The 56584-nt window shown below is 64.5% G+C and carries 55 protein-coding genes and 1 pseudogene (2 of these 56 running past the window's edge); 33 read left to right on the top strand and 23 right to left on the bottom strand.

The window, feature by feature from the left end; translation table 11 throughout:
* The 6 genes from NHH88_02695 to NHH88_02720 all read right to left on the bottom strand — a co-directional run.
* A protein-coding gene (locus NHH88_02695; GenBank protein USX14721.1) for a hypothetical protein crosses the window boundary here: on the bottom strand, nt 1-431 show its 5' portion. Its footprint begins 130 nt before the window's first position; the window shows 431 of its 561 coding nt (coding positions 1-431); the start codon lies at nt 429-431; its stop codon lies beyond the left edge, outside the window.
* A 99-nt stretch (nt 432-530) separates the two neighbouring features.
* Entirely contained in the window at nt 531-1010 is a 480-nt protein-coding gene (locus NHH88_02700; protein USX14722.1) for a nucleoside deaminase, read from the bottom strand.
* A gap of 13 nt (nt 1011-1023) precedes the next feature.
* Nucleotides 1024-2040: an aromatic ring-hydroxylating dioxygenase subunit alpha gene (locus tag NHH88_02705; protein USX14723.1), complete on the bottom strand. Its 1017-nt coding sequence runs from the start codon at nt 2038-2040 to the stop codon at nt 1024-1026.
* A 48-nt stretch (nt 2041-2088) separates the two neighbouring features.
* Complete coding sequence (locus NHH88_02710) at nt 2089-3171, bottom strand: BMP family ABC transporter substrate-binding protein (protein ID USX14724.1); 1083 nt, start codon at nt 3169-3171, stop codon at nt 2089-2091.
* A 41-nt stretch (nt 3172-3212) separates the two neighbouring features.
* On the bottom strand, nt 3213-4070 hold the full coding sequence (locus NHH88_02715; protein ID USX17516.1) for an outer envelope protein: 858 nt from the start codon (nt 4068-4070) through the stop codon (nt 3213-3215).
* Between the two features lie 176 nt (nt 4071-4246).
* Nucleotides 4247-5020 carry a GntR family transcriptional regulator gene (locus tag NHH88_02720; GenBank protein ID USX14725.1) on the bottom strand — a complete coding sequence of 258 codons (774 nt, stop codon included), beginning with the start codon at nt 5018-5020 and terminating at the stop codon, nt 4247-4249.
* Nucleotides 5021-5318: 298 nt separating this feature from the next.
* Here NHH88_02720 and NHH88_02725 point away from each other — a divergent pair, with 298 nt between their 5' ends.
* The 5 genes from NHH88_02725 (at nt 5319) to NHH88_02745 (ending at nt 11078) form a co-directional block, all read left to right on the top strand.
* Nucleotides 5319-6872 (top strand): ABC transporter ATP-binding protein, encoded by a 1554-nt coding sequence (locus NHH88_02725; GenBank protein ID USX14726.1) that lies wholly within the window; start codon nt 5319-5321, stop codon nt 6870-6872.
* Nucleotides 6859-7947: an ABC transporter permease gene (locus tag NHH88_02730; GenBank protein USX14727.1), complete on the top strand. Its 1089-nt coding sequence runs from the start codon at nt 6859-6861 to the stop codon at nt 7945-7947. Before NHH88_02725 ends, NHH88_02730 begins: the two co-directional genes overlap by 14 nt.
* Nucleotides 7944-8870, top strand: coding sequence for an ABC transporter permease (locus NHH88_02735; protein USX14728.1), 927 nt, complete (start codon nt 7944-7946; stop codon nt 8868-8870). The genes NHH88_02730 and NHH88_02735 overlap by 4 nt, the downstream gene beginning before the upstream one ends.
* 214 nt (nt 8871-9084) lie before the next feature.
* Entirely contained in the window at nt 9085-10740 is a 1656-nt protein-coding gene (locus NHH88_02740) for a methyl-accepting chemotaxis protein (GenBank protein USX14729.1), read from the top strand.
* A gap of 47 nt (nt 10741-10787) precedes the next feature.
* Complete coding sequence (locus NHH88_02745) at nt 10788-11078, top strand: 2Fe-2S iron-sulfur cluster binding domain-containing protein (GenBank protein ID USX14730.1); 291 nt, start codon at nt 10788-10790, stop codon at nt 11076-11078.
* Between the two features lie 136 nt (nt 11079-11214).
* On the opposite strand, the gene NHH88_02750 is transcribed toward NHH88_02745, so the two are convergent.
* Complete coding sequence (locus tag NHH88_02750) at nt 11215-11520, bottom strand: hypothetical protein (GenBank protein ID USX14731.1); 306 nt, start codon at nt 11518-11520, stop codon at nt 11215-11217.
* A 99-nt stretch (nt 11521-11619) separates the two neighbouring features.
* Between NHH88_02750 and NHH88_02755 the strand changes: the two genes are divergently transcribed.
* Both NHH88_02755 and NHH88_02760 read left to right on the top strand, forming a co-directional pair.
* A complete protein-coding gene (locus NHH88_02755) occupies nt 11620-11889 on the top strand; it encodes a MoaD/ThiS family protein (protein USX14732.1) in 270 nt (89 codons plus the stop codon).
* Nucleotide 11890: 1 nt separating this feature from the next.
* A complete protein-coding gene (locus NHH88_02760) occupies nt 11891-12979 on the top strand; it encodes an exo-alpha-sialidase (protein USX14733.1) in 1089 nt (362 codons plus the stop codon).
* On the opposite strand, the gene NHH88_02765 is transcribed toward NHH88_02760, so the two are convergent.
* Nucleotides 12976-13602, bottom strand: a complete 627-nt coding sequence (locus NHH88_02765) for a TetR/AcrR family transcriptional regulator (protein USX14734.1) — start codon at nt 13600-13602, stop codon at nt 12976-12978. The genes NHH88_02760 and NHH88_02765 overlap by 4 nt on opposite strands.
* Before the next feature lie 86 nt (nt 13603-13688).
* Here NHH88_02765 and NHH88_02770 point away from each other — a divergent pair, with 86 nt between their 5' ends.
* Nucleotides 13689-14783 carry an MBL fold metallo-hydrolase gene (locus tag NHH88_02770; GenBank protein ID USX14735.1) on the top strand — a complete coding sequence of 365 codons (1095 nt, stop codon included), beginning with the start codon at nt 13689-13691 and terminating at the stop codon, nt 14781-14783.
* Between the two features lie 9 nt (nt 14784-14792).
* On the opposite strand, the gene NHH88_02775 is transcribed toward NHH88_02770, so the two are convergent.
* On the bottom strand, nt 14793-15146 hold the full coding sequence (locus NHH88_02775) for a hypothetical protein (GenBank protein ID USX14736.1): 354 nt from the start codon (nt 15144-15146) through the stop codon (nt 14793-14795).
* Nucleotides 15147-15334: 188 nt separating this feature from the next.
* On the opposite strand from NHH88_02775, the gene NHH88_02780 reads away from it, so the two are divergent.
* The gene (locus NHH88_02780) at nt 15335-16348 is read left to right on the top strand and encodes a substrate-binding domain-containing protein (protein USX14737.1); all 1014 of its coding nucleotides are present in this window, start codon (nt 15335-15337) and stop codon (nt 16346-16348) included.
* 6 nt (nt 16349-16354) lie between these two features.
* Here the strand turns inward: NHH88_02780 and NHH88_02785 are convergent, their stop codons facing one another.
* Nucleotides 16355-16756 (bottom strand): Rid family hydrolase, encoded by a 402-nt coding sequence (locus NHH88_02785; GenBank protein USX14738.1) that lies wholly within the window; start codon nt 16754-16756, stop codon nt 16355-16357.
* Between the two features lie 70 nt (nt 16757-16826).
* On the opposite strand from NHH88_02785, the gene soxR reads away from it, so the two are divergent.
* The gene (gene soxR, locus NHH88_02790) at nt 16827-17267 is read left to right on the top strand and encodes a redox-sensitive transcriptional activator SoxR (GenBank protein USX14739.1); all 441 of its coding nucleotides are present in this window, start codon (nt 16827-16829) and stop codon (nt 17265-17267) included.
* A 28-nt stretch (nt 17268-17295) separates the two neighbouring features.
* Here soxR and NHH88_02795 read toward each other — a convergent pair whose 3' ends face one another.
* The 4 genes from NHH88_02795 to NHH88_02810 all read right to left on the bottom strand — a co-directional run bounded on the left by NHH88_02795 (nt 17296) and on the right by NHH88_02810 (nt 26331).
* A complete protein-coding gene (locus NHH88_02795) occupies nt 17296-17784 on the bottom strand; it encodes a hypothetical protein (protein USX14740.1) in 489 nt (162 codons plus the stop codon).
* A 483-nt stretch (nt 17785-18267) separates the two neighbouring features.
* Entirely contained in the window at nt 18268-21567 is a 3300-nt protein-coding gene (locus NHH88_02800) for a methylmalonyl-CoA mutase family protein (protein USX14741.1), read from the bottom strand.
* Between the two features lie 78 nt (nt 21568-21645).
* Nucleotides 21646-25209: an indolepyruvate ferredoxin oxidoreductase family protein gene (locus NHH88_02805; GenBank protein ID USX14742.1), complete on the bottom strand. Its 3564-nt coding sequence runs from the start codon at nt 25207-25209 to the stop codon at nt 21646-21648.
* A 189-nt stretch (nt 25210-25398) separates the two neighbouring features.
* A complete protein-coding gene (locus NHH88_02810; GenBank protein USX14743.1) occupies nt 25399-26331 on the bottom strand; it encodes a LysR substrate-binding domain-containing protein in 933 nt (310 codons plus the stop codon).
* A gap of 176 nt (nt 26332-26507) precedes the next feature.
* Here NHH88_02810 and NHH88_02815 point away from each other — a divergent pair, with 176 nt between their 5' ends.
* Nucleotides 26508-27689: an HD-GYP domain-containing protein gene (locus NHH88_02815; GenBank protein ID USX14744.1), complete on the top strand. Its 1182-nt coding sequence runs from the start codon at nt 26508-26510 to the stop codon at nt 27687-27689.
* Here the strand turns inward: NHH88_02815 and NHH88_02820 are convergent.
* A complete protein-coding gene (locus NHH88_02820; GenBank protein ID USX14745.1) occupies nt 27686-28729 on the bottom strand; it encodes a GGDEF domain-containing protein in 1044 nt (347 codons plus the stop codon). The genes NHH88_02815 and NHH88_02820 overlap by 4 nt on opposite strands.
* 469 nt (nt 28730-29198) lie before the next feature.
* On the opposite strand from NHH88_02820, the gene NHH88_02825 reads away from it, so the two are divergent.
* The 11 genes from NHH88_02825 to NHH88_02875 all read left to right on the top strand — a co-directional run bounded on the left by NHH88_02825 (nt 29199) and on the right by NHH88_02875 (nt 39472).
* Nucleotides 29199-29384 (top strand): Flp family type IVb pilin, encoded by a 186-nt coding sequence (locus tag NHH88_02825; GenBank protein ID USX14746.1) that lies wholly within the window; start codon nt 29199-29201, stop codon nt 29382-29384.
* Nucleotides 29385-29444: 60 nt separating this feature from the next.
* Nucleotides 29445-29975, top strand: a complete 531-nt coding sequence (locus NHH88_02830) for a prepilin peptidase (protein ID USX14747.1) — start codon at nt 29445-29447, stop codon at nt 29973-29975.
* A gap of 100 nt (nt 29976-30075) precedes the next feature.
* Nucleotides 30076-31476: an ATP-binding protein gene (locus tag NHH88_02835; protein USX14748.1), complete on the top strand. Its 1401-nt coding sequence runs from the start codon at nt 30076-30078 to the stop codon at nt 31474-31476.
* Nucleotides 31473-32315, top strand: a complete 843-nt coding sequence (gene cpaB, locus NHH88_02840; protein USX14749.1) for a Flp pilus assembly protein CpaB — start codon at nt 31473-31475, stop codon at nt 32313-32315. The genes NHH88_02835 and cpaB overlap by 4 nt, the downstream gene beginning before the upstream one ends.
* Before the next feature lie 7 nt (nt 32316-32322).
* Complete coding sequence (locus NHH88_02845) at nt 32323-33903, top strand: type II and III secretion system protein family protein (GenBank protein USX14750.1); 1581 nt, start codon at nt 32323-32325, stop codon at nt 33901-33903.
* Between the two features lie 19 nt (nt 33904-33922).
* Nucleotides 33923-34201, top strand: a complete 279-nt coding sequence (locus NHH88_02850) for a hypothetical protein (GenBank protein ID USX14751.1) — start codon at nt 33923-33925, stop codon at nt 34199-34201.
* A 9-nt stretch (nt 34202-34210) separates the two neighbouring features.
* Nucleotides 34211-35383 carry an AAA family ATPase gene (locus tag NHH88_02855; protein USX14752.1) on the top strand — a complete coding sequence of 391 codons (1173 nt, stop codon included), beginning with the start codon at nt 34211-34213 and terminating at the stop codon, nt 35381-35383.
* Between the two features lie 15 nt (nt 35384-35398).
* Nucleotides 35399-36745 carry a CpaF family protein gene (locus NHH88_02860; GenBank protein ID USX14753.1) on the top strand — a complete coding sequence of 449 codons (1347 nt, stop codon included), beginning with the start codon at nt 35399-35401 and terminating at the stop codon, nt 36743-36745.
* Nucleotides 36746-36750: 5 nt separating this feature from the next.
* Nucleotides 36751-37728: a type II secretion system F family protein gene (locus NHH88_02865; protein USX14754.1), complete on the top strand. Its 978-nt coding sequence runs from the start codon at nt 36751-36753 to the stop codon at nt 37726-37728.
* Between the two features lie 12 nt (nt 37729-37740).
* The gene (locus tag NHH88_02870) at nt 37741-38676 is read left to right on the top strand and encodes a type II secretion system F family protein (protein ID USX14755.1); all 936 of its coding nucleotides are present in this window, start codon (nt 37741-37743) and stop codon (nt 38674-38676) included.
* A 13-nt stretch (nt 38677-38689) separates the two neighbouring features.
* Entirely contained in the window at nt 38690-39472 is a 783-nt protein-coding gene (locus NHH88_02875; GenBank protein ID USX14756.1) for a LytR C-terminal domain-containing protein, read from the top strand.
* A 100-nt stretch (nt 39473-39572) separates the two neighbouring features.
* Here the strand turns inward: NHH88_02875 and NHH88_02880 are convergent, their stop codons facing one another.
* The 3 genes from NHH88_02880 to NHH88_02890 form a co-directional block, all read right to left on the bottom strand.
* A complete protein-coding gene (locus NHH88_02880; protein ID USX14757.1) occupies nt 39573-40340 on the bottom strand; it encodes a DUF2807 domain-containing protein in 768 nt (255 codons plus the stop codon).
* A 25-nt stretch (nt 40341-40365) separates the two neighbouring features.
* Nucleotides 40366-40581 carry a hypothetical protein gene (locus tag NHH88_02885; GenBank protein ID USX14758.1) on the bottom strand — a complete coding sequence of 72 codons (216 nt, stop codon included), beginning with the start codon at nt 40579-40581 and terminating at the stop codon, nt 40366-40368.
* A gap of 154 nt (nt 40582-40735) precedes the next feature.
* Nucleotides 40736-41641, bottom strand: a complete 906-nt coding sequence (locus NHH88_02890; GenBank protein ID USX14759.1) for a LysR family transcriptional regulator — start codon at nt 41639-41641, stop codon at nt 40736-40738.
* Nucleotides 41642-41932: 291 nt separating this feature from the next.
* Here NHH88_02890 and NHH88_02895 point away from each other — a divergent pair.
* The 5 genes and pseudogenes from NHH88_02895 (at nt 41933) to NHH88_02915 (ending at nt 49172) form a co-directional block, all read left to right on the top strand.
* Nucleotides 41933-42819, top strand: a pseudogene (locus NHH88_02895) (alpha/beta hydrolase).
* Between the two features lie 193 nt (nt 42820-43012).
* Nucleotides 43013-44014 (top strand): alpha/beta hydrolase, encoded by a 1002-nt coding sequence (locus NHH88_02900; GenBank protein USX14760.1) that lies wholly within the window; start codon nt 43013-43015, stop codon nt 44012-44014.
* Nucleotides 44015-44102: 88 nt separating this feature from the next.
* Nucleotides 44103-44888: a hypothetical protein gene (locus NHH88_02905; GenBank protein USX14761.1), complete on the top strand. Its 786-nt coding sequence runs from the start codon at nt 44103-44105 to the stop codon at nt 44886-44888.
* 216 nt (nt 44889-45104) lie between these two features.
* Entirely contained in the window at nt 45105-48071 is a 2967-nt protein-coding gene (locus NHH88_02910) for a histidine kinase (protein ID USX14762.1), read from the top strand.
* Between the two features lie 126 nt (nt 48072-48197).
* The gene (locus NHH88_02915) at nt 48198-49172 is read left to right on the top strand and encodes an alpha/beta hydrolase (GenBank protein USX14763.1); all 975 of its coding nucleotides are present in this window, start codon (nt 48198-48200) and stop codon (nt 49170-49172) included.
* Between the two features lie 29 nt (nt 49173-49201).
* On the opposite strand, the gene NHH88_02920 is transcribed toward NHH88_02915, so the two are convergent.
* The gene (locus NHH88_02920) at nt 49202-49846 is read right to left on the bottom strand and encodes a response regulator transcription factor (protein USX14764.1); all 645 of its coding nucleotides are present in this window, start codon (nt 49844-49846) and stop codon (nt 49202-49204) included.
* A gap of 145 nt (nt 49847-49991) precedes the next feature.
* Between NHH88_02920 and NHH88_02925 the strand changes: the two genes are divergently transcribed.
* Both NHH88_02925 and NHH88_02930 read left to right on the top strand, forming a co-directional pair.
* Entirely contained in the window at nt 49992-50441 is a 450-nt protein-coding gene (locus NHH88_02925) for a cupin domain-containing protein (GenBank protein USX14765.1), read from the top strand.
* A 100-nt stretch (nt 50442-50541) separates the two neighbouring features.
* Nucleotides 50542-52857: an ATP-binding protein gene (locus NHH88_02930; GenBank protein ID USX14766.1), complete on the top strand. Its 2316-nt coding sequence runs from the start codon at nt 50542-50544 to the stop codon at nt 52855-52857.
* A 17-nt stretch (nt 52858-52874) separates the two neighbouring features.
* Here NHH88_02930 and NHH88_02935 read toward each other — a convergent pair whose 3' ends face one another.
* The 3 genes from NHH88_02935 to NHH88_02945 are packed head-to-tail and all read right to left on the bottom strand — an operon-like array spanning nt 52875 to nt 53617.
* Nucleotides 52875-53054: a hypothetical protein gene (locus NHH88_02935; GenBank protein ID USX14767.1), complete on the bottom strand. Its 180-nt coding sequence runs from the start codon at nt 53052-53054 to the stop codon at nt 52875-52877.
* On the bottom strand, nt 53032-53265 hold the full coding sequence (locus tag NHH88_02940) for a hypothetical protein (GenBank protein ID USX14768.1): 234 nt from the start codon (nt 53263-53265) through the stop codon (nt 53032-53034). Before NHH88_02940 ends, NHH88_02935 begins: the two co-directional genes overlap by 23 nt.
* Nucleotides 53266-53287: 22 nt before the next feature.
* Nucleotides 53288-53617, bottom strand: a complete 330-nt coding sequence (locus NHH88_02945) for a hypothetical protein (GenBank protein USX14769.1) — start codon at nt 53615-53617, stop codon at nt 53288-53290.
* 27 nt (nt 53618-53644) lie between these two features.
* Here NHH88_02945 and NHH88_02950 point away from each other — a divergent pair, with 27 nt between their 5' ends.
* Nucleotides 53645-54013, top strand: a complete 369-nt coding sequence (locus tag NHH88_02950) for a hypothetical protein (protein ID USX14770.1) — start codon at nt 53645-53647, stop codon at nt 54011-54013.
* 282 nt (nt 54014-54295) lie between these two features.
* On the opposite strand, the gene NHH88_02955 is transcribed toward NHH88_02950, so the two are convergent.
* Entirely contained in the window at nt 54296-54562 is a 267-nt protein-coding gene (locus tag NHH88_02955) for a hypothetical protein (GenBank protein USX14771.1), read from the bottom strand.
* A gap of 123 nt (nt 54563-54685) precedes the next feature.
* On the opposite strand from NHH88_02955, the gene NHH88_02960 reads away from it, so the two are divergent.
* The 3 genes from NHH88_02960 to NHH88_02970 all read left to right on the top strand — a co-directional run.
* Nucleotides 54686-55339: an NUDIX domain-containing protein gene (locus tag NHH88_02960; protein USX14772.1), complete on the top strand. Its 654-nt coding sequence runs from the start codon at nt 54686-54688 to the stop codon at nt 55337-55339.
* A 149-nt stretch (nt 55340-55488) separates the two neighbouring features.
* A complete protein-coding gene (locus tag NHH88_02965) occupies nt 55489-56346 on the top strand; it encodes a ribose-phosphate pyrophosphokinase-like domain-containing protein (GenBank protein USX14773.1) in 858 nt (285 codons plus the stop codon).
* Nucleotides 56343-56584, top strand: partial view of a nicotinate phosphoribosyltransferase gene (locus NHH88_02970; GenBank protein ID USX14774.1) — the 5' end (the start) only. It continues 1450 nt past the right edge of the window; only the first 242 of its 1692 coding nucleotides appear in the window; its start codon is at nt 56343-56345; its stop codon lies off the right edge, out of view. The genes NHH88_02965 and NHH88_02970 overlap by 4 nt, the downstream gene beginning before the upstream one ends.

Below are 56584 nucleotides of genomic sequence, written 5' to 3' on the forward strand. Positions count from 1 at the left end.
GGCCGGAAGCCGGCGGCGTCGACGGGACCGGGCGGGACGGGCGGCGCGTCGCTATTGAAGCTGGTCACCGTGGCCGTCGCGCCGGTCAATTTATTATACGAGCGCAGGCGCACATCGACGCGCGCGCCGGCGACGTTGTCGAGGATGCGCGCGCCGAGGGCCAGGTTGATGGGCGTCGGGGTGTTATAGGTATCGACCACTTGATAGCGGATCGTGCAGATCGATAACAGGCCGGGCATTAGCCTTGCCTCGTAGTCGTTCAGCATGACGCTGAACTGACAGGCTTCGTCGACGACGCCCGTGGAACCGACAGAGGCCCACTGGCTGTCGGCCATCGCGGCGCCCGGCGCGGCCAGCGCGGCAACGGCAAGCAGGGCAAAGGGGCGCACGTAGCGCGAAGCGAGCACTTTGGGAAGTTGAAATGAGAACATGATGACTCCTTGAAAAAGACAGACCGAATCGGACTGTGCGACTTCAAGACTAGTCTCCCGCGCGGACCCGGCTTTAAGATGCGTCAATCATGGAAGCCGCTACTTTTTCCAGAAGCCGGCGTGGGCGGCGCGCGCCTCGTCTTCGCGCAGCGGACCGATGACTTCGGTCGGACGCTGGCCGCGCGCGAAGACATCGCGGCACGGCAGCGACAAGGTCGGATTTTCGGGATCGCTACCGGTCAGTTGCAGCAGGCTGGCTTCCGACATCGCGTAGACGACGCGGCCAACGCCGCTCCAGTAGGTGCCGCCGGCGCACATCGCGCACGGTTCGGCGTTGGCGTACAAGGTGGCGCCGGCCAGTTGCGCGGGGCCGTGGCGTTGCGACGCCATGCGCAGCGCGTTCATCTCGGCGTGCGCGGTGCGGTCGCTGCTGGAGGCGTTCATCGCCTCGGCGATGACGCTGCCGTCGGCGGCGACGACCATGGCGGCGAACGGGTGATGGCCTTCGTCGCGCGAGCGCTGCGCCAGCGCCAGTACGCGGGTGAGGAATTCGTGATCTTGCGCGGTCGGTGTCGTCATATCGCTCCTTTGTTTAGTCCTCGCGCAGCACGCCGTAGCGCACGTTCTGCCGCTTCAAGTAATTGCGGTAGGCCAGCGACATGCGGTCGCACGCCACCGACACTTCCGCGCCGGGGATCAGCGGCAGCCGCGCGGGGCTCTGGCTTTCCAGAATCGGCAGGTCCTGCAGGAAGATGGTGTCCTGGAAGCCGCGCAGGGCGTCGTCGTCCGAGGTGAAATCGTTCAGCGCCATGATGATCCACACGCGGGTGGTGGTCTCGGTGAGCGGTTGCGGCAGCAGCGCGATCGCCTCGGCGATGCCGCCCGGCGGATGCTTGGTCAGTATCGCCGTCAGCGGCCGCACCACCCGATAGGTGTATTCGATGTCGCTGCCGCCGGTGGCGGCCTTGCTGGCTTGCGGCTGCCACGCGCGGCATTGCCTGGCCCAGACGCCGCTGCCGTAGCCGGCATCGTCAAATGGTTCGACCGTGTAGTCGGGAATCGCCGCCTGTTCCGGCACGCCCAGTATGCCGTCGTGCACAAAGGCGAAGTGCGCCATGTCGAGGAAGTTCTCGACGATGCGCGGCCCGCTGCTTTGCACGTCGTAAGGGCCACACCAAACCTTGCGCAGGCGCTCGTCGGCGAATTCGGGAAAGCGCGGCGGCCCGGGGTTGGCAGGCGACTCGGAAGGCGACCCGGTGCAAACCCATACCATCCCGTATTTTTCCTGCGCATGGAAGGCGCCGACCCGCGCTTTGAGCTTGTCGGGTTCCAGCGCCGGCAGCGCGGGGATGTGCCGGCAGCGGCCCTCGCCGTCGAAGCGCCAGCCGTGGTAGGCGCAGCGCAGCGTGTCATTGTCTATTGCGCCCATCGACAGGCGCGTGCCGCGATGCGGACAGCGATCTTCCCATGCGTGGACGTTGCCGGCGCTGTCGCGCCACAAGGCGATGCGCGTGTCCAGCAGGTCGGTGGCGGTGATGACGCCGGCGACGATCCGTGCGGACAGCGCCACCGGATGCCAGTCGTTGAATAAAACGGGATCGATTGTCATGTGTGTCCGATTGGCGGGGCCGTGGTGCGCCCCGCTTTTGCTGGCGCTTTATTTTGGAATCGCGCCGTCCACGCCTTGCACGTAAAAGTTCATCGACAGCAGGTCCTTCAGCGGCACGGCGACGCCGGCCGCGTACTTGACCGCGCCCGACTGGTCCTTGATCGGACCGGTGAACGGGTTGAAGGTGCCCGCCGTCAGCGCGGCCTTCTTTTCTTCGAAGATCTTGCCCGCGTCGGCCGGAACCACGGCGTTCAGCTTCGACATCTTGACCATGCCTTCCTTCAAACCGCCGCGATAGTCGCCGGTTTTCCAGGTGCCGGCGAGGACCGCCTTGGCGGTGTCGATGTAGTAGCCCGACCAGTCGTTGGTGGCGGCGGTCAGGTGGGCCTTCGGCGCGAAGCGCGACATGTCCGAGTCCCAGCCGAAGGCGTGTACACCTTTTTCCTGCGCGACCTGCAAGGTGGCCGGCGAGTCGGTGTTCTGCGCCATGACGTCGGCGCCTTGCGCCACCAGGGTTTCCGCCGCCTGGCGTTCCTTGGCCGGGTCGTACCACGAGTTCACCCAGATCACCTTGGTTTTGATGCCAGGGTTGACGCTTTGCGCGCCCAGGGTGAAGGCATTGATGTTGCGGATGACTTCAGGCACCGGGAAGGAGGCGATGAAGCCCAAGGTCTTGGACTTGGTCATTTTGCCGGCCAGGATGCCGTTCAGGTACGCGCCCTCGTACAGGCGCGATTCGTAGGTGCCCAGATTCTTGCCGCTCTTGAAGCCGGTGGCGTGCAGGAACACCACGCCTGGCGCGGACTTGGCCACTTTCTCGGTCGGGTTCATGTAGCCGAACGAGGTGGTGAAAATTAGCTTGTTCCCTTCGGCGACCAGCTTGCGGATCACGCGTTCGGCGTCGGCGCCCTCCGGCACGTTTTCCACGTAGGTGGATTTGACTTTGCCGGCCAGCGCCTTTTCCATCGCCAGGCGGCCCTGGTCGTGGGCGTAGGTCCAGCCGGCGTCGCCGACCGGGCCGACGTAGACAAAGCCGATCTTCAGCGGTTCGGCCGCCAGCGCGGGGACGGCGGATGCGCCGAGGGTGGCGGCCAGCGCGGCGAGCGCGATCAGGGTGCGACGATTCATCATGCGGTTTCCTTTAGCGGTATCGAGATTGGATTAAGAGTGGACTAGAAATGGTATTCCGCGCGGACCATCGGCGTTCTGGCCGTGGCGCCCGGGTTGTTCTTGTCCGAGTTGCCGAATTTGTTTTTCCAGTACTGGTATTCGACGCCGATCTTGAAGGTGTTCTTCGGCGCGCTGACGAAGGCGCTGGCGTCGTACATGATCTGCATGTCGATGTTGGTTTCGCGCGCGGTGTCGCCGCCGAATTCGTCCTTGCCCTTCTTGTCGATGAAGTTGGCGTAGCCTTCGAACGACAGCGGAATGCCGATGTTGAAAGGGATGCCCCACGCGGCGGTGAGCATGGCGTGCGTGTCGTAGCGGTAGCGCGGCGTGGCGACGTTGGTGTAGGTGTTGAACGGCGCGTTGCTCTCCCACAGAGCGAACAGGCTGATATCGAGGAAGCCCGGCACGTCCATCATCAGGGTAGGGCCGGCGACGACCATGCGCTTCTTGGAGTTGTAGCCGGCGTCGGTCTTGCTGTTGTAGTCGAAGCCCAGCGTGGCGCCGACGCCGCGCACCGGACCGAAGGCCCAATTGCTTCCCGTGACCTTGCCCAGGTCCAGCGTGTGGCGGTAGACCGCGTACGCTTCATGCGCGCCGCTGGCCGCTCCCGCCGACGAGGGGTCGTCGTGGGACGACATCAGGAAGTCGACGTTGAGGAAGTTCTTGCCGTACTTATAGCCCGAGACATGACTGAAGTTGACGATGTTCTTGGTGATGTCGGTGTCGTTGAACGGCTCGGCGAACCTGGTGCCGTAGCGGTAGCCGAGGTAGGTGTCGCTCCAGTCGGCGGCTTGGGCGGCGCCGGCGCAGCCGGCGAGAACCACTAGTGCTGCGGCGGTGCGGGTTACGAGTTGAGACATCATGCGAACTCCAGTCAGTGGGTGAAGAGGCGGTATGAACGAACTATTTTTGTATCCAATTCGGTGTGCGGATTGGATTCGATCTCGTTCTCTTTTCTAGCAATATCTGGGCCAGATGCTGGGCCAGATGCGGGCCAGATGCGGGCCAGACGCGGGCCAGATCTTTTGCACGCGCCTTAAAAACCTGAGAGGACTTCTGCCAGGTTGACCTTTTTGTGGCTGGTGTCGAGGCGCAGGCGCGCTTCGATTTCCAGCAGGTGGTGCTCGATCAGGTGCGTCGCCTCGGCGACTTTTCCCTGCTCGATCAGTGTCGCCAGATCCTGGTGTTCGTGGTTGCCGCACATCGGCGCGCCGGGCGTTTCGTAGAGGGCGATGATCAGCGAACAGCGCGACACCAGTTCGCCCATGAAGCGCAGCAGCACGTGGTTGCCGGCCAGTTCGGCCAGCAGGATGTGGAACTCGCCGCCCAGCCGTATCCAGCCGGCGCGGTCGCCGGTGCGGCGCGCCTGGTCCTCCGCTTCGAGCGCAGCGCGTATCTGCCGCAGCGACGCCGGCGTGGCGTTGCGTATCACCAGCGGCATGATCTCGCGCTCGATGGCGCGGCGCGCGGCGAAGATGTCGCGCGCCTCCTCCGGCGTGGGCGAGGCGATGACGGCGCCGCGGTTGGGGCGCAGCTCGATGATGTGGTCGTGCGCCAGCCGTTGCAGCGCCTTGCGCACGGTGGTGCGGCTGACCTGATAGAGCTCGCAGAAATCGGCTTCCCCAAGATGGGTGCCGGGTGGCAGGCGGTGGCTCATGACGGCGTTGACGACGGCGCGGTAGATGCGCATGTCGACGCCGGTGGTGCCGCGCTTGAGCGGCATGTCTTTGCCCGTAGGCTGAGCGGCCGGTTCGGCCTTGCCTCCGTTGGTGCGTTTGCCTTGTGGGCGTGCGGAACTGGTGGATGACATCTGTTGAATCTCCGTTGGATACACACGCCTGTATAAGCAGGAAGTGTGCTCACGGTGGGGGAGGTTTTGTGTACAACTTGGGGGAGTCGACGCATGGTTTTGGTGATGATGTAGTCGCATTTGGTGCGCGCCGTGCAAACCCGCACCCCCATGCGGGGTCGGACCCCTCCGGGTCCGACCCCTAAGCGGCGACGCATGCGTCCAGGCGAACGCACGGCGGGTTAAAAACCCGCGCTGCCGCGTGGCATGCTAATTGCGTCTGGTGGCGTAACTACTTTGTATACGATAAGGACAGCGGATGAAGGAAGCACCCCGTCTGCAGATGCTCGGCATCTCGAAGATCTACCCGTCCGTGGTCGCCAACGCCGACGTCGACCTGACCGTGATGCCTGGCGAGATTCATGCGGTGCTGGGCGAGAACGGCGCCGGCAAAAGCACGCTGATGAAGATCATTTACGGCGTGACGAAGCCCGATGACGGCCAGGTGATCTGGGAGGGCCGCCAGGTCCATATCAATTCGCCGCACGACGCGCGCAAGCTGGGTATCGGCATGGTGTTCCAGCACTTCGCGGTGTTCGAGACCTTGACGGTGGCCGAGAACATCGCGCTGGCGCTGGACGAGAAGGTGACGCCGGCCGAACTGGCGCCGCGCATCCGCGCAGTCTCGGAACAATACGGCCTGCCGCTCGATCCGCAGCGGCTGGTGCACAGCATGTCGGTGGGCGAGCGGCAACGGGTGGAGATCGTGCGCTGCCTGCTGCAATCGCCACGGCTGCTGATCATGGACGAGCCGACCTCCGTGCTGACGCCCGACGCGGTGCTCAAATTGTTCGAATCGCTGCGACGCCTGGCCTCCGAAGGGGTGAGCATCCTGTATATCAGCCACAAGCTCGACGAAATCCAGTCGCTGTGCGACAAGGCGACGGTGCTGCGCGCCGGGCGCGTATCGGGCACCGCCAATCCGAAACAGGAAAGCGCGCGCTCGCTGGCCGAGTTGATGATCGGGCGCGAACTGCCGGTGTGCGTCAACACGCCGCGCGCGCCGGGCGAGGTGATGCTCTCCATCGACGGCCTGACCGTGGACAGCGAAGACCCTTTCGGCACGCAGCTCAAGGACATCAACCTCGAACTGCGCGGCGGCGAGATCGTCGGCATCGCCGGCATCTCCGGCAACGGCCAGCAGGAGTTGTTGAAGGCCATATCCGGCGAGCGGCCGCTCAGGGGAGGCACCCGCGGCGCCGGCCGCATCCGCCTTGGGACGCTGGACGTGGGCGCGCTCGACGCCGCGCGCCGCCGCCAACTGGGCCTCGGTTTCGTGCCGGAGGAGCGGCTGGGACGCGGCGCCGCCCCGGAGCTGTCGCTGGCCGATAACGCGCTGCTGACCGGCTATCTGCCGGCCGCCAATACCGGCATGGTAAAAAACGGCCTGATACAGCGTGGCGCGGTGCGCGACTTCGCCCGCAAGGTGATTGCCCGCTTCAACGTCAAGTGCGGCGGCGAGGGTTCGGCCGCCTCCAGCCTTTCTGGCGGCAATCTGCAAAAGTTCATCGTCGGCCGCGAGATCGCGCTGGCGCCCAGGGTGATGGTGTTCGCGCAGCCGACATGGGGCGTGGACGTCGGCGCCGCCATGCTGATACGCCAGGCCATCCTCGACATGCGCGACCAGGGCGTGGCGGTACTGGTCCTGTCCGAGGAGCTCGACGAATTGTTCATGCTGAGCGACCGCATCGCGGTGCTGGCCGACGGCCGCCTGTCGCGCGCCGTGCCGGCCGCCGGCACCAGCATCAACCAGATCGGCGTGTGGATGAGCGGCGATTTCGACCACCAGGGAGCGGACCATGTCCAGGCTTGAAAAACGTCCAGAACCTTCGCGCCGCATGATGCTGGCGTCGCCGCTGATCGCGGCGGTGGCCATGCTGCTGACCGGCTCCGTGATGTTCTTCTTCCTCGGGCAGGAGCCGCTGCACGCCTTCCATGTGTATTTCATCAAGCCTTGGACCACCCTGTACGGCGTGGGTGAGTTGCTGCTGAAGGCGACGCCGCTGATCCTGTGCGGCGTGGGGCTGGCGATCGGTTTCCGCGCCAACGTCGCCAATATCGGGGCGGATGGCCAACTGACCGTCGGCGCGATCGCCGCCGGCGCCGTGGCGCTGTACTTCGACCAGGTCCAGGCTTGGTGGGTGCTGCCGCTGATGCTGGCCGCCGGCGCGCTGGGCGGCATGCTGTGGGCGGCGATACCGGCGCTGTTGCGCACCCGCTTCAACACCAGCGAAATTTTGGTCAGCCTGATGCTGGTGTACGTGGCCTACCATCTACTGAGTTATCTGGTGCACGGGCCGATGCGCGATCCGGACGGGTTCAATTTCCCGCAGTCGAAGATGTTCGGCGAATCGGCCACCTTGCCGCTGCTGGTGGAGGGCTTGCGGGTCAACGCCGCCTTCATCCTGTCGCTGGTCGCGGCGGCGGCGGCGTGGTTCTTCTGCAAGCACACCTTTGCCGGCTACCGCATGCAGGTCAGCGGCATGGCGCCGGCCGCCGCGCTCTACGCGGGCTTCAGCGAACCGCGCAACGTGTGGCTGGCGTTCATGGTCAGCGGCGCGCTGGCCGGCGTGGCCGGCGTCGGCGAGGTGGCAGGTCCGCTGGGGCAGATGCAGCCGTCGGTGTCGGCCGGCTACGGCTTCGCGGCGATCATCGTCGCCTATGTGGGCCGCCTGCATCCGCTGGGCGTGGTGTTGTCGGCGTTGTTGATGTCGCTGCTGTACATCGGCGGCGAGACCGCGCAGATCGAGTTGCAGGTACCGTCGGCGATCACCGGCATGTTCCAGGGATTGCTGCTGTTTTACCTGCTGGCGGCCGACCTGTTTATCCACTACCGATTCAAACCGCGCAAGCGCCATCTGCCTGCAGTCGTTGGAGAAACCGCATGATCGATACCGCGCTGTTAATCGCCTTCCTCGCCAGCACGGCGGGCGCCGCCACGCCGTTGGTGGTGGCCTCGATGGGCGAGTTGGTGACCGAGCGTTCCGGCGTGCTCAATCTGGGCATGGAGGGCATGATGCTGGTCGGCGCCGTGACGGGCTTCGGTGTCACCCTGGCCACCGGCCAGATGTGGCTCGGTCTCCTGGCGGCGATGGCGGCGGGGATGCTGATGTCGCTGATCTTCGGTTTCCTGGTGCTGACCTTGCAGACCAACCAGGTGGCCACCGGTTTGGCGTTGACCTTGTTCGGCATTGGCGTCTCCGCGTTCATGGGACGCGGCTTCGTCGGGCAGACGGTGGAGCGCATGCCGCAGCTGACGTTCCCGCTGCTGTCGGAGATTCCGTTCGTTGGCCCGCTGCTGTTCCGCTTCGACGGCATGGTGTACGCGTCGGTGGCCCTGGTGGTGCTGATCGGCTGGATGCTGGCGCGCACCCGTCTGGGACTGGTAATACGCGCCGTCGGCGAGTCGCCGCACAGCGCGCACGCGATCGGCTTTCCGGTCATCGCGCTGCGCTACGGCACGGTGCTGTTCGGCGGCGCCATGGCCGGCCTGGGCGGCGCCTACCTGTCGCTGGCGCTGACGCCCATGTGGGTCGAGGGCATGACGGCGGGACGCGGCTGGATCGCGCTGGCGCAGGTGGTGTTCGCGACGTGGAAGCCGCGCGGCGTGCTGGTGGGCGCCTACCTGTTCGGCGGCGTGACGGTGCTGCAGTTCCACGGCCAGGGGCTGGGGCTGGCGATTCCGTCTGAGTTCCTGTCGATGCTGCCTTATCTCGCCACCATCGTGGTGCTAGTGATTATCTGCCGTAATCCGCAGACAATCTTGCTCAACAAACCAATGTCGCTGGGGCAGAACTTCAAAGCGGACTGATTTGTTGTGGACAATCCACGGAAGATTGACGGATCAACCAGGAATTGCGGTGATTCTTTGGAGTAAGTGCGCGTTGTAACAATTGGTGATATTTGCGGTGCGTCGCGGTGTGTATCGTGAGCGCTGTAACGGCTGAGGTCGTTGCTACGACGGCCCCAGCCCCCGGCTCGTCCATGTCCAAAAGTTTTAACCATAAAACACAAAGGGATGGGCCATGCGCACCAATACTCCAGTCACTCAAAACGAATACATCATGGAAGATGGCAAGACCATCGTCTCCAGCACCGATTTGCAAGGCAATATCAACTACGCCAATCCCTACTTCATCGACGTTAGCGGCTTTACCGAGGAAGAACTGATGGGCGCCCCGCAGAACATCGTGCGTCATCCGGACATGCCGGTCGAAGCTTTTGCCGACTTGTGGACGACCATCAAGGACGGCATGCCGTGGACGGGCCTGGTGAAGAACCGCTGCAAGAACGGCGACTACTATTGGGTTCTGGCCAACGTCACGCCGGTGATCGAGCACGGCAAGCCTGTCGGCTATCTGTCGGTGCGCACCAAGCCCACGCGCGAGCAGGTGCGCGCGGCGGACGAGCTGTACCGGCAGTTCAAGGCCGGCAATCCGCGCCGCATGCGCATCGTCAACGGCAAGGGCGTGTCGACCGGGATCGCCGCGCGGCTGTCGGGCTTGATGACGATGTCGCTGGCGACGCAGATCGGCCTGGCCTGCGCGCTGGTGGGCGGGACGCTGGCCTTGCTGGCAGCGTGCCTGCTTGGGATGGGCGGGGCCACCTTGGCCGGCGCCAGCGGCTGGCTGGGCGGATTGGCGTTGTTGTCGACGGTGGCCATGGGGCTATTCGGCCGCAGCCTGTATGCGAATGTGGCGCTGCCGCTGGGACATGCGACCAAGGCGGCGCGAATGATGGCCGGTGGCGATCTGACAGCCAACATCGAGGTGCGTCGCGACGACGAGGTGGGTCGTTTGCTGGCGGCGCTGCGCCAGACCAATATCAACCTGCACAGCATCATCGGCGACGTGCGCGCCAATTTCGACGAGATCTCGCAGGCAACCGGCGAAATCGCCAACGGCAACCTGGACCTGTCGGGCCGCACCGAGTCGCAGGCGTCGAGCCTGCAGCAGACCGCCGCCAGCATGGAGCAGCTAACGTCGACCGTGCAGCAGAGCGCGACCAACGTCGCCAGCGCCAACGATCTGGCCGACCACGCAAAACAGGTGGCGGCGCAGGGCGGCAGCATCGTCTCGCAAGTGGTGTCGACGATGGGGGACATCAGCGCCTCGTCGAACAAGATCCTCGACATCATTGGCCTGATCGACGGCATCGCCTTCCAAACCAATATCCTGGCGCTCAACGCGGCCGTTGAAGCGGCGCGCGCCGGCGAGCAGGGGCGCGGCTTCGCCGTCGTCGCCAGCGAGGTGCGCGGGCTGGCGCAGCGCTCGGCCACGGCCGCCAAGGAGATCAAGACCCTGATCGACATGTCGATCTCCAAGGTGCAAGCCGGCACGCTGTTGACCAACAGCGCCGGCGTGACCATGGGCGAGGTGATCGAGTCGGTCAGCAAGGTGTCGGCGGTGATGGGGGAGATCTCCAATTCCACGCGCGAGCAGAGCACCGGCATCGGCCAGGTCAACCAGGCGGTGATTCAGATCGACGACATCACGCAGCAGAACGCGGCGCTGGTGGAGCAGGCCGCTGCGGCGGCGGGCAACCTGGCGCAGCAGACGCGCTGCGTGTCGCAGGCGATGGCGGTGTTCAAGCTGCAGAACGCCAAGCGCGTGGCGCGCACGCCGTTGGCGCCGGTGAAGCCGGCCGCCAAGGCCAAGCTCAAGCTGGTTGCGCACGGGTGATCGCTTCGGGCGGTATCATGCTGGTTTGACGATCTGGAATCGACGGCATGGGCGGCACGGTGACACTGGAGGGGCAGGGCTGGAGTTTCGACGCGGCGGCGCCGGCGACGGTGCTGGAGGCGGCCGAGCGGGCCGGCGTGCGCTTGCCCAGTTCGTGCCGCAACGGCACCTGTCGCACCTGCATCTGCCTGAGCACGGGCGGCACGGTGCGCTACAAGATCGAGTGGCCGGGACTGAGCCTGGACGAGAAGCGCGAAGGGTATATTTTGCCGTGCGTGGCCGTGGCGGAGGGCGATCTGGTGATCGTGGCGCCGGCGGCCAAGCGCCTCGACGACTAGGGTCAGGGACTTGGACAAACCACGGAGACACGTAGGGCGGATTAGCGAAGCGTAATCGGCCATGGTTGATCCGCCAGCGGCGCTTAGATGGCCGATTACGGCGTTCCGCCTAATCCGCCCTACGTGTCTCCGTGGCTTACTTGGGTTTGCGCAGACGGCTCAGCAGCGCGTCGGCCGATTCGCTGAGCGGCACGCCGTGGCGCCGCAACAGCTGGATGTTGAGCACCATGTTCTCCAGCACCAGCTTGGCCGCGACGGCCAGCAACGTCAAATGCTTGTCCTCGTCGCTGAAATTCTCCATGGCGTCGGCCATCTCGCACAGGTGGTTCGAAATCAAGCCCCGCAGATCATGCTCGTCGAACGGCAGGTCGGCGAAATCGATCGGATCCTCCTTCTCCACCTCTTGCATCAGCAGTTCCAGCTCTTGCGGCGTAATCGACATGCGGTGCTCCGGTAGTTGACGCGTTTTCATTTTAGCGAAACGGGCGCCAATCCGCGTTAGAATCTGTGTTGAATCCAGTCGACCAATGAGAAAATAAACATGGCGCAACTGATTTTTACCCAGCAACTGGGTCGATTCATGACCGTGCCGCAGGTGGAGACCGACGCGGCCGATCTACGAAGTGCCTTGGACCAGGCGTTCGACGCCCATCCGAGGTTGCGCGGCTACGTGCTCGACGAGCAGGGTTGCCTGCGCGAGAACGTCGTCATCTTCATCGACGGCCAGCGCACCCGCGAGCGCGAACGCCTGGACGACGCGCTCGTCCCCCACTCCAAAGTCTACATCTTGCAAGCTTTATCAGGAGGCTGATATGTCCGACCGCGCCTATCTGGCGACCCGTAAAGGGCTGTTCGAAGTCTACCGCACGCACGAGGCGTGGCATGTGGACCGGCAGCATTTTCTTGGCGATCCGGTGTCGATGGTGCTGCCGGACCGGCGCGACGGCACCCTGTACGCGGCGCTGAGCCTGGGCCATTTCGGCAGCAAGCTGCACCGGCTTGATCCGGGCGCGACCGAGTGGACCGAGATCGCCGCGCCGGCGTTTCCGCCCAAGCCGGCCGACAGCGAAGACAAGGTCGAGTGGGCCGTCAAACAAATCTGGTCGCTGGCGCCCGGCGGGCCGGACCAGCCGGGCGTGCTGTGGGCGGGGACCCTGCCGGGCGGCCTGTTCCGCTCGAACGACCGGGGCGACAGCTGGCATCTGGTGGAGCCGCTGTGGAACGTCCCCGAGCGCAGCCAGTGGATGGGTGGCGGCTACGACGTGCCGGGCATCCATAGCATTTGCGTCGATCCGCGCGACAGCCAGTCGGTGCTGGTGGGCGTGTCGTGCGGCGGCGCCTGGCTGACCAACGACGGCGGCGAGAGCTGGGCGCCGCGCGCCAAGGGCATGGTGGCGAGCTATATGCCGCCCGAGCTGGCCGAGGTGGAGGCGGTGCAGGACCCGCACCGCATCGTGCGCTGCGCGGGCGAGCCGGACAAGCTGTGGTGCCAGCATCACAACGGCATCTGGCGCAGCGTCGACAACGGCGCCAACTGGACCGAGGTGCGCGCTGCGCCGTTGTCGAATTTCGGTTTCGCGACGGCGGTCCATCCGAAGGACGGCGAGACCGCGTGGTTCGTGCCGGCCGAGGCCGACAGCAAGCGCGTGCCGCCGCGCGCGGCGCTGGCCGTCACCCGCACCATCGACGGCGGCGGGAGCTTTACCGCGTGGCGCGGCGGCCTGCCGCAGCAGCATTGCTACGACCTGGTCTACCGGCACGGGCTGGCGGTCAGCGACGACGGCCAATTATTGCTGATGGGCTCGACGACCGGCGGCGCCTGGCTGTCGGAGGACGGCGGCGGCCAGTGGCAAACCATCTCCACCACCTTGCCGCCGATTTACGCGGTCAGCTTCGCCTAGCCGGCCGAGTCGGCCTCGCTGCCGTAGTAGGCCAGGAACATGTCGACGGTGGCGTCGAGCACCTTCTGCTGGGTGGCCGCGTCCAGCGGCGGCTGGTTCAAGGTGACCTGGGGCCAGAAGGCGAAGGTCTTGAGCTGCCCCTGCAGCATCTGTGAGGCCAGCGCCGGGTCGGCCTCGCGCAGCTTGCCGTCGGCCTGCGCCGCGCGCAGCCATGTCGTGACGGCTTCCTCCTTGGCGCTGAGCCGCGCGACCATCTCGTGCGCGCGCGCCGGCGAGTGGATGGTCTCGGCGATCGCCACCCGCGCAAGATCCAGGAAGTAGGCGTCCTGCAGCATCGCCATCTTCTTGCCCAAAATCTCCATCAACTGCTGCCTCAGCGGCAACTCCGGCACGTAGGGCGTTTCCATCAACGCCGCCGTGCTGGTCCACAACTCATGCAATATTTGCGCGAATAGTTCGTCTTTACTGGGGAAGTGGTTGTAGACGGTGCGTTTGGAGACCCCGGCGGTGGCGGCGATCTTGTCCATGCTGGTCGCCTCGAAACCGCTGGCGCGGAACTCCGCAATGGCGGCATCGACGACGGCCTGGCGCTTACGGTCGGTGAGCTTGAGGGGAAGGTTCATGGCATTTATTTTACACCGTCTGGTTTACTTTTTCAAAAAATAGAACTACACTGTGTAGTGTACATTATCTGCCCTGGAGCGTTCCGATGACTTATCAAACCGCTATCGCCAAATCCCCCTCAGGTCTCGACGGCCTTGACGGCCTGTCCGTGCCGACCGCCCCGCGCACGCGCACCGGCAAGTTCCGCAATCCGGTCAAGATGCATGCGATGGGCCTGATGCAAGGCCTGAGCCTGATGTTGCGCGTGCTGTTCGACAAGCCGGCCGACACCGTGCCGCGCCAGGCCATTCCCGTTCATGCGATCACGCAGCGCCAGTTATTGGATGCTCCGGATCGCACCCTGTTCCGCCTCGGCCACTCGACCGTGCTGCTTAAGCTCAACGGTAACTTCTGGCTGACCGATCCGGTGTTCTCCGAGCGCGCCTCGCCCGTGCAATGGGCCGGTCCCAAGCGCTTCCACAAGCCGCCGATCAGCATCGACGAGCTGCCGCCGATCAAGGGCATCATCCTGTCGCACGACCATTACGACCATCTGGACAAGGCGGCGGTGCTCAAACTGGCCGCCAAGACCGAGCACTTCATCACGCCGCTGGGCGTGGGCGACCGTCTGATCGCCTGGGGTATCCCGCGCGCCAAGGTACGGCAATTGAGCTGGTGGCAGAGCACACAGGTCGCCGGCCTGAAGCTGGTGGCGACCCCGGCCCAGCATTTTTCGGGGCGCGGCTTGAACGACCGCAACAAGACGCTGTGGGCCTCGTTTGTCATCGAAGACCGTGGCCTGAAGGTGTTTTTCAGCGGCGATAGCGGTTATTTCGATGGATTCAAGGAGATCGGGCGCCAATTCGGCCCATTCGACCTCACCATGGTGGAGACCGGCGCCTACGATCCGCAATGGCCGGACGTCCATATGCAGCCGGAGGAATCGTTGCAGGCGCATATCGACTTGCAGGGCAAGGTCATGATGCCGATCCATAACGGCACCTTCGATCTGTCGATGCACGCGTGGCACGACCCGTTCAACCGGATTTCGGAATTGGCGGGCGAGCGCCGGCTGCCGCTGGCGACGCCGGAGATCGGCCTCGCGCTCGATATCACGCGGCCGGCGCTGGATGGCAAATGGTGGGTGCCGCTGGTGGAGCGGGAAACGGCGGCGGCCGAAGCCGCGGCGGCAGGTGCTTAGTCCAAGTGCCTAAGCGGTAACGTTGATCAGCTTGCCGATGGTTTGCCCTTGGGCGTTCAGCTGAGGCCTGGCGGCCGTCGGAATGGCAGCTAGTATCTGCTCGGCGCGGTTGGGGCGCTCGATCGCGCCGCTCAGCGCGGCGCCCAGCTGGATGGCGGGCGAGCTCGCCGGGGCCTGCTGCTGTTGCGCCTGGGTGCTTTGGCGCTGGGTGTCGGCCAGGGTTTGCCGGTCTTGCGCCAGTTGGCTGCGGCTCTGTTCCAGCCGGCTGGCGTCCTGGTTCACGCGTGACTGTCCCTGTTGCACTTGCCTTTCAGCTTGTGCGACCGAGGCTTGCAATGTGTTGACGGACGTTACGGTGGCCACGATATTCCCCTGGTGACAAAACGCTGGACGCGGTGATGCAGAATTGACATCAATGCTTGAAGATTAGGCGGTGGCGGACAAAAAGGCAAGGCCGGCCGAGTGTTGTATTTCTCAATGGTAAAGCGATCACTGTGGCGGCAGGCTCATCCGCGCCGCTATAATCAATGATCAACATTGAGCGTTTCTCTATGAATCTCCAGCTCCTCGCAAAGTTCCTCGGCATGTCGAAGACCACTGTGAGCCGGGCGTTAAACGGTTACCCTGAGGTCAATGTCCGCACGCGCGAGCGTGTTCTGAAGGCCGCGCAGGAAGCCGGCTACCAGCCCAATCCGCTTGCGCGCAGCCTGGCGCTGGGCCGCACCAATGTATTTGGCATCATTTATCCGCTGCTGCCGTCCGACCTGGGCGATCCGATGTTCCTGGACGTGGTCTCCGGCATGTCGGCCGCGCTCGAGGACGTCGGCAAGAACCTGATCATCGCGCCGGTGTCGCCCAACGCCGAGCAACGCTCCTATCAGCAGACCGTGTTGGGACGCCGCGTGGACGGCCTGGTGGTGGCCCGCACCCTGGTGCGCGACGAGCGCGTCGCGTTTTTGAGCAAGTCCAAATTCCCGTTCGTCGCCTACGGCCGCACCGAGCTCGACGCTCCGTACGCGTGGTTCGACTATGACAACGCCTCCGGCACCAGCATGGCGATGGAGCGCTTGCTCGCCTGGGGGCACAAGCGCGTGGCCTTGATCAGCGCGCCGCTGGAGATGAACTTCGCGCGCCAGCGCCGGGACAGTTTCGTCGCCTCGATGGCGGCTGCCGGGCTGGCGGTCGATCCGCGCTACTTAATCGAGAGCAAGCTGGACCGGCGCAGCGGTTACCAGGCGATGCAGCAGTTGCTGGCGTGTTCGCCGCGTCCGAGCGCCGTCATCGTCGACAACAATATCGCCGGCATCGGCGCGGTGCGCGCCCTGCGCGACGCCGGTGTGGAAATGGGCAAGGAAATGTCCATCATCGTTTGGGGCAGCATGGCCGACACCTTGGCCGGCGCCAACGTCACCACCATCGACCAGCCGGAGCCGGCCAAGGCCGGCGCGCGCATGATCCAGATGCTGCTGGCGCTGATCGACGGCACGCCGGCCGGCGAATTGCACGAGCTGTGGCAGCCGGTGTTTTTGGCCGGGACGACGGTCGGACCGTACCTGGCCTCGTAGCGCGGATTATCTTATCGCCGTCGCTTCGATCTCGAACAACATGCCGTCCAGCGCCAGGCGCGGGACGGGAATCAGCGTGCAGGCGGGGGCGGGATTGTCTCCCCACGCTGCGCTCAACGCCTCGCCGAAGATGCGCAGCCGTTCTTCGCTATGGTCGACGATCAGCACGGTGAGCTTGGCGACGTTGGCGAGTCCGGCGTCCGCCGCCCGCAGCGCGGTTTGCAGGTTGTCCAGCGCCTGCTCCACTTGTGTTTCGAAATCTTCTGCCAGTACGCCATCGGCGGTTTCGCCGCCCTGGCCGGCGATGTAGATCAGACGCGCCGGCGCTTCGGCGACGACGACATGGCTGTATCCGTTGGGACGCGGGTCGTACAAACCGGGTGGGTTGATGAATTTAAGCTGGGTCATGGCGGCCTTTCGTGTGATGAATGTGCGAACACTATAAAATCTCAACTTAACTTGAGGTCAAGGATTTTATATGGCGTCTCCACCTAAGGAACTGGGCGTCGGCGAACTGGCCGAGCGGGCCGGCGTGGCCGTATCGGCATTGCACTTCTATGAGGCCAAGGGCTTGATCCATTCGGTGCGCTCCGGCGGCAACCAGCGCCGCTACGCGCGCTCGGTGCTGCGGCGGCTGGCGGTGATCAAGGTGGCGCAGCGGGTGGGCATGCCGCTGGCGGCCATCGCCGAGGCGTTAAATGCGCTCCCGTCGGGACGCACGCCGACCGTGGCGGATTGGCGCCGGCTGTCGGCCGCGTGGAAAGTGGAGTTGGAGGAGCGTATCCGGACGTTGACGCAGCTGCGCGATCAACTGGATGGCTGTATCGGTTGCGGGTGCCTGTCGTTGAAGGCCTGCCCGCTACGCAATGCACAGGATGCATTGGCGCAGGAGGGCGCCGGCCCGCATTTCAAGCCGTAACGGCGCCGGCGCGGCGGTCCGCTCGATGCTAGGCGCTGGATGCGCCGCCCTTGTTATCGACCGGCGGCGTTGAACCACTGCTGGGGTCGCCGCCGGTTAGCGGCGTGGCGTGGCCCGACGACGTTCCGGTGCCGGTGCGCGTGTCATCCGCGGAGGCGGCTTCGCCGAGGCCGGTCCGTCCGGCGACGGCCGCACCGGCGGCGTTGCTGCCGCCGCCGGCCAGCGAAGCACCGGGCGTTCCCGGTGCGCCGGTGGCGTCGCTTTGTCCGCGCGGCCCTTCGCCCCCCGGTCCGCCGGCGCCGCCCGACTGGCGCGCGCCGGCAGCGGCATCCGTGCCGCCGGCAGCGCCAACGCTGTCTGCCGTGTTTGGCCTTCCCGGCGCGGTCACCGGTTGCGTGCCCGCCGACGGCGTATCGCTATTCGTCGCGGCCTTTTGCTGATTGCCTTGCGCCGCTTGCTGCTCGACCGGCGCCTGCCGGTCACGTTGCTCGTTCGCCATGACTGACTCCCGTCTCAAAAGAAGAAATTCTGCCAAAATTGATCATGTGCCGGCGCGCATTTCGTGTCGGCATGATTGGCATTGTTCACGCGAAATCTCGTATCACAGCAGAAAGGAGATCGATCATGAATCAAGGAAATTCCAGCGATAAAATTGAAGACAAGCATGACCCGTAGGATCCGGAACGTGGGCGGATGCAGCCGCCGATTCCGACCCATCCGGCCGATCCGCTGGCGGCCGGAGAGGCCGACAAGGTCGTGGAATCGCAACAGCCGGCGCGGGATCCCGATGACCCGAAGCCGTCGAGTAGCGGGCTAGGCTCGGGTCCCACCCTTGACGCGTAGGCGGCGCGGGATTGGGGCTGCCGCCCGGGGACTCGCCGGAAGGGGAGCGGCCGGCCACCACACGCGAGCGCGACGTCCGGGCAAACGATCAGCAGGACCGAACCGGCTAGTGCTGACGGCGGTTGCCGCCGCACCTTGTGGTCCGCTCAAGGTTCGATCACATGTTGCGGCGGTACTGTCCGCCGACCTCGAACAGCGCGGTGGTGATCTGCCCCAGCGAGCACACGCGCACCGCCTCCATCAGCTTTTCGAACACGTTTTCGTTGTCGATCGCGGCTTGCTGTAAGGCTGCCAGCGCCTGCGGAGCCTGCGCCGCGTGGCGGCTGTGGAACTCCTCCAGCCGCTTGAGCTGCGATTGCTTTTCGTCGTCGGTCGAGCGGGCCAGTTCGATCTTCTGCGGCTCGCCGGTCGCCTTCGGATTGCGGAAGGTGTTGACGCCGATGATGGGCAGGGTGCCGTCGTGCTTCTGGTGCTCGTACAGCATCGACTCTTCCTGGATCTTGCCGCGCTGGTAGCCTGTCTCCATCGCGCCCAGCACGCCGCCACGCTCGGCGATGCGCTCGAACTCCTGCAGTACCGCTTCTTCCACCAGGTCCGTCAACTCCTCCATGATGAACGAACCCTGGTTCGGGTTCTCGTTCTTGGCCAGGCCCCATTCGCGGTTGATGATCAGTTGGATCGCCAGGGCCCTGCGCACCGATTCGTCGGTCGGCGTGGTGATCGCCTCGTCGTAGGCGTTGGTGTGCAGCGAGTTGCAGTTGTCGTAGATGGCGATCAAGGCCTGCAAGGTGGTGCGGATGTCGTTGAAGTCGATCTCCTGCGCGTGCAGCGAGCGGCCCGATGTCTGCACGTGGTACTTGAGTTTTTGCGAGCGGTCGTTGGCGCCGTACTTGTCGCGCATCGCCACCGCCCACAGACGGCGGGCGACGCGGCCGAGCACCGTGTATTCCGGGTCCATGCCGTTGGAGAAGAAGAACGACAGGTTGGGCGCGAAGTCGTCGATGTTCATGCCGCGCGCCAGATAGGCTTCGACGAACGTGAAGCCGTTCGACAAAGTGAACGCCAGCTGCGAGATCGGGTTCGCGCCCGCTTCGGCGATGTGATAGCCGGAGATCGACACCGAGTAGAAATTGCGCACCTGGTGCTCGACGAAGTACTGCTGGATGTCGCCCATCACCTTCAGCGAGAATTCGGTCGAGAAGATGCAGGTGTTCTGGCCCTGGTCTTCCTTCAGGATGTCGGCCTGCACGGTGCCGCGCACGTTTTGCAGCACCCACTCGCGCAGCTTGGCCGCTTCGTCGGCGTCCGGCTGGCGCTTGTGTTCTTCGACGAAGCGGTCGATCTGCTGGTCGACGGCGGTGTTCATGAACATCGCCAGGATGGTCGGTGCCGGGCCGTTGATGGTCATCGAGACCGAGGTGCTCGGGCTGCACAGGTTGAAGCCGTCGTACAGCACCTTCATGTCGTCCAGGGTGGCGATCGAAACGCCGGAGTTGCCGACCTTGCCGTAGATGTCCGGACGCGGCGCCGGATCGGCGCCGTACAAGGTCACCGAGTCGAACGCGGTCGACAGGCGCTTGGCGTCCATGCCGGTGGAGACCAGCTTGAAACGGCGGTTGGTGCGGAAGGCGTCGCCTTCGCCGGCGAACATGCGCGTCGGGTCTTCGCCCTCGCGCTTGAACGGGAACACGCCGGCCGTGAACGGGAACGAGCCGGGCACGTTTTCCAGCATCAGGAAGCGCAGGATCTCGCCGTGGTCCTCGTAGCGGGGCAGGGCGACCTTGCGGATCTTGGTGCCGGACAGCGTGTGCTGCACCAGGCGGGTACGGATTTCCTTGTCGCGGATTTTGACGACGTAGTCGTCGCCCGCGTAGGCGGCCTGCATCTCCGGCCAGCCGGCAAGCAGTTTCTTGGCGCCGGCGTCCATCGCCGCATCGCGGTCGGCGATCACATCGTCAAAGTCGGCGCTCTTATGCGCCAGGGCCAGCATGCGTTTGGATTCGGTCAGTTGCTGGCGTTCGCGCGCCAAGGTGACCTGCTTGCGCGTGAAGCGATGGTAGCCGCGAACGGTGTCGGCGATCTCCGCCAGGTAGCGGGCGCGCGCCGGCGGCACGATGACGTTTTTACCGCTGGAGTGGCGCAGCGCCACCGCCGGCAGTTTGCCCGGCTTGGTCGGCAGGCCGAATTGCGCCAGCTTCGGCAGCAGGCCCTGATACAACGCGGTGACGCCGTCGTCGTTGAAGCGCGACGCCTGCGTCCCGTAGACCGGCATCTCCTCGGGGCGCTGGCTCCACAGCTCGCGGTTGCGCTGGTACTGCTTGGCGACGTCCCGCAGCGCGTCCTGCGACCCCTTGCGATCGAACTTGTTGATGGCGATGAAGTCGGCGAAATCGAGCATGTCGATTTTTTCCAGTTGCGAGGCGGCGCCGAATTCCGGCGTCATCACGTACATCGACACGTCCACGTGCGGCACGATGGCGGCGTCGCCCTGGCCGATGCCGGAGGTTTCGACGATGACCAGATCGAAGCCGGCCACCTTGCAGGCGGCGATGACGTCGGGCAGCGCCTCGGAGATTTCGGAGCCCGCCTCGCGCGTGGCCAGCGATCGCATGAAGACACGTGTTTGAGGTTGACCATGGGCGGCCCACGGATTGATCGCGTTCATGCGGATACGGTCGCCGAGCAGCGCGCCGCCGGATTTGCGGCGCGACGGGTCGATCGAGATGATGGCGATGTTGAGCGCGTCGGCTTGGTCGAGGCGGATGCGGCGTATCAGTTCATCGGTCAGCGACGATTTGCCGGCGCCGCCGGTGCCGGTGATGCCCAGGGTCGGCACGGGCAGGTCTTCGGCGGCGGCCAGTATCTCCGTGCGCAGCGCCGGCGCGGCCTTGTCGTTTTCCAGCGCCGTGATCAACTGCGCCAGCGGGCGGTGGCGCGAGGCTACATCGCCTTCGCGCAGCGGCGCCAGCGACGTCGGGGAATACTGCGACAGATCGATGTCGCATTGCTGCACCATCCATTGGATCATGCCGACAAGGCCCATGCGCTGGCCGTCCTCCGGGCTGAAAATCCGGGTGACGCCGTACGCATGCAGGTCGGCGATTTCGTCGGGGACGATGACGCCGCCGCCGCCGCCGAACACCTTGATATGCGCGCCGCCGCGCTGGCGCAGCAGGTCGATCATGTACTTGAAGTATTCGACATGGCCGCCCTGGTAGCTGGAGATGGCGATGCCCTGCACGTCCTCCGCCAGGGCGGCGGTGACCACCTCGTCGACCGAGCGGTTGTGGCCCAGGTGGACCACCTCCACGCCGTTCGATTGCAGGATGCGGCGCATGATGTTGATCGAGGCGTCGTGGCCGTCGAACAGCGAGGCGGCGGTGACGAACCGGATTTTGTTGTTCAGGCGCGGCTGATCCGGCACTGCTGCGATGGTCGGAGCGGAGAGGTCGTTCATGGTGTCCCTTCTATTCTGTGCGTCGATCTATGTCGTGTATTTATTATATGACGTTTACGTAAACGTAAGCTTTTAAGGTCAAGCGGCGCGCTGCTGGCCGAATTGCGCCATCAATCGTGCTTTCTCGGCATGGAAGACCGCCACCGCCTTTTCCTTCACATGACCGTAACCGCGTACTTTTTCCGGCAAACCCGCCAGTTCGACGGCCAGCGCGTGGTTTTCCACGGTAAGCCCCCCGATCAATGCGGTGACCATCCCGCGATATTCGACGATCAGCGCGCGCTCCATCTTGCGCTCTTCGCTGCGGCCGAAGACATCGAACGCGCCGCCACGCAAGCCTTTGAACTTGGCCAGCAGCTTGAAGGCGCTCCACATCCACGAGCCGAATTCCGCCTTGACCAGATGGCCCTTGGCGTCCTTCTTGGCGAACAGCGGCGGCGCCAGATTGAACTTGACCGAGAAGTCGCCCTCGAACTGCTGTTTGAGCTGCTCGACGAAGCGTCCGTCCGTGTACAGGCGCGCGACTTCGTATTCATCCTTGTACGCCATCAGCTTGAAGTAGTACTTGGCCACGGCGGTCGACAGCTTGTTCCCCAGTCCCAGCGCGGTCTCCTTGGCACGCACCTGCGACACCAGTTGTTCGTAGACTGCGGCGTAGGCGGCGTTCTGATAATCGGTCAGGAATTGCACGCGCTTGGCGACGATGTTCTCCAGGCTTTGCGGCATCTGCACCACGATCGCCTGCGTCGGCGTGGCCACGCGCTCGACGCGCTTCAGGTCCACGGCGGCACGGCGGCCCCACAGGAAGCTCTTTTTGTTCGACGCGATGCCGACGCCATTGAGTTCGATGGCGCGCAGCAGCGACGCCTCGGTCAGCGGAATGCGTCCACGCTGCCAGGCGTAACCGAGCATGAACAGATTGGCGGCGATGGAGTCGCCCATCAGCGCCGTGGCCAGCTTGGTGGCGTCGATGAAATCGGCGGCGCCGGGGCCGCCGACCGATTCCTCGATCAGTGCGCGCACCTCTGCCACTGGATACTGCCAGTCGGCGTTCTGCGCGAAGGTGCCGGGTGGCTGTTCGTGCAGGTTGATGACGGCCAGCGTGCGGCCGGGACGCATCTTCGACACCGCGTCGGCGGCGCCGGCGGTCAGCATGTCGCAGCCGAGGATGACGTCCGCCTCGCCGGTGGCGATGCGCTGCGCGCGCAGGTGCGCCGGCGTCTTGGCCACTTTGACGTGCGAGGTGACGGAACCGTTTTTCTGCGACATGCCGGTCATGTCCAGCACCGACGCGCCTTTGCCTTCCAGGTGCGCGGCCATGCCCATCAGGGCGCCGACGGTGATCACGCCGGTGCCGCCGATGCCGTTGATCAGGATGTTGTAGGGCTGCTCGCACGATGGCAGTTCCGGTTCCGGCAGGGCACCGAAGCCGTCGTCGGCGTTGTCCTTGCTAACCCCGGTTTTGGTCTTCTTCAGCGTTCCGCCTTCGACGGTGACAAAGCTCGGACAGAAGCCCTTCACGCAAGAATAGTCCTTGTTGCACGACGATTGATCGATCGTGCGCTTGCGGCCGAACTCCGTTTCCTTCGGCAGGATGGAGGTGCAGTTCGACTGCACGCCGCAGTCGCCGCAGCCTTCGCACACGGCTTCGTTGATGACCATGCGTTTGGCCGGGTCGGGATATTCGCCTTTCTTCCGGCGGCGCCGTTTCTCGGCCGCGCAGGTCTGGTCGTAGATCAGCACCGACACGCCTTCGACTTCGCGCAGCTCGCGCTGGACGGCGTCCATGTCCTTGCGGTCGTGCAGGCTGACCAGCGACGGCAGCGCGCCACGGTCGGTGTAACGGCCAAGGTCCTCGGTCACCAGCGCGATGCGTTTCACCCCCTCTGCGGCCATCTGCTGCGCGATCATCGGCACCGACGTGATGCCGTCGACCGGCTGGCCGCCTGTCATCGCGACCGCGTCGTTGTACAGGATCTTGTAGGTCATATTGACCTTGGCCGCCACCGCCGCGCGGATCGCCAGATAACCGGAGTGGAAATAGGTGCCGTCGCCGAGGTTCTGGAACACGTGCGGGATCTTCGAGAACGCGGCCTGGCCGATCCACGGCGCGCCTTCGCCGCCCATGTGCGTGGTCAGCTTGTTGAACTCCGGGTAGATCGACGTCGCCATCACGTGGCAGCCGATGCCGGCCAGCGCCAGGCTACCCTCCGGGACTTTTGTGGACGTATTGTGCGGGCACCCGGAGCAGTAGAAGGCGGGGCGGAACGGCGTGCTGATGGCCTTCTTCAGCACCGCGTCCTTGGCGTCAAGGAAGGTCAGGCGCGCCTTGATATGGTCGCAGGTGATCGGGTCGGAGATCAGGCGCTTGACGCGCGAGGCGATCACGCGCGCCACCTGCGACACCGAGAAGTCGGCCTTGGAGGTGAGCAGCCATTCGCCGCGCGGGGCCACCCACTCGCCTTTTTCGTCGAACTTGCCGATCACGCGCGGGCGCACGTCGTCGCGCCAGTTGTACAGCTGTTCCTTCAACTGGTACTCGACGATCTGGCGCTTTTCCTCGACCACCAGTATCTCGTCGAGGCCTTGCGCGAATTCGCGCACACTGTCCGGCTCCAGCGGCCATGGCATCGCCACCTTGAACAGGCGCAGGCCGACGTCGGCCGCCATGTTCTCGTCGATCCCCAGTTCCTCCAGCGCCTCGAGCACGTCCAGATACGATTTGCCGGAGGCGATGATGCCCAGCTTCGCGTTCGGGCTGGTGATGGTGGTGTGATTGAGTTTGTTCTCGCGCGCGTACGCCAGCGCCGCGTAGATTTTATAGTCCTGCATCAGCGCTTCCTGATTGCGCGCCTGCTGGCCCAGCGGAATGCTCGACAGGCGGGCGTTCAGGCCACCCTCGGGCATGACGAAATCGAGCGGGATTTTGACATCGACGCGGAACGGATCGGCGTCGACGGAGGCCGACGATTCGACCGTGTCGGCCAGCGCCTTGAACGCCACCGTGCAGCCGGAAAAACGCGACATCGCCCAGCCGTGGATGCCGAGGTCCAGGTACTCCTGCACGTTACAGGGATACAGCACCGGGATCATCGACGCCGAGAACAGGTGGTCAGACTGGTGCGGCAACGTCGACGAATAGGCGCCGTGGTCGTCGCCCGCCACCAGCAGCACGCCGCCGTGCTTCGAGGTGCCGGCGTGGTTCATGTGTTTGAAGACGTCGCCGCAGCGGTCCACACCAGGGCCTTTGCCGTACCACATGGCGAAGACGCCGTCGTATTTGGCCTCGCCGATCAAGTCGACCTGCTGCGAGCCCCAGACGGCGGTCGCCGCCAGATCCTCGTTCACGCCCGGCACGAACTGCACGTGGTGCGCCTCCAGGTGCGGCTTGGCCTTCCACAGGTTTTCGTCGAGGCCGCCCAGCGGCGAGCCGCGATAGCCGGAAATGAAGCCGGCCGTGTTCAAGCCGGCCGCCTGGTCGCGCACGCGCTGCATCATCGGCAGGCGCACCAGCGCCTGGATGCCGGACAGGAAGATGTCGCCTTGGACCGCTGTGTATTTGTCGTCAAGGCTGACGGTCGTCAGTCGGGCGCTGTCGTCTCTTGCGGACGTTGCAGGGCCGGGTGCCGTGGTATCGGGCATGGGAGGTCTCCGTTTTTGGTATCAGATCGCACCTGAACTTGATCACGCCGGGTAGGCGCGCCAGGATCGGGCCAGGGCCGCATGGTGAGCGGAATTGGGCCTAGTATGGGCGCGAGTTGACGTACACGGAAATAGTGTTTGCCAATCGGGGCATAAGAAAAAGTGATACCCCCCAAAGCAAAGCAGTTGTTAGCCGATCGGGGTGGCGCCGGGCCAGGTGCCGGACAGGCAGAGCTGTGCGCTGACTTGCTGCACCAGCCGGCTGATGGCGCTAGCGGCGTTGGTCAGGGGTATGTTTTTCGAGGCGCATAGCACCACCGTGCGCGAGATCGTCGGCTGCCGGATCGGATGGGAACGCATCGTGCCGCGTTGCAGCTCGTCCAGCACCGGCGCCGCCGGCAGCAGGGTCGCGCCCATATCGGCCAGGAGCGCCGATTTGAGGATGGCGATGGAGTTGATTTCGATGACGTTCGATAGCTTGAGCCCGACCGCGCGCACCATGCTTTCGATGCGCGGACGCACGCCGTGCTGCAGTCCCGGCAGGATCAGCGTCGTGCCCAAGGTTTGCTCCAGCGTGAGCGTCTCCTGGCCGAGCGCGAAGGCGGCGTCGGCGCGGCAGATGAAGCGCAGTTCCTCCTCCACCAGCGGCGTGGTGGCGAATTGCGCCAGTTGACCGTCGTCAAACAGCACGGCCAGGTTGACCCGGCCCGACTTGAGTTGCTCGCTCAGGTTGCCTGTCAACTCCTCGGTCAGCTGCAGCGTAATTTCCGGATAGGTGGCGCGCGCGGCCGTCAGCAGCGGCAGCGCCAGCGCGCCCGAGATGCTGTGCGGCAGCCCGAGCGTGACGCCGCCGCTGGGCCGCTCCGCCGATTGCGTGACCGCCGAGCGGGCGTCGGCCACCTGCTTGAGGATGGCTTGCGCGTGTTCGTAGAAGATCTTGCCGGCGTCCGTGCTGAGCACGCCCTGCGCCGAGCGATGCAGCAGTTGCACGCCCAGTTCCTCCTCGAGTTGGCGCAGTTGCTGCGTCAGCGCCGGTTGTGCGACGTGCAAGACCAGCGCCGCCCGCGACAGCGATCCGTGATCGACGATGGCGACAAAGTAACGAAGTTGGCGTAGTTCCATAGTGGCGGCGCGGCGATTTGACCCGGAATAGTCATGGACAAACATATGGTAGCACTTGCAAATATGATCCCGACAGGAAACTATTTGTTATACTCAAATCAAACCGTCCTCCCTCCAGACTTTTCGCGGGTGCATGTATGTTAAAGAAAGTCGACTCTTCCCAACTAAAAGTGGGCATGTATATACATGACCTGAGTTGCGACTGGATGACGCACCCGTTTGTCCGCAACCGGTTTTTGCTGACCAGCGAAGATGAAATCCGCAAGATCCTCAATGCCGGCATCCATGACGTTGTCATCGACAGCGGCAGGGGCCTGGACGTGGAGGATGCGCCGTCGCTGGCCGAGGCGCAGGCGGCGACCGAGCGCGAAATCGTTGAAATCGCCGCCAAGACGCCCGTCATCACCCGCGTAGCGCTGGGCGACGAGATGCGGCGCGCGGTGCAGATCCGCCATCAGGCCTCGACCCTGGTGCGCACGGTGATGCAGGACGCCCGCCTGGGCAAGGCGATCGAACTCGATCAGGTCGAGCCCGTGGTGCAGGCCATCACCGAGTCCATCCTGCGCAATCCGGGGGCGCTGGTGGGGCTGCTGCGCATCAAAACCAAGGACGATTACACCTTTTTGCACTCCGTTAGCGTCTGTACGCTGCTGGTAGCGTTTTGCCGCTCGCGCAACATCGCCGCCGACGTGACCCATCAGGCCGGCCTGGGCGGCTTGTTGCACGACACCGGCAAGGCGCTGGTGCCGGATGCGATCCTGAACAAACCGGGACCGCTGACCGACGAGGAGTTCGCCATCATCAAGCGCCATCCGCGCGACGGTTATGACATCTTGCGGAAAACGCCGGAGGTGGGCCCAATCCCGCTCGACATCACCTTGCACCACCATGAGCGGCGCGACGGCAGCGGCTATCCCAGCAAGCAAGCCAGCGAGCAGATCAGCGAACTGGCGCAAATGGCCGCCATCGTCGATGTCTATGACGCCATCACCGCCGATCGTTGTTATCACAAGGGGATGTCTGCTGCGGCGGCGCTGCGCAAGATCTATGAGTGGAGCAAGTTCCACTTCAACCCGCAGTACGCGCAGGAGTTCATGCGCTGCGTCGGTATTTACCCGGTCGGGACGATGGTGATGCTGGAGTCGGGCAGGCTAGGTGTGGTAATCGAGCCACACGAAACCAATCTGCTGGCGCCCAAGGTCAACGTCTTCTTCAACACCAAGCAGAATCTGTATATCAAGCCGGAAACGGTCGACTTGTCGCGCGGACTGGGGTTTGGCGGCGGTGACAAAATCGTCGGCCACGAGTCGGCGGCCAAGTGGAATGTCGACCCGATGCGGTTTTTGACCTTGGGTTAGAAGAATTCCGCCGTGTCGTTGGAGGCGGTGGTCTGCAGCAGGCCGCCGCTGAGCAGCTCGTCGTAATGGCACACCAGGTTGCGCCCGTGGCTCTTGGCGTAGTACAGCGCCTGGTCGGCGTGTCCCAGGATGATCACCGGCGCCTCCAGCGGGCTGATGCTGACAAAGCCCACGCTCACCGTCACCTTGCCCACTTGCGGGAAATCATACGACGCCACGTTCATGCGGAAGCGCTCGATGATCTTTTTGGCGTTGTCGAGCGTGGTCGAGCGCAGCAGCACGACGAATTCCTCGCCGCCGAAGCGGAACACGCGGTCTTGCGCGCGGAACGACGAGGTGAGCAGGTTGGCGATCAGGATCAGCACCTCGTCGCCGTATAAATGGCCGAAACGGTCGTTAACGTGCTTGAAATGGTCGACATCGACCACCGCCAGCCATTGCTTTTCCTCGTCGCCGTGGTGGCGGCGCTCCGGCTCGCCCGGCAGCGTGACCGAGTCCTGCTCGATGCTGGCGGCCAGCATCTTGGAGAGCTGGTCGTCGAAGGTCTTGCGGTTGAGCAGGCCCGTGAGCGAATCGCGCTCGCTGTAGTCGAGCAGGTTCTGGAAGTTGCGGTAGACGCTGACGATGCCGCCGATGATATGGACGGTGTCGCTGGTGTACGGCGTTGGATTGACGATCTCCAGGCAGGTGTCGGCCTTGTCGCCCAGCCAGATCGGCAGCCACAGCGTGTGCTCGCCGGCCTCGTTGGCGACGTCGGCGCCGGACTCGTGCTGGGCGATGCAGTGCGCCAGCGCCGGGAAATTCTCGATCGGTTCGCCCGGGTTGTGCAGGTCGGTGTTGTCGACCATGCAGGCCGGCTCGCCGGCGACGATGATGGCGCGAGCCCGCACGAACACCTTGCCCCGCACGGTGGCCAGGGTCAGCACGCGGGCCTGACTGGCGCGGGCAAGCTCCTGCACCGCCGAAATCACGGAGATGTCGAGCATCGTGTGATCTCGGTGGCCAGTCATGTCCACCATGTGTTTCAGTAGGGAATCCATTTTCTTCTCTGGAAAATTAACACACAACCTTGCGGTCAGCCACGCTTTGTTCACGCCTATCAAGCACGATTTCTCTGATAGTCAGGCGCACGGTAAGAAGCGATACGGGGCCTTTCCAAAGAACAGCTAAGCAGGATAATAGCTTTTTGCAATCAAGGCAATTCTTGTGTGCGAAAAAAAATGTCCTTGAAGCTTATTACAACCATTTTCCTACAGCAAGGCCTGGCTCAGACTGTTTCCAGCGTACAAGCTTAAGCACGCCACCAGTTTGACATATCCCAGTCACAACGACCGCAGGCAGCGCCCTGACCGTTCAAAATAATTCCGCATGGAAAAACTTGCGGCACGTCAATTCCTTCAAATCTGCTAGTCGTATAGTGATCCCAATGGCGCGGAAACGGCGGTCTGCAGGCCGGCTGTCCGTATCAGAGGTTTTTTTTCTTTAATCGACTCAACTAGGGAGTACATCATGAACTCACTTATCGCAGCAGCAAAGGCGTTTGCGTCGGACGAACAGGGGATCACGGCCATCGAGTACGGCCTGATCGCGGCGACCATGGTCGCCGCTGTGGTCGCCGCGTTCGCCTTCCTGACGCCGGTGTTGCAGGACGCGTTCGAGACCATTGGTCAAAATATCACCGACGCAACCACGTAACAGTCTGGCTTTCCAGTCGCCCCCCGGCTGGAAAGCCATTTTTTCGTCCGAAAGTCTCCCATGTTAAACGCCATCGAAGTCATTCTGATCTGTCTGGTCGCGCAGGCGGCGGTGACCGATCTGGCCATGCGCAAGATTCCCAACGTCCTCATATTGAGTGGACTGCTGTTGGCGATGATACTGCATCTGCTCGGCGGACAGGATTGGGCAGCCTTATCGCACTGGCTGGCCGGCACGTTGGCCGGCTTTTTTTTATTCCTCCCCCTGTATTTGTTGCGTGGCATGGCCGCCGGCGACGTCAAGCTGATGGCCATGGTCGGCGCCTTTGTCGGGCCGCAGGCGGCCTTGTACATCGGCGTGCTGGCCTACCTGATCGGCGGCGTGATGGCCGTGCTGATGCTGCTATGTAGCGGCCGCTGGCGCGAGAGCTGGCGCAATGTCGTGCTGATTTGCAAACCGCTGATGTGGCGCCTGCTCGGCCTGCCGCTGGCTTCCGTGCCCCTGGCCTCCATCGCCAGCGTCGGCGGAATTCCCTATGGCGTGGCCATCGCGCTGGGCACCGGCGGCTTTGTGGCGTGGGCGCATCGCTGATCGGCACGCTTGGTCCGACTTTGCTGCGCATCAATGCCCGTCGGGCACCGCCCGATAAACTTAATTCCTCAATGAAACAATTCAGTCTGCGGAGACCTCCATGCTCAGCCTCGATCCCTCACCCTATGCATCCACTGCGGAGACGGAGCCGGGCCACGCGCTGCCGCCGCAGCCCAAAACCTTGCGCGACACCGGCCTGCCGCAACAGCTGATTGTCGAGTTGATCGCCAAGGCCATCTACGTCGGCGGCAGGACCCATTTGCCGGTGCTCACCACCAAGCTGCACCTGTCGATCAACGTGCTGCGCGAGGCGCTCGACTTCCTGGTCGCCGAGCACGTGGCCGAGGTGGCGTGGCGCGGCGAATCGGACATCGACGTCCAGTACCAGTTGACGGCCGCCGGCAAGCAGCGCGCCAGCGGATGGATGGAACGCTGCCGCTACGTCGGCCCGGCGCCCGTCACGCTGGAGGCCTACCGCGCCATGGTCGAACGCCAGGCCGGCCAGGCGCCGCAGCTGTGCGCGGACGATCTGGCCGCGGAGTTCTCCGACGATTTTCTGCCGCCGTCGGTGCAGCAGATGCTCGGCGCGGCCATGTACTCGGGCCGCACCATGCTGCTCTACGGCCCGTCGGGCGGCGGCAAGTCGACCCTGGCGCGCCGTCTCGGCGCCATGCAACAGGGACTGGTGGCCGTGCCGCACGCGCTGATGGTGGGGCAGGATATCATCCAGGTTTACGATCCGGCGCTGCACCGCGCGCCGTTGCCGCGCCAGGTGCGCCAGGCGCCCGAGCGGCGCAGCACCGATCCGCGTTGGGTACTGTGCCAGCGTCCCGTGGTGGCGCTCGACGGTGACTTGAGCGAGGACATGCTCGACCCGCAGCCGGACACGCCCAATGGCTGCTACCGCGCGCCGCCCCAACTGATGGCCAACAACGGCTTGCTGATCGTCGATGACCTGGGGCGCCAGCGCATGTCGTCCACCGATTTGTTCAACCGTTTTTCGCAGGCGCAGGAACTGCAGCGCAGCCAGTTGTCGCTGGCCGGCGGCTACCATTTCAGCGCGCCGTGCCGGATGCGGCTCCTGTTCGCCACCAGCCAGGCGCCCGACGCGCTGCTCGACGCCTCGGCGCTGCGCCGCGTCGGCTACAAGATCGCGGTCGGCGCGCTGAGCGCGGCCAACTACCGCACGCTGTTCCGCCAGCGCTGCCTGAGCGCCGGCGTGGCGTACGACGAGCCGTCGCTGCGCTATCTGATCGACGAACTGCACGCGGGCAGCGGCTTGCCGTTGCTGGCCAGCGGCCCGCAGGAGATCATCAGCCGCATCGTCGATTTCGCCGGCTTCAACGGCGAGTCGCCACGCCTGGCCCTGGCCACCATCGACCAGGCCTGGAGCAGCATGTTCGCCGGCGGCGGACAGCCGGCCGCCATCGCCGCCCATGCCGCCCACGCAACCATCAACGGCGGCGACTCCATTGACCAACTGGCCCAACACATCCTATGAAAAACCGACGCGCACTGTGGATGATGGCGCTGGCCGTCATATTCGGACTGGGAGCGGTGCTGATGGCGTCGCGCTGGCTGCTGCGGCAGACGCCGACGACGGCCAACCGCATCGTGGTGGCCGCCACCGATGTCAGCCTCGGTCAGCGGCTGACGCCGGAGATGATGAAATCGCTGGACTGGCCGGCCGACAACCTGCCGCGCGGCGCGCTGCATGACCCGTCCAAGCTGGTGGGCCGCGTGCTGAAAACCAGCGTGTTGCGCGATGAACCATTGAGCGAAGTGAAACTGGCGCCGGCCGGTACGGTCGGTGGGCTTTCGGCGCTGATCACCGAAGGCAAGCGGGCCATCACGGTGCGCGTCAACGACGTGGTGGGCGTTGCCGGCTTCGCGTTGCCGGGCAATTTCGTCGATATTCTCGTCAACACGCAGTCGTCGGGCCACGGCAACGAGAACGCCATCTCCAAGATCGTGCTGGAACGGATACTGGTGCTGGCCGTCGCCCAGGATGTGGGGCGCGACGAGACCAAGCCGCGCGTGGTCAACGCCGTCACGCTGGAAGTGACGCCTTCGCAGGCGGAAAACCTGGATCTGGCGCGCAGTGTCGGTACCTTGTCGCTGGTGCTGCGCAATCAGGTCGATCCGCGTCCGGGTGTCACCGACGGCGCCACCAAGTCCTCGCTGCTCGGCGTGGTCGCCAAGCCGGTCGAGCCTGTGCCCGCTTCCGCTCCCGAACCGGCGGTGGCGGCCAAGCCCCGCCCGCAGGTGGCGGCCGCCCCACGCGCGAGCGCTTGTGTCGGCGTTATCGTCGGCACGCAGCGCACGCAGGAATGTCTGTGAGGACGCCATGAAAACCCCACTCCGTACTTCGACGCTGTTGATACTGGCGGCGGCAACCCTCCCGCTGCAGGCGGTGACGCCGGCCGCCCTGGGACCGGTGACCGCGCCGGCTTCGGCGCCCGCGGCTGCGGTTGTGACGGCGCCCAAGGCCGCTGCTGTTGCCAAACCCGTCACCGCGACCGCCGCCAAACCCGCCCCCGAGCCTTCCGCGGAAGGCAAGGGCTTGCGCTGCAGCGGCCAGGCCGCCGCGCCGGGCAATATGACGCTGCAGTTGGGGAAGTCCACCTTGATGCGCATGCCCGAGGCGGTGCAGGCGCGCAGCGTCGGCAATCCGGCCGTGCTGCAGGCGATGCTGGTGGCGCCGGATACCTTGTATGTGGTCGGCGTCGACATCGGCACCAGCAACATGATTGTGCAGGGCCGCAGCGGCATGTGCAACGTGGTCGAAGTGGTGGTCGGCATCGATCCATCGGCGCTGCAAGCCTCGATCGCCGCGCTGATGCCCGAGGAAAAATACATCCACATCAGCGCCGCCGGCGACACGCTGGTCATCAGCGGCATGGTCGACGACGCGCAGACCGCCGCGCGCGTACTGGACCTGGCGGCCGCCTTCGTGCGCCGGCCGGCGCAGCCCTTGCCGGTCGCCGTGGCAGAAAAAGGCGCGCCGGCACCGGCCACCGAGGCCAAAGCCGGTGGCGCGACGGGCGGCACGCGCATCGTCAATTTCCTCAACATCAGCGCGCCTCAGCAGGTCATGCTGGAAGTGAAGATCGCCGAAGTCTCCAAGACGCTGCTCGACAAGCTGGAGGCGGGGCTGCTGGTGAGCGTAGGCGGCGGCGGCTGGCAAACCACTTTGGCGGCGAACTTCTTCAGCGGCACATTGAAAGGCTTGCTGGGCATGGGCCGTCCGGACGGTAACCGTGTGGGCATCGAAGCGGACCGGCAGGAAGGCATGGTACGCATCCTGGCCGAACCGACGGTGATGGCGATCAGCGGCCAGGAAGGCAGCTTTCTGGCCGGCGGCAAGATCTTCGTCCCGGTCGCGCAGGACAACAACAAGGTGACCCTGGAAGAGAAGGAGTTTGGCGTCGGCCTGCGCTTCACGCCGACGGTGCTGGCCGGGGGGCGCATCAACCTGCGGGTGGCGCCGGAAGTGTCGGAGATATCGCGCGAGGGCGTCGGCATCACGGCGGTCGGCTTCTCCGGCGGCGCCGTCCTGCCGCTGATCACGACGCGGCGCGCATCCACCACGGTGGAACTGTTCGACGGCCAGAGCTTTGCCATCGGTGGCCTGATCAAGAACAACCGCACCACCAATATCCATGGCCTGCCGATACTGGGCGAGATACCGGTGCTCGGTGCGCTGTTCCGCAGCACCGACTTCCAGCAGGACCGCACCGAATTGCTGTTCGTGGTCACCCCGCACCTGGTGAAGCCGCTGCCGGCCGACTACAAGCTGCCGACCGACGGCGCCACGGCGCCGAGCCGCGCGCGGCTCTTCCTCGGCGGGAAAATGGAAGGCCTGCCGCCGCCAGTGCCGACGCCCTTGCCATCCACGGCGCCTTTGTCGACGACTGAAAAACGTTAATCACCTCTTAGGGATCACTATGCGAATTTTATTCAGCATGCTGGCGGTATGCACCTTGGCCGCCTGCGTCAACACGCCGCTGGGCCAGACCACGCCGCAGTGGGACAAGCAGTTCGGCAGCAGCACCCGCACCGCCATGGCGCAGCAGATCATCGATCCCCAGGCGCGCCGCAACACCGACCCGGTGGCCGGCATGGACGGAAAGGCCGCGCAGGGCGCCCACGAACGCTATCAGCGCACCTTCAGCGGCACCGCCCCGCAGGCGCCGACGTTCATGATCAGCAGCGACGCTAAATAAGGCCCCACCATGAAAGCACTGATGATCAGCAGGGACAGCCTGCTACACGCGGAAATCGCCGCACAGGGTTCGGCGCGCATGCCGGCGGTGCAGCTGGTGGCGTCGCGCAACGGCCTGCGCGACGCCGTCGAACGCCAGTTGCCGGAGTCGCCGGAGCTGGTGATCTTCGACGCCAGCGACGTCAAACCCGGCGAGGCCGATTTGGTCGAACGCCTGGGCAAGACCTACCCGTCGGCCTCGTTCATGCTGCTGACGCGCGAGCCCCAGCAGGATTTGCTGATCCGCGCGATGCGGGCCGGCATGCGCGAAGTGCTGCAGCTGCCGCTGGTGCACAAGGCCTTCCACGAGTCGATGGACCGCATCGAAGTGGCGGCCGGCGTGAGCCAGATGCGCGACGGGAAGGTGCTGGCCTTCATCTCCTGCAAGGGCGGCAGCGGCGCCACGTTCTTGTCGACCAATTTCGGCTACGCGCTCGCCGCGCTGGCCGACAAGAAGGTGCTGCTGATCGACCTGCACGGCCAGTTCGGCGACGCCACCTTGTACGTGTCGGACCAGAAGCCGGCGATGACGCTATCCGACATCTGCGGCCAGATCAGCCGGATGGACGGCTCCTTCCTCGATTCGTGTCTGGTGCACGTGGCCTCGAACTTCGGCGTGCTGGCGGCGGCCGACGATCCCAACCACCTGGTCGACATGAAACCGGAGCACATGGACACCATCCTGCGCGTGGCGCGCCAGCACTACGACTACATCGTGCTCGATGTCGGCCGCCAGATCGACGCCATCTCGCTGCGCGCGCTCGATCAGGCGGACGCGATCTACCCGGTGCTGCAACTGGCGCTGCCGGACATCCGCGACGGCCGCCGCCTGCTCGACATCTTCCGTTCGCTGGGCTATCCGAGCGACCGCACCCGCCTGATCGTCAACCGCTACGAAAAGGGCGGCAAGCTGCGGCTGATGGACCTGGAGCAGGCGCTGGGCGCGGAAGTGATGCACACGGTCCCCAACGACTATATGTCGGCCACGGACTCGGTCAACCAGGGCATACCGGTGCTGCAGCTGTCGCGCAGCAGCGCCGTCGCCCGCAGCCTGGCCGACCTGGTGGAGCTGGTGACGGCGCGCCGCGTTTCCGAAAGCAAGGGCCTGTTCGACCGCCTGTTCGGGCGCACCGACAACGATTGATTTCCGGAGTAGAAAATGAGCTTACGCGAGCGTTTGGCCAGCGGCGAAGACGGGCGGCAGGGCAGCAATGGTCCTCCCGGCCTGGCTGCGGCGGCCTACCAGGAACTGAAGAAGAGCATGCACCAGACGATCATGGACCGGATCGATCTGGAACGCCTGCAGCGGCTCACGCCGGAGCAGTTCAAGCACGAGCTGGCGCTGCTGGTCCAGCGCATCATCGAGGAGGAGCGCATCGTGCTGAATCAGCACGAGCGGCACAACCTGGTCCTCGATATCCAGCACGAGATGCTCGGCTTCGGCCCGCTGGAGCCGCTGCTGGCCGATCCCGGCGTGTCGGACATCCTGGTCAACACCCACGCCAAGGTGTATGTCGAACGATCCGGCCGGCTGGAGCTGACCAGCGTCACCTTCAACGACAACGCCCACCTGATGAAGATCATCGAGAAGATCGTCTCGCGCGTGGGCCGGCGGGTGGACGAATCGAGCCCGATGGTCGACGCCCGCCTGCCGGACGGCTCGCGCGTGAACGCCATCATTCCGCCGCTGGCGATCGATGGCCCAATCCTGTCGATCCGGCGCTTTTCCGTCAACCCGCTGACGATCGAAAACCTGCTCGACAACCGCAGCCTGACGCCGCCCATGGTGCAGGTGCTCAAGGCGCTGGGCCACGCCAAGATCAATATCCTGATCTCCGGCGGCACCGGCAGCGGCAAGACCACGATGCTCAACGTGCTGTCCGGGTTCATTCCGGCGTCCGAGCGCATCGTCACCATCGAGGACGCGGCCGAGCTGCAGATGCGCCAGCCGCACGTGGTCCGGCTGGAGACGCGCCCGCCCAACATCGAGGGCAAGGGCGAGGTCAATCAGCGCTCGCTGGTGCGCAACGCGCTGCGGATGCGGCCAGACCGCATCATCCTCGGCGAGGTGCGCGGCGCCGAGGCGCTCGACATGCTGCAGGCGATGAACACCGGGCACGAAGGCTCGCTGGCCACCGTCCACTCGAACACGCCGCGCGACGCCCTGGCGCGGCTGGAGAACATGGTCAGCATGGCCGGCGTGAACCTGACCTCGCGCGCCACGCGCCAGCAGATCTGCGCCGCCGTGACGGTGGTGATGCAGGTGTCGCGCCTGACGGATGGCACGCGCAAGCTGGTCAGCCTGCAGGAGGTGACCGGCATGGAAGGGGAGGTGATTGCCATGCACGAGATCTTCCGCTACGAGCAAAAGGGCGTCGACGCCAACGGCAAGGTGCAGGGCGCCTTTTCCGCCACCGGCGTGCGGCCGCGCTTTGCCGAACGCCTGCGCATGTTCGGCGTGCCGGTGCCCGATTCCGTTTTCGATCCCGACCGGATCTACGAGTAAGCGCCATGGACGGCATCTTCTCAGCCTTCGTGGTGCTGCTGTTCGCGGCCGTGATCCTGCTGGTCGAGGGCGCGTGGCTGTGGTGGTCGGGCGCCCACGGCAGCGGCGCGCGGCGCATCGCCAAGCGGCTACGCTTGATGGCCGAGCGGGGCGAAGGCGGCGTCGAACGGGTCGATATCCTCAAACGGCGCACCTACAGCCGCTCGCCGGCGCTGGAAAAGCAGCTGCGCCGCATCGCCCGTCTGGGAGCGCTCGACAACCTGCTCCTGCAGGCCGGCGTCCGGTGGTCGGTGGCGCAGTTCCTTGGCTGCTCGCTGGCGATGCTGGTGGTCGGCCTGGCGGGTGCGGGCATGCTGGCCATGCCGTTGCTGGCGGCGTGCGGGATGGTGGCGCTGGCGATGGCGGTGCCATGGATATTGTTGATGCGCACGCGGCGCGAGCGCCTGTCCAAGCTGGAGGAGCAATTGCCGGAGGCGGCGGACTTTCTCGGCCGCGCGCTGCGCGCCGGCCATTCCTTCGCCAACGTCATGCAGATGGTGGGCGAGGAAATGCCGGAGCCGATCGCCGGCGAGTTCAAGTTCGCCTACGAGGAGATCAACTACGGCGTGCCGATGAACGAGGCGCTGCACAACCTGGCGGTGCGCGTGCCGCTGACCGACCTGCGCTACCTGGTCATCGCGGTGCTGATACAGCGCGAGTCCGGCGGCAACCTGGCCGAGGTACTGGGCAACATCAGCCGCCTGATACGCGCCCGTCTGAAGCTGCTGGGACAAGTGCGCGTGATGTCCGCCGAAGGCCGTATGTCGGCCTGGATCCTGGGCATCCTGCCGCTGGCGGTGCTGTTGTTGATGTCGATATCGAATCCGGCCTACATCCGGGTTCTATGGACCGATCCAATCGGCGTTCGGCTGATGTGGTATTCGGGCGCGGTCGCCGTGGGCGGCATTTTCTGGATGCGCAAACTGATACGCATCCGGATATAAAAGGAGCACGGCATGGACGGACAGCACATACTCTTCCTGGCGATAGTGTTCATCGTCGTTGTCGGCATCGCGATGCTGGCGTTGAAAATCTTTTCGCCGGTGCAGGTGCGCGAGCGTCTGACCGAAGTGGTCGAGCCGGAGCTCGCCATGCCGGAGGTGACCGGGGGCTGGGTCGAGAAGGTGGCGCACGTGGCGCAGCCGTTTTCGCGGCTGTCGTTGCCGGAGGAGGGGTGGGAGCGCTCGCCATTGCGTACCCGCTTCATGAACGCCGGCTGGCGCAGCCCGTCGGCGCCGTCGTTGTACTTCGCCGCCAAGACGGTGCTGGCGCTCGGCTTGCCCGGCGTGACCGCGCTGCTGGCGATGACGATGCTGAGCGCCGTGCCGCAGAAGGGCTTCATGTTCATGCTGCTGCTGGCGGCCAGCATCGGCTACTACCTGCCCAACTTTGTGTTATCGCGCAAGGCGGCCGGCCGCTGCCGAGAGATCTTCGAGACATTTCCCGATGCGCTGGACCTGCTGACCGTATGCGTGGAGGCCGGCCTGAGTCTGGAGCGCGCGCTGGCCAAGGTGGCCGGCGAGATTCACATCAAGAGCGTGGCGCTGGCGCAGGAGCTGCAGTTGGTGCTGATGGAGATGCGGGCCGGCTTCAGCAAGGAGCGGGCGTTGCGCAACCTGGCCCTGCGCAGCGGCGTCGAAGATGTGGACACATTGGTGGCGATGCTGATCCAGTCGGAACGGTTCGGCACCAGCATGGGCGATTCGCTGCGCGTGCATTCGGATAATCTGCGCGGCAAGCGCAGCGTGCAGGCCGAGGAGGCGGCGGCGAAGATCGCGTTGAAGTTGTTGTTCCCACTGATCTTCTGCATCTTCCCGACGCTGATGCTGGTGTTGATCGGCCCTGCGGGGATACAGATTTATCGCTCGGTGTTGCCAGGCATGACGCGTTGACAGGAGGTTCGAGATGAAAAAAACACTACTCGCGACAGCCACCGGTGTGCTGCTGATCGCCTGCGGCGGCATACGGACCCCGGCGCCGTCGATCCAGCCGCCACCCGCCGTGGCGCCGGGTGGCCAGGCCGTCACGGCGTTGGAGCGGGCCTGCCTGTCCGATCCGATGGACGCGGCCAAATGGGAAGCGCTGGCGGCGGCGCTGGACGCGGACGGCCAGCGCGAGCGGGCGCGCACAATGTACGAGCAGGCGGCCACCTTGCGCGCACACGATGTGCGGCGCGACTATGCACTGCTGCGGGAAAAAGCCGCCGATCTGCCCGCGCCCGCACCGGCTCCTTCCTCGGCGATGCCGCGCACCGAGGTGCGGCAGCTCGGCGCGGCGCTGGTGGAGGTGCTGCGTGTCGCGCCGGCGGCGAAGATCGACTCGACGGAGACGGCGACGGCGATGCCGGTGCCGATGCCTGGCAAGCCGGCCAATCCAACGGCGGCGATGCCGGTCATGCCCGCGCCGGTGCGCCTCGAAATCAGCAATGGCAATGGCATCAACGGCGCCGCCGCGCGGCTGGCGCGGTCGTTGAGCGTGGAGGGAGTGAAGACCGTGCGGCTGACGAACATGAAGAACTTCGACGTGCCGATCAGCCGCATCGAATATCAGCGCGAGCAGCAAGTGATGGCGGAGTCGCTGTCGGAGCGACTTGGCCTGCCGCTGAAAGCGCAAAACGAAAAGTCCCCCCGCGCCGACATGCGCATCGTGCTTGGACACGACGCCACCCTGGGCGGCCGCTTCAAATAAAAAAAACCGTCCGGGTGGAGATCATCCTCCCGGACGGAAAAAAACACACCCATGTGTTTCCTTTTGCCGCCGGCGCTGCACGAGCGCTCCGGCGCATTCCTTACTGCCAGCTCACGCTGCCCAAGCCGTTCGCGGAAGACTTGCGATTGGTCGGGTTGCCGTACACGGTGGCCGAACCGAGACCGCTCAAATTAAGTTTCGCGGTGTTGCGTGCATAGACCGACGCGCTGCCCAGGCCCGACATGTTGACGTCGACCGTTTCGGCACGCAGCTGCTGCGCATCGAGGCTGCCAACACCACCTAGGCTGGCGTTCAATTGCTTGGTCTGGCCGATCATCTCTATGCGGCCAGCACCGTTAAGATGCAGTTCGACGTTGTCGCTGTTGCCGGTGTTGACGGTCATGCCGCCCACTCCGCCCAGCTTCACGTCGACATTGCGGTATTGCGCGTTGACCTTCACCGAACCGGCGCCTTCCAGTGCCAGGCGCAGGTTCTCGCCGCTGAATCCCGCCACCTCGGTGGCGCCCACGCCGCCCGATGTCAGCGCACGCAGATTCGGCAAGGTCAGCTCGGCGCGCAAATCCTTTTTGCCGCCGATGCTGATGGAGTTGGTCTTGATGGTCGCGATGCGCAGCGTGTCGCCGGTCTGCTGCACCGTCACTTTTTTCAGCGCGTCCGGTTCGCCGTACAAGGTCAGCGACGCAACGGCGCCCTGCTTGATCTTCAGGCTGATGACGCCATCGAGATCGATGTTGACGGCGCGCGCATCGACACTGCGGCTCTCGCTGATGACGTCCGCGGCCAGCGCGGCGCTGGCGCCGCTGCACAACACCGTGGCCAGCATCGCGGCCTTCAGATATTTTTTCATGATGCGCTCCATCTCCGTTGTGTGATTACAGGGCTGCTTTTTCGGCGGCGGTCAGGCGCTTGGCGGTGACCGTCACCACCTGCATGGCGCTGGTGTCGGCCTTGGCGACGACCGTGGTGGCTGGCGCTGCGGCCGGCGTTACTGCACGCGTTGCCGGCACGGCGGCGGTGGCGAAGGTGGTGGCGCCGGCGACGACGATGGCGGCGATGAAGATGGCTTCCATGTTTTTTGCGATGTTCATTTTGAGCTCCTTGGGTTGAGTAGTTCGTTGCGTTGAGTGAACTATAGACAAGGGCTACCTGTACATCCACCCGGATGTGACGAACTGCAAAAAGGAGGGGCCAGACTGCGATTTGACGGGTTATTCGCCGCAGTCGGATAAGCGGGCGGAAGGTCTAGCGGTGGTTGAGGGCCGCGCCGCACAGCAAGTCCTGATGGCTGGTGTAGAGCTGCGTCAGCCAGGCCGAGACGGCCTTGAAGCGGGCGATCGATCCCGCGTCGCGATGGCTCAGCAGCCAGATATCGCGCTGCACCTCGACGCCGGCGCCGATGCGGCGCAAGCCTTCCGGTTCGCCCATGATGCACGGCAGCAGCGCCATGCCCACCCCGGCGCGGCAGGCCCGCACCATCGTGCTCAGGCTGTTGACCTTGAGCACGCGGCGCGGCTGCGGCGCCATCGCCGTCAGCCATTGCATTTCGCCGGTGCCGGACAGCGCGTCGTCGTAGGCGATCCACGGTTGCGTGCCCCAGCAGGCGCGCGGGGTGTCGGCGTAGCGGGGGTGGCCATACACGGCGAAGCCCAGATCGCCCAGCTTGCGCATCACCAGCGCGGCGTCCTCGCCCGGCTTGCCCATGCGCAGGGCGAAGTCCGCCTCGCGCCGCGTAAACGACAGGTTCTGGTTTTCCGCCTGCAAGGTGAGTTGCAGATGCGGATGCTGCGCGTGCAATTCGGGCACGTGGTCCAGCAGCCAGTAATCGAACAGGAAATCGATCGAGGTGATGTTGACCGGGCCGGCGGTGGCGTCCGCCTCCTGCGACGACGCTTGCAGCATGCTCTCCACATTGCCGTAGACGGTCTCGCCGTGGGCGACGAAGACGCGGCCGGCGTCGGTGAGCTGGTAGCCGGTGTTGTCGCGGATGAACAGGCGCAACTTCAGCGCCTTCTCGGCGGCGGCGATGCGGCGGCTGATGGTCGACGCGTCCACGCCCAGCTGGCGCCCGGTGGCGCTCATGCTGCCGCTGCGGGCCAGCGCCAGGATCAGCGGGATGTCGTTCCAGTCGAAGTCGTTACTGCTTGCCATCTGCGTCGGTGTAGGGGGTGAAGTGGAGGCTGTGCATTTCTGCAAAGTGGGCTTGCATGGCTGTCTGTTCCATAAACGCGGTGGCGGGCCTAAGATTCATCCCATCGCAAGGCCAAACTTGCAAAGAATCGTAGCACAGACCCTTATATCCAAACATTGACTAAAAGGAAGACCATCATGAACAACGCCGCCGAAACCACCGCCGTCAACCTGTCCCGCCGCACCGCCTTGTTCGGCAGCGCCGGCGCCGCCGCAGCCGCCGTCGCGGCTGTCGCCGTGCCCCTGGCGGCAATGAGCGGCGCCGCCGAAGCGGCCCCTGTCGCCAAAGGCGGCCCGGTGGCCCACTCGGTCAGCACCATCACCACCCGCGACGGCGTCGAGATCTACTACAAGGATTGGGGTCCGCGCACCGGCCAACCTGTCGTGCTCAGCCACGGCTGGCCGCTGAACGCCGACAGCTGGGAATCGGCTGCCTTCCACCTGGCCAACAACGGCTTCCGCGTCATCACCCACGACCGCCGTGGTCACGGCCGCTCGAGCCAGCCATGGGACGGCAACGACATGGACACTACGCCGACGACCTGGCGCAGCTGATCGAAAAGCTGGACCTGAAAAACATCATCCTGGCCGGCTTCTCGACCGGCGGCGGCGAGGTGGCGCGTTACGTCGGCCGCCACGGCACCAAGCGCATCGCCAAGCTGGGACTGATCTCGGCGGTGCCGCCGCTGATGCTCAAGACCGCCACCAACCCCGGCGGCCTGCCGATCGAAGTGTTCGACGGCATCCGCGCCGGCTCGGTCGCCAACCGCGCCCAGCTGTATATCGACATCGCATCGGGTCCGTTCTTCGGCTTCAACCGTCCTGGCGCCAAGGTTTCGCAAGGGTTGATCAACTCGTGGACCGCGCAGGGCATGCAGGGCGGCCACAAGAACACCTACGACTCGATCAAGGCGTTCTCGGAGACCGACTTCCGTGACGACCTGAAAAAGTTCGACAAGCCGACCCTGATCATCCATGGCGACGACGACCAGATCGTGCCGATCGACGCCGCCGGCAAAGCCTCGGCCGCCATCGTCAAGCACGCCAAGCTGATCGTCTACCCCGGCGCGCCGCACGGCCTGACCGACACGCATAAAGAGAAGTTCAACGCCGATTTCCTGGCGTTCGCCAAGTCCTGATCGCGGCAGGTTGGGTCGCCTGGTGGCGGCTCAACCAAACGGCAGATAAAAATATTTATAGAAATCGCTTGCTATCAAATAGCGTGCAATATATAGTTCTCACATCGGCGGCTCAACAGCGAAACAAGCAGGATATGCATAGCGAGCTACTAAATCGTAAGTTATCTAATTAATGTAAAATCAGGAGCCAATCATGAGCAAAGACATCCAAAACCAAGCAGTCAGCCTCTCCCGTCGTAACGCCCTGTTCAGCAGCGCAGGCGCTGCGGCCGCAGCCGTCGCGGCTGTCGCCGTGCCCCTGGCGGCGATGAGCACCGCCGCCGAAGCGGCCCCTGTCGTCAAAGGCGGCCCGGTGGCCCACTCGGTGAGCACCATCACCACCCGTGACGGCGTCGAGATCTACTACAAGGATTGGGGTCCGCGCACCGGCCAACCGGTCGTGCTCAGCCACGGCTGGCCGTTGAATGCCGATAGCTGGGAATCGGCCGCCTTCCACCTGGCCAACAACGGCTTCCGCGTCATCACCCACGACCGCCGTGGCCACGGCCGCTCGAGCCAGCCATGGGACGGCAACGACATGGACCACTACGCCGACGACCTGGCGCAGCTGATCGAAAAGCTGGACCTGAAAAACATCATCCTGGCCGGTTTCTCGACCGGCGGCGGCGAGGTGGCACGCTACGTCGGCCGCCACGGCACCAAGCGCATCGCCAAGCTGGGCCTGATCTCGGCGGTGCCGCCGCTGATGCTCAAGACCGCCACCAACCCCGGCGGCCTGCCGATCGAAGTGTTCGACAGCATCCGCGCCGGCTCGGTCGCCAACCGCGCCCAGCTGTACATCGACATCGCATCGGGTCCGTTCTTCGGCTTCAACCGTCCGGGCGCCAAGGTGTCGCAAGGGTTGATCAACTCGTGGACCGCGCAGGGCATGCAGGCTGGCCACAAGAACACCTACGATTCGATCAAGGCGTTCTCGGAGACCGACTTCCGTGACGACCTGAAAAAGTTCGACAAGCCGACCCTGGTGATCCACGGCGACGACGACCAGATCGTACCGATCGACGCGTCCGGCAAAGCCTCGGCGGCGATCGTCAAGCACGCCAAGCTGATCGTCTACCCCGGCGCGCCGCACGGCCTGACCGACACGCACAAGGACAAGTTCAACGCCGACTTCCTGGCGTTCGCCAAATCCTGATTTGTTGCAAATCTGAGCACGGCGGGCTTCGAGTGATCGAAGTCCGCTGTTGTGACGTTATACTCCAGCTTGCCAACCGGAGTTTTGCATGAATGTCATGGCATGTGCCGCTACCTTGCTGCTGCTGTGTGGTCAGACTTACGCGCGCGACTGCGTGATCCGTGTTGCCTATCCCGATCGCGAGCGCCCGCCTTACTACTTCGGCAATGGCTCCGTGGTGCCGGAGCCCGCCGGCGCCGGCGTCGATCTGCTCCGGCTGGCTGTCCGCAGTGTCGGCTGCACGCCTGAAATGATCCGTTTGCCGAACGCGAGAATCAAGCTGGCGCTGCTCAATGGCAGCGCCGATCTGGCCCCGGTCGATCTGCGCGACGGCGAGCAGCCGTACTCGGCCCTGCCCATGCGGGCGGGCCAACTGGACGCGCGGCGCGGCATGCGTATGACGGCCGTCGTGTATGTGCGCACCGCCGACGGGCTGCCGCCCAACGTCGATCCCCGCAACTATTTCAAGAGCCGCACCCTGGTGACCAACCAGGGTTCGCCGCTGGGCGAGCAGCTCAGGGACGAAGGCTTCAAAGTCGACGACGGCTCGCTCGACACCTACAGCAACATGGACAAGGTGGCGTTGCGGCGCGCCGATGGCTTCGCTTTTTCGATCGCCAACATCGAGGCGATGGACGCCGCCATTGCCGCGCGCTACGGCGCCAGCCTGACCCGGCTGGCGACGCCGGTGCGGACCTCGACCTTGTGGCTGTCGGCCAGCAACGCCTACTTCGAGCGGAACAGCGAACAAATGGAGGCGTTGTGGAACTGGTGGGGCGAGAACTCGACGCGCAAGCTGGTCGAGTTCCTCAAGAATTATCCGCCGCAGAAGTGAGCAGGCCCGCCGGCGGACGGCGATGTTGATCCCACGGCCGATCAACTATAATAATAGCAACACTGCGGCGCGTCACGCATGCGTCGGTGTCTCCATCCCCTTGAATAACCTGATGAAAACGGCCCCTCGTTGAAGAGCGCGATCGATTTTGCGCGTCGTATCGCGACCTTTGCCCCGACTTGGCCGCGCCGCGCCGTCGTGCTGGGTGCGCTCGTCATGTCCCAGGCGGCCGTCGCCGCCATGCCCGCGCTGGTCAATTACGCCCATACCGCGTGGAACGGACAGCGCGGCGCGCCCGCCGACGTCTTGCAGTTCACGCAAACCCTGGACGGCTGGCTGTGGATCAGTTCGCCCAACGGCCTGTTCCGCTTTGACGGCGTCGATTTCGAGCGGATGGACAAGGTGCAAGGCCATCCCGTGCACACCAACAACACGCTCGGACTGCTGACCACGCGCGACGGCCGCTTGTGGGTGGGCGGGCGCTTCGGCGGCATCAGTGTGTTCGGTGCGAATGGCTCGCACAGCGCGCGCCTGTACACCGAGGCGGACGGTCTGCCGCCGGGGGCGATCTTCACCATGACGGAAGGACCCGATGGCAGCGTGTGGGCCGCGACCCGGACCGGTCTCGCACACCTGGCGCCCGGCGCAACGCGCTTTCGCCGCATCGGCGAACACGATGGCCTGCCGGAAAAACACGCGCGGCAAGTCTTGTATACCCGCGACGGCCGCCAGTGGGTGTCGGTCGAGGGCGGCATCTACTTCCGCGATCCCGGCCAGCCGCGCTACCGGCGCGCCTGGCCGCATATCGACCTGATGGCGATGGCCGAGGCGCCGGACGGCACCTTGTGGGGCTCGGACGGCGTCGACAAGCACTACCGTGTGTTGTCCGCGCCGCCGCCTGGCAATCCGGCTCCGCGCGCGGAACTGGGCGGCAACGGCGCGCTGTTCGACCGCGACGGCACTATGTGGATTCTGAAGGTGAACGCGCTCGAACGCCGCCAGGCCCCTTACGTGGGCAAGGCCGCCGACGCGCGCCAGATGACCAGGGAAAACGGCATGAGCGGTCCGCTGCCGCAAACGGCGTTCGAAGACCGCGAAGGCAATTTGTGGATCGGCACCTCCGCCGGGTTGGATCGCCTGCGGCGCACGCGCTTGCGTGCCGTGCCGGTCGCCACCGCTTTCGACCGTCCCGGCGTGATCGCCGACGATCGTGGCGGCGTGATCATCGGCGACTGGCGCCACCCGCCGCGCCGCTACAACGCCGCCGGCCCGCAGGAGGAGATGGGGAGGTTCCAGCTCACCGGCGCCTATCGCGCCGCCGACGGCGGCCTGTGGCTGGCCAACGACGCCGAGCGCTGGCACCGCGACGCGTCGGGCGTGCTCACGCGGATGCCGCACCCGCCGCATCTGGTCGGCCACGACGCCCAAGCGATGACGATCGACGCTACGGGCCGCATGTGGATCTCGCTGTCGCGCCAAGGCTTGTTCACCGTCGAGGGCGACGCCTGGCGCAAGGACGGTGGCGTGCCCGGCCTGCCCGGCGATCTCGCGCTGTCGCTGGCGACCGACCGCGCCGGACGCGTGTGGGCGAGCTATCTGCACAACCGGATCGCGGTGATCGATGGCCTGCGCACGCGGGTGTTCGGCGAGGCCGACGGTCTGCGGCTGGGCAATGTGCAATCGCTGCTGGTGGATGGCGCGCGCATCTGGGCCGGCGGCCAGAACGGGCTGGCGTGGCACGACGGCCAGCGCTGGCACAGCGTGACCCCGGCCGGCGGGCGGCAATTGCGCGGCATCTCCGGCATGGTGCGCGCCGGCGCGGGCGAGTTGTGGCTGTACGGCTCCGAGGGCATCAGCCGCGTCGCCGCCGGGGATGTCGAGCGGCTGCTGCGCGAGCCGGGATGGCCGCTGCCTTACGAACGCTTCGACGCGCTGGACGGCCTGGTCGGTGGCGCCGAGCAATTGCGCCCCTTGCCGTCGATGGCGCAGAGCGGCGACGGCAGGCTGTGGTTCGCCACCGCCAGCGAAGTGGCCAGCCTCGATCCGGCCGCCATCGCCCGCAACCCGCTGGCGCCGCCGGTGCAGGTGCTGTCGCTGCGCTCGGGCGACCTGACTTATCCCGTCATCTACCCGGCGCAACAGGCGTTGCGGCTGCCGACCGGCCGGCGCGACCTGCGCATCGCCTACACGGCATTGGCCCTGGCGCTGCCCGAGCGGGTACGCTTCCGCTACAAGCTCGAAGGCTACGACAAGGACTGGCAGGACGCCGGCATGCGCCGCGAGGCGGTCTATACCAACCTCGGCCCCGGCGACTACCGCTTCCGCGTGATCGCCGCCAACGAGGACGGCGTATGGAACGAGACCGGCGCCACCTTGGCGCTGACCTTGCCGCCGCGCTTCGTCGAGACCGATTGGTTCAAGGTGCTGATGGTGGTGCTGGCGGCCCTGCTGCTGGGCGGACTCTATCGGCTGCGGGTGCGGCACCTGACCGCGCGCATGCGCGACCGCATGCAGCAGCGCCTGGCAGAGCGCGAGCGCATCGCGCGCGGCCTGCACGACACGGTGCTGCAAAGCGTGCAGGGCCTGATCATGCTGTTCCACCAGCAGGCGCGCAGCCTGCCCATCAGCGCCGACGAGCGCGGCAAGCTCGAACAAACCCTGGACCTGGCCGACGAGCTGATGGCCGAGGGGCGCGACTGCATCGCGGACCTGCGCACCGGCGGCGAGCCCGGCGAACTGGGCCAGACGCTCACGCAGTATGGCCACGTTCTACTGCAGCAGCGTTTCACCGCGAGCATCCACGGCACGCCGCGCGCGCTCTGCCCAAGGTTGCGCGACGAGGTGCAGGCGATCACGCGCGAAGCGTTGTTCAATGCCTCGCGCCACGCCCAGGCCAACAAGGTGCAGCTGGTCATCGACTACCGTGCCGACGGCTTGTCCGTGCTGGTGCGCGACGACGGTTGCGGCATGTCGGAAGCCTTGTCGTGCGGTACGGGACGGCCCCAACACTACGGCATCGTCGGCATGGCCGAGCGCGCCAGGATTGTCGGCGCGCGCTACAAGCTGGTCTCGGCGCCCGGCCAGGGCACTGTCATGCACCTGGACGTCCCGGCCGAACATGCCTACGCGGGCGGCCGCTCGGCGGCCCTGTTCGCCCGGCTGCGCCGCCGCCCGGCCGCTTAGCAACGGCTAGCTCGAAAGAGCTAGCGCGTCTGCGCCCGTCATGGCGATGGCGGCGGCGATGCTCCACGGTACGCTATGGCCGGCATGTTCATCGTGCCCACCATTGATACCCCAAGAGAGGAAAGCATGACCAACCACACCAATCCCGACCAGCGCCGCCGCAATGTGCTGATGAGCGCCGCCACGGCCGCCGCCGCCGCCGGCACTGCCGCAGCCGGTGTTTCGCTCAACGCGTCCGCCGCCACGCCATCGAAACAGCAGACCCGCACGGTTTGCACGCTGACCACCCGCGACGGCGTCGAGCTGTATTACAAGGATTGGGGGCCGAAGAACGGTCAACCGGTCGTCTTCAGCCACGGTTGGCCGCTGAACTCGGACAGCTGGGAATCGCAAATGATCTTCCTGGCCGATCGCGGCTACCGCTGCATCGCCCACGACCGCCGTGGCCACGGCCGCTCCAGCCAGCCATGGGACGGCAACGACATGGACCACTACGCCGACGACCTGGCCCAGGTGATCGAGGCGCTGGACCTGAAGAACGCGGTGCTGGTGGGCTTTTCCACCGGTGGCGGCGAGGTGGCGCGCTACGTCGGCCGCCATGGCACCAAACGCGTCGCCGGGCTGGCCCTGGTGTCGGCCGTGCCGCCGCTGATGCTCAAGAAGGCGGATTATCCAGGCGGCTTGCCGATGGAAGTGTTCGACGGCATCCGCGCCGGCTCCACCGCCAACCGCGCGCAGCTGTATATCGACATCGCGTCGGGTCCGTTTTTCGGCTTCAACCGTCCGGGCGCCAAGGTCTCGCAAGGCTTGATCAACTCGTGGACGGCGCAGGGCATGCAGGCCGGCCACAAGAACACCTACGACTCGATCAAGGCGTTCTCGGAAACCGACTTCCGTGAAGACCTGAAAAAGTTCGATAAGCCAACCTTGATCATCCACGGCGACGACGACCAGATCGTGCCGATCGACGCCTCTGGCAAAGCCGCCGCCGCGATCGTCAAGCACGCCAAGCTGCTGGTGTATCCGGGCGCGCCGCACGGCCTGACCGACACCCACAAGGACCGCGTCAACAACGATCTGCTGGCCTTCATCAAGGGCTAAGCCGACGGTTCGGGACGCCGGCCGGGCGGCTAGAGGGAGATGATGCCGCGCTTGACCGCGATGGCGACCGCGTGGGTGCGGTCGTGCGCGTCGAGTTTGGCGAGGATGGTGCGGATGTGGGCCTTGACGGTGTCCTCGGCGATGCCGAGGTGCACGCCGATTTGCTTGTTGCCGTTGCCGGCGGCGGCGCTCGACAGCACCGCCATCTCCCGCTCGCTCAGGTTCGGCTGGCCCAGGCGCTCGACCAAGGTGCGCGCCACGTCGGCCGGTATCCAGCGGTGGCCGGCATGCACCGCGCGGATCGCGTCGATCAAGTCCTTGCGCAGGCTGTGTTTCATCAGGAAGCCTGCCGCGCCCAGTTCGAGCGCGCGGCGCATTTGATGGTCGCCGCTCAGCGTCGTCAGCATGATCACGCGGGCGTGGCCGTTGCGCTGCCGCAGCGCTTCGAGCGCCTGCAAACCGTCCATCCCGGGCATGGCAATGTCCATGATCGTCAGGTCCGGCCGCAAGGCCTCGAACGACTCGACCACGCGGGCGCCGTTGTCGAGTTCGCCCACCACTTGCAGGTCGGGCTGGTTGGCGATGGTGTCGGCCAGTCCCGCCAGGATCATCGGATGGTCGTCAACGAGGAGGATGCGGACTGGCTTACTGCTTGGTTCGGTACTGCTCGACACGTGTACTCCGTGGGGTTGGCGGGTGGGCTGCGCGCAGTGTAATACAAGTTGTACAACAGCGGCAATCGACGACCAGTCGTTGCTCTGCGCAATATAACCAGAAGTAACTCTCGGCATCACGCCATTCACTCACCAAGGAAACATGATGAAATCAATCGCTAAAATCGCTATTGTGGCCGCCTCGCTTGCGGTGTTCTGCCAGCAGGCCCAGGCCCAAGCGCCGGCCGCCGCCCACGACCACGTCTCGGCCGCCCCGCTGGGAACCCCCAAGTTCGACGCCAAGGGCATCGCCCGCACCGAAACCGTGCGCAGCCAGTTCGACGCCACGCGGGAAGCGATCCAGGTGCGCGTCGATTTCGCCAAGGGCGCCGCGTTCCCGAAACACTCCCACCCTGGTGTCGAGATCGCCTACGTGCTGACCGGCGTCATCGAATATGAACTGGAAGGCAAGGTCATCCGCCTCAAGGCCGGCGAGTCGCTCTACATTCCGGCCGGCGCGGTGCACTCGGCGAAGAACGTCGACACCGGCACCACGTCGGAACTGGCCACTTACCTGGTGGAGAAGAACAAGCCTATCGTCATTCTCGACAAGTGATGTCATCGGGGCCTCCACCGCCGCAGATTTCATATCTAAAAGCTAATAGGTGACGGAAAGTAGTAGAATCGCGCCAATTTCTACTTACTGCGAGAGCCCCTTGATCGACAGCCTACCGGTACGCGCCCTGCGTGCCGCCTTGTATCGGCGCATGGAACGGCCGGAGCACGGCGACCAGGACCTGCAGGGCTGGCGCAACCGGCTGCTGAATGGTTTGTGCGCCGCCGCCTTCTGGCTCGGCCTGCTGGCCTTGCTGCCCAGCATGTGGGCCGCCGTCCAACAAGGCCGCCTGCCGCTGGTCGCGACCGACATCGTCGCGCTGGCCGGCGTCGGTTGGCTGCATTACCGGCGCGACATCGCCTATCAATGGCGGGCGCTCGCGATATTGACCATCGTCTATCTGATCGCGGTGGTCATGCTGTTTTCGCTCGGCCCGCTGTTGCAGATTTATCTGATGGCGGTGCCGGTGCTGTGCACGGTGCTGATCGGCAGCCGGGCCGCCATGCTGGCGCTGCTGTGGTGCGGCGCCACGCTGTTCGTGGCCGGCCATTTCGGCGGCATAGAACCGGGCTTGGCGGTGGTGGTGGTCAGCCCGCTGGCGCATTGGCTCATCCTGACCGTCAATTTCCTGCTGGTCGCCACCGTGCTGACGGTGTCGTGCACCTATCTGCTGCACGGGCTCGACGGCGCCCTGGCGCGCCAGCGCGTCATCCATACCCGCAGCCACGACAATGAAACCCGCTATCGGCAAATCCTGGAGGCGCAGATCGCCACCCTTCATGCGCGCGAGGCGGACCTGCGCGCCTCGCAGGTGAGCCAGGCCGAATCGCTGGCGGCGCAGCGGGCGGCGGAAGTATCGAACCAGCTTAAGAGCGACTTCCTGGCGATGATCAGCCACGAAGTGCGCACGCCGTTGGGCGGCGTCATCGGCATGCTGCGCTCGGCCATGAAGGACGCCGGCGTGGCGCCCACCACCCGCGACAAACTGCGCCTTAGTCTGAGCAACGCCGAGGTGCTGCTGCAAATCATCAACGATATCCTCGACTTCTCGCGCCTGGAGGCGGGCAAGATGCCGCTGGAGGTGCTGGATTTCGACCTCGCCGGGCTGCTCAACGACGTGGTGGGTTTGCTGGCCGACCGCGCCGAAGCCAAGGGCGTTTCGCTCATCGCCGAATTCGCCCCAGGGATGCCGGCCTGGTGGCGCGGCGACCCGACGCGACTGCGGCAGGTGGTCGTGAACCTGGTCGGCAACGGCGTCAAGTTCACCGAGCATGGTGAGGTGCGCGTGAGCGTTGCTGAAGACGGCGGCCAGGGCATCGTCCTGAGCGTGCGCGACACCGGCATCGGCATCGAGGCCGAGGCGCTCGGACGGCTGTTCCAGAAGTTCGAGCAGGCCGACGCCGCCACGTCCCGCAAATACGGCGGGGCAGGCTTGGGCCTGGCCATCTGCAAGAACATCGTCAGCGCCATGGGCGGACGCATCGAAGCAGTCAGCGAGCCCGGTTTCGGCAGCGTGTTCCGCGTGCATCTGCCGCTGGAGCGCGGCGCACCGGTGGCCGTTCTGGAGGAGGAAGCGCGCCGTCCGCACGCGGCCCGCCTGGCCGTGCTGTGCGCGGAGGACGGCAGCACCAATCAGGTGATCTTGACTGAGCTGGTGAGCAATATGGGCCACACCCTCACCATCGTCGAGGATGGCTTGGCGGCACTGGAGGAACTGGCCGCGCGCGACTACGACCTAGTGATCATGGACGGCCGCATGCCGCGCATGGACGGCAGGGCCGCCTTGCAGCGCCTGCGCGCCGGACTGGACGGCGTGCGCGACGCCGCCGTGCCGGTGATCGCGCTGACGGCCAACGCGACGGCCGAGGAGCGGCAACGCTTCCTCGCGGCAGGCGCCAGTGGCTTCCTCGCCAAGCCTATAGATGAGATCGCCTTGCACACCGAGATCGCGCGCCAGCTCGAAGCGTTGCTGGCGAACGGCAGGCCGTTGATCGGCGAACAGCGCGCCATGGCAGCGGGCGCGCCGGCGTTGAGCGAGCTGGACGATATGTTTGGCGTGGCGGAGTTGCCTGTTGCCGGCGCGCGGCCGGCGGATGCGGACGCCAAGTTGCACCGCGCCATGCGCTCTGCTTTTATGATCGAAGGACCGCGCCTGTTGACTGCGGCGTGGCAGGGGCTGGACGACTGCGATGGTGCAGCGGTGGCGCTGGCCGCGCACAGCCTGATGGGCGGCGCCGCGTTTCTCGGCGTGGATGCGTTGCGTGCGCGTTGTGCCCGTATCGAGCAACTGGCCGACGCCGGCGAGCTCGACGCGGTGAGGCCGCAGTTGGCGACGCTTACGCTGGAGCTGGCGGAGACGTTGGCGGAGATGGAGCCACGGGTGGGCGCCGCCTCCGCTACGGCCCTAACATCGTAGTTGCCGAGTGGCGATGGCTAGGCGGCCAACGCCTTGCGCTTGGCAATGAGGAGTTGGCGCAGCAGGATAAGCATATCGGTGTAGTCGCCATTGCTGATCACTTCTTCTAGAATCGCGGCCCGAAATTCAGGATCTGTGCGAAGCATATCGGCGACCACGTCGTCATGCGAGTGGCTATTTCGGTTTGCTGTTGCCATATTTCTGCTTCCTTTCCAGTATCGCCGCAGTAACGATTTCCTCAATGGCGCTAGCGTCCTGTATCCAAATCGCATACTCATGCTTGCTCATGTCGAGCAACGCGCGCAACTGCGTGTCACGCCCGATGATGCCTTCGTGCCATCGCGCGACGTAATCGTCAATCTCATCTAGGGCTGTGGCTCCGGCAAGGTAGTCATCAATCAATGTCACTGCACCTCCTCAGAATGGCCCCTCAGTCCGCAAGCGATAGATGTACCAGTTGGACATAAATCGCGACACATTGTTCCCCATTCCTGATAGTCGCGCTCCAATCACCGCTGAGATAGCTTGCCGCATTGAAGCCTGGCTCGAATTGCAGGCCGTACTCAAAAGCTTGTACTGCTGTGTTCGCTGCGACTTGATCTTTGCCAATGCCTTCTGCTGATCCAGCGCCACAATCGCGAGGCCCACGACCAAACTGATCAAACTGTTCTTTCAGTCGTGTGCCGTGAAGGTGATCTACTTCAATGATCCGAAAATTCATCGTGTCATGCGGCGCTTTAGACATGACAATCACTTCCATGTGACCATCTTTGAATAGGAGGCTAACGTGAGACTTCGCATCGTTTCTTTTGCAATCGCTGGTGCTTTTTTCGCGCTGGCCCATGGCGCGCAAGTATGGGAGTGGACGCAGCGTCCCGCCGAAGTGAAGTATGCGATTTACGGAGGGGATCTTGGTGACGCCTATGCACCAACTTCAAATGATGTGCGCGTCGCGTTCTACGTCCGTGGCAGCGCAGCCAAGGAGATGTTTGAAGCGATGGGGCCGGATAGAAAGAGCGAGTGCGGGATTGAGAAGGGCGGCCGGGTTCGTGAAAAAGAGCATGTCGTCTGTAGCTATCGCCCATCTGACGGCTACCAATGCGACTTTGGTTTCGATCTTCGTTCCGGCAAAAGCATTGGTGGCTCGATCTGCTGACTTGGGTTGAATCAAGTACTTCCAGACCACTTCACCTGTTGACGAAAGGCCCGCCAGTGACATGTCGCCGGCGGGCCTTTTTAATTGCTACCTGTTAGAAGCAGCAAGCGAGCATCTTCATGCAGCACTCCAGACTGACGCAGCAGTCCATGGCGGTCGCCGCATAGGCGCCAGCCGAAGCCAGCAGGATTGCCGTCACGGCGCTTGCTTTGATGATGATTGATTTCATGGTGTTTCCTTTTTAGCTGGAAGTTGAGTTGGTCTTAACATCACTTCGGCGTGCTAATCAGGCGGACACCAGACATCTTTCGCCGGTGCCGGAGACATGGTCGGGGCGGAGCAGTAAGCTGGCAGGCGCGTCAGCGTCGGCGCGGGCAGTGCGATATCGCTGCCGATGGCAGGCATCGCGGCCGGCAGACAATCCATCGCCACGCATTGCGTTACTGGACAATCGGCGCTCTTGCAGCACATGCGAGCGGGCGCGGCCGCCAGCAAGGAGCTGTACAGCACGAATACCAGCGCGATGACAAGGGCAATGAATTGTCGCATCGGTTGATTGTAGCAAGGTTCCGGCCGTGTCGCGTGCCAGCAATTCGCGGTGGAGGCATCAGTGTTCACTTGACATGCCCTGTTCTTAGTTGCAATATGCCACCAACATAGCGAGCGATACCCATGAAATTTGCCTTACCTCTTGTCACTGTCGATGCCGTTTTACTGACGCTCCGCCAAGGTGAGCTTCAGGTTGCCTTACAACGCCGTGACAAGGCGCCCGACGAAGGCATGTTGGCGTTGCCTGGCGGCGTCGTGCACGTAGACGAAGATGAATCCACCGAAGCCACCGTTGCGCGCGTTCTCCATGACAAAACGGGCTTTCAGCCGCGTTACCTCGAGCAGTTGCAGTGGTTTTCCGGCAAGCACCGGGATGCGCGCAGTTGGTCCATCTCGCTGGCCTATCTTGCGCTGGTGCCGGTGGAGGAGCTGGAGGCGGTAAGTCCCAATGCGTTTCATTTCTACGGCGTCGATCACCTGCCCAAATTAGCATTCGACCATGCCGATATCATCGCCGCCGCAGTGAGCCGGGTGCGTAACAAATCCAGCTATTCGACTTTGCCATGCTGTTTGCTGCCGGAGAAGTTCACGCTGTCACAGTTGAAATCGACGTACGAAGCCATCTTGATGACGACGTTGGAGAAGTCCAACTTCAGGCGCAAGATCGAAGCGTGGGACGTCGTGGAACCCACAGAAGAATTCTTGACGGGCGCCCAGCGTCCGGCCCGCTTGTACAAGCTCAAGGACTTCATGTTGTTTGGAAAATCTTTCGGATAGAGAAGCGAGCTCAAGAATTCGCTTGCCTTCAGAATTGATTGCGGTATACTTAATTGTGTTTCGCCACTAAGTCATCCCAGCTTGGCGCGACTACGGGGTTTATCAGGTTTTACTTAGTTGTATTTCGACCTTAAATAAAGGCTATTGTTATGCTTACCATTACATCGCTGCACAACGAGGGAACTCGCCGCGCCATCACGCTGGAGCCGCGTATCTTCACATTCGCGGGCGGCGAAAGCCAAGTGGTGTTGCCGGACTCCTTCATTGCCGATGCTGCCTCCGTCGCCGGCGTTCGCATCAACGCGTGGCTGAAGACGGCCGACACAGTCATGCAACTGTTGTTGCTGACGGATGCCGTGCGCCGCGTAGTTCCGAATGTGCCGCTGCACTTGAATATGCCTTACGTACCCTATGCACGCCAGGATCGCGTCTGCAATCCGGGCGAAGCGCTGAGCGCCAAGGTGTTTTGCGATTTGATCAATGGTCAGGCCTATGCCAGCGTAACGATTGCCGATCCACACAGCGATGTGGTGCCGGCCCTGCTGGATCGTGTCAGCGTTGTCGACGCCTCGGTCATGCTCGCGGAAGTATTGCAGCAATCGGCCTTTGCACGCGGCGTCACCCTGCTGGCCCCGGATGCCGGCGCCAGAAAGCGTGTGCAGCAGTTGGCCAAGAAACTCGACATCGACCATATCGCCTTCGCCGATAAAGTGCGCGACACCAAGACCGGACGTATCTCGGGCACATCCGTCTCCAGCGACTTGCCGCATCTGCCCATTCTGGTCGTCGACGATATTTGCGATGGGGGCCGTACCTTTGTCGAGTTGGGCAGGGCACTGGCCGAAGTCTCCCAACAACCACGCTATCTCTACGTGACGCACGGAATTTTCAGTAAAGGTTTTGAAGAGCTCAACCTTTACTACCAACGCATCTTCACCGCCTACAACTGGAACACTTCCACCCCCAACGACAAGTTGACCACCATCACTCAAGGAGCCTTGGTATGAACGCCCCGGAACGCACTGAAAAGAACAATCTGATCCCTTTCAACCTAGCGGACTTTTACAAGACGGGCCATCCACCGATGTATCCGCGCGAGACCAAAAAACTGGTGGCCAACTTCACGCCGCGCTCCGACAAATACGCGCCCGTATTGCCAGGCCTGTTCGACCACAAGGTCGTCTGGTTCGGCTTGCAGGGATTTATCCAGGAATACCTGATCGACGTGTTTAACAACGAATTCTT

This window comes from Oxalobacteraceae bacterium OTU3CAMAD1 (assembly GCA_024123915.1).
GTDB lineage: Bacteria > Pseudomonadota > Gammaproteobacteria > Burkholderiales > Burkholderiaceae_D > Rugamonas.

What these genes read in the sequence shown, in the direction of transcription:
- NHH88_02700 (USX14722.1), bottom strand. Translation starts at nt 1,010, where the DNA reads ATGACGACACCGACCGCGCAAGATCACGAATTCCTCACCCGCGTACTG.
- NHH88_02705 (USX14723.1), bottom strand. Translation starts at nt 2,040, where the DNA reads ATGACAATCGATCCCGTTTTATTCAACGACTGGCATCCGGTGGCGCTG.
- NHH88_02710 (USX14724.1), bottom strand. Translation starts at nt 3,171, where the DNA reads ATGATGAATCGTCGCACCCTGATCGCGCTCGCCGCGCTGGCCGCCACC.
- NHH88_02715 (USX17516.1), bottom strand. Translation starts at nt 4,070, where the DNA reads ATGTCTCAACTCGTAACCCGCACCGCCGCAGCACTAGTGGTTCTCGCC.
- NHH88_02720 (USX14725.1), bottom strand. Translation starts at nt 5,020, where the DNA reads ATGTCATCCACCAGTTCCGCACGCCCACAAGGCAAACGCACCAACGGA.
- NHH88_02725 (USX14726.1), top strand. Translation starts at nt 5,319, where the DNA reads ATGAAGGAAGCACCCCGTCTGCAGATGCTCGGCATCTCGAAGATCTAC.
- NHH88_02730 (USX14727.1), top strand. Translation starts at nt 6,859, where the DNA reads ATGTCCAGGCTTGAAAAACGTCCAGAACCTTCGCGCCGCATGATGCTG.
- NHH88_02735 (USX14728.1), top strand. Translation starts at nt 7,944, where the DNA reads ATGATCGATACCGCGCTGTTAATCGCCTTCCTCGCCAGCACGGCGGGC.
- NHH88_02740 (USX14729.1), top strand. Translation starts at nt 9,085, where the DNA reads ATGCGCACCAATACTCCAGTCACTCAAAACGAATACATCATGGAAGAT.
- NHH88_02745 (USX14730.1), top strand. Translation starts at nt 10,788, where the DNA reads ATGGGCGGCACGGTGACACTGGAGGGGCAGGGCTGGAGTTTCGACGCG.
- NHH88_02750 (USX14731.1), bottom strand. Translation starts at nt 11,520, where the DNA reads ATGTCGATTACGCCGCAAGAGCTGGAACTGCTGATGCAAGAGGTGGAG.
- NHH88_02755 (USX14732.1), top strand. Translation starts at nt 11,620, where the DNA reads ATGGCGCAACTGATTTTTACCCAGCAACTGGGTCGATTCATGACCGTG.
- NHH88_02760 (USX14733.1), top strand. Translation starts at nt 11,891, where the DNA reads ATGTCCGACCGCGCCTATCTGGCGACCCGTAAAGGGCTGTTCGAAGTC.
- NHH88_02765 (USX14734.1), bottom strand. Translation starts at nt 13,602, where the DNA reads ATGAACCTTCCCCTCAAGCTCACCGACCGTAAGCGCCAGGCCGTCGTC.
- NHH88_02770 (USX14735.1), top strand. Translation starts at nt 13,689, where the DNA reads ATGACTTATCAAACCGCTATCGCCAAATCCCCCTCAGGTCTCGACGGC.
- NHH88_02780 (USX14737.1), top strand. Translation starts at nt 15,335, where the DNA reads ATGAATCTCCAGCTCCTCGCAAAGTTCCTCGGCATGTCGAAGACCACT.
- NHH88_02785 (USX14738.1), bottom strand. Translation starts at nt 16,756, where the DNA reads ATGACCCAGCTTAAATTCATCAACCCACCCGGTTTGTACGACCCGCGT.
- soxR (USX14739.1), top strand. Translation starts at nt 16,827, where the DNA reads ATGGCGTCTCCACCTAAGGAACTGGGCGTCGGCGAACTGGCCGAGCGG.
- NHH88_02800 (USX14741.1), bottom strand. Translation starts at nt 21,567, where the DNA reads ATGAACGACCTCTCCGCTCCGACCATCGCAGCAGTGCCGGATCAGCCG.
- NHH88_02805 (USX14742.1), bottom strand. Translation starts at nt 25,209, where the DNA reads ATGCCCGATACCACGGCACCCGGCCCTGCAACGTCCGCAAGAGACGAC.
- NHH88_02810 (USX14743.1), bottom strand. Translation starts at nt 26,331, where the DNA reads ATGGAACTACGCCAACTTCGTTACTTTGTCGCCATCGTCGATCACGGA.
- NHH88_02815 (USX14744.1), top strand. Translation starts at nt 26,508, where the DNA reads ATGTATATACATGACCTGAGTTGCGACTGGATGACGCACCCGTTTGTC.
- NHH88_02820 (USX14745.1), bottom strand. Translation starts at nt 28,729, where the DNA reads ATGGATTCCCTACTGAAACACATGGTGGACATGACTGGCCACCGAGAT.
- NHH88_02825 (USX14746.1), top strand. Translation starts at nt 29,199, where the DNA reads ATGAACTCACTTATCGCAGCAGCAAAGGCGTTTGCGTCGGACGAACAG.
- NHH88_02830 (USX14747.1), top strand. Translation starts at nt 29,445, where the DNA reads ATGTTAAACGCCATCGAAGTCATTCTGATCTGTCTGGTCGCGCAGGCG.
- NHH88_02835 (USX14748.1), top strand. Translation starts at nt 30,076, where the DNA reads ATGCTCAGCCTCGATCCCTCACCCTATGCATCCACTGCGGAGACGGAG.
- cpaB (USX14749.1), top strand. Translation starts at nt 31,473, where the DNA reads ATGAAAAACCGACGCGCACTGTGGATGATGGCGCTGGCCGTCATATTC.
- NHH88_02845 (USX14750.1), top strand. Translation starts at nt 32,323, where the DNA reads ATGAAAACCCCACTCCGTACTTCGACGCTGTTGATACTGGCGGCGGCA.
- NHH88_02850 (USX14751.1), top strand. Translation starts at nt 33,923, where the DNA reads ATGCGAATTTTATTCAGCATGCTGGCGGTATGCACCTTGGCCGCCTGC.
- NHH88_02855 (USX14752.1), top strand. Translation starts at nt 34,211, where the DNA reads ATGAAAGCACTGATGATCAGCAGGGACAGCCTGCTACACGCGGAAATC.
- NHH88_02860 (USX14753.1), top strand. Translation starts at nt 35,399, where the DNA reads ATGAGCTTACGCGAGCGTTTGGCCAGCGGCGAAGACGGGCGGCAGGGC.
- NHH88_02865 (USX14754.1), top strand. Translation starts at nt 36,751, where the DNA reads ATGGACGGCATCTTCTCAGCCTTCGTGGTGCTGCTGTTCGCGGCCGTG.
- NHH88_02870 (USX14755.1), top strand. Translation starts at nt 37,741, where the DNA reads ATGGACGGACAGCACATACTCTTCCTGGCGATAGTGTTCATCGTCGTT.
- NHH88_02875 (USX14756.1), top strand. Translation starts at nt 38,690, where the DNA reads ATGAAAAAAACACTACTCGCGACAGCCACCGGTGTGCTGCTGATCGCC.
- NHH88_02880 (USX14757.1), bottom strand. Translation starts at nt 40,340, where the DNA reads ATGAAAAAATATCTGAAGGCCGCGATGCTGGCCACGGTGTTGTGCAGC.
- NHH88_02885 (USX14758.1), bottom strand. Translation starts at nt 40,581, where the DNA reads ATGAACATCGCAAAAAACATGGAAGCCATCTTCATCGCCGCCATCGTC.
- NHH88_02890 (USX14759.1), bottom strand. Translation starts at nt 41,641, where the DNA reads ATGGCAAGCAGTAACGACTTCGACTGGAACGACATCCCGCTGATCCTG.
- NHH88_02900 (USX14760.1), top strand. Translation starts at nt 43,013, where the DNA reads ATGAGCAAAGACATCCAAAACCAAGCAGTCAGCCTCTCCCGTCGTAAC.
- NHH88_02905 (USX14761.1), top strand. Translation starts at nt 44,103, where the DNA reads ATGAATGTCATGGCATGTGCCGCTACCTTGCTGCTGCTGTGTGGTCAG.
- NHH88_02910 (USX14762.1), top strand. Translation starts at nt 45,105, where the DNA reads ATGTCCCAGGCGGCCGTCGCCGCCATGCCCGCGCTGGTCAATTACGCC.
- NHH88_02915 (USX14763.1), top strand. Translation starts at nt 48,198, where the DNA reads ATGACCAACCACACCAATCCCGACCAGCGCCGCCGCAATGTGCTGATG.
- NHH88_02925 (USX14765.1), top strand. Translation starts at nt 49,992, where the DNA reads ATGAAATCAATCGCTAAAATCGCTATTGTGGCCGCCTCGCTTGCGGTG.
- NHH88_02935 (USX14767.1), bottom strand. Translation starts at nt 53,054, where the DNA reads ATGGCAACAGCAAACCGAAATAGCCACTCGCATGACGACGTGGTCGCC.
- NHH88_02945 (USX14769.1), bottom strand. Translation starts at nt 53,617, where the DNA reads ATGGAAGTGATTGTCATGTCTAAAGCGCCGCATGACACGATGAATTTT.
- NHH88_02955 (USX14771.1), bottom strand. Translation starts at nt 54,562, where the DNA reads ATGCGACAATTCATTGCCCTTGTCATCGCGCTGGTATTCGTGCTGTAC.
- NHH88_02960 (USX14772.1), top strand. Translation starts at nt 54,686, where the DNA reads ATGAAATTTGCCTTACCTCTTGTCACTGTCGATGCCGTTTTACTGACG.
- NHH88_02965 (USX14773.1), top strand. Translation starts at nt 55,489, where the DNA reads ATGCTTACCATTACATCGCTGCACAACGAGGGAACTCGCCGCGCCATC.